Source organism: Xanthomonas indica (assembly GCF_040529045.1).
Taxonomy (GTDB): domain Bacteria; phylum Pseudomonadota; class Gammaproteobacteria; order Xanthomonadales; family Xanthomonadaceae; genus Xanthomonas_A; species Xanthomonas_A indica.
This window is the reverse complement of sequence record NZ_CP131914.1, coordinates 4,019,759-4,076,242: the sequence shown is the minus strand read 5'-3', so window position 1 is coordinate 4,076,242 and position 56,484 is coordinate 4,019,759. Positions and strand designations below refer to the sequence as shown.

General features: G+C 70.1%; 49 protein-coding genes, 1 tRNA gene and 1 other RNA gene (2 of these 51 only partly in view). 34 read left to right on the top strand and 17 right to left on the bottom strand.

Features of this window, described 5'->3' with window-relative positions:
* The 3 genes from Q7W82_RS17615 to Q7W82_RS17605 form a co-directional block, all read left to right on the top strand.
* A protein-coding gene (locus Q7W82_RS17615; protein ID WP_160946517.1) for a GNAT family N-acetyltransferase crosses the window boundary here: on the top strand, window positions 1-475 show its 3' portion. It extends 44 nt beyond the left edge of the window; 475 of the gene's 519 nt are visible here — the last part of the coding sequence; the start codon falls outside the window, past its left edge; it ends in the stop codon at window positions 473-475.
* A 98-nt stretch (window positions 476-573) separates the two neighbouring features.
* Window positions 574-885, top strand: a complete 312-nt coding sequence (locus Q7W82_RS17610) for an I78 family peptidase inhibitor (protein ID WP_242161137.1) — start codon at window positions 574-576, stop codon at window positions 883-885.
* Window positions 886-891: 6 nt separating this feature from the next.
* Window positions 892-1,518, top strand: a complete 627-nt coding sequence (locus Q7W82_RS17605) for an alpha/beta hydrolase (protein WP_242161136.1) — start codon at window positions 892-894, stop codon at window positions 1,516-1,518.
* Between the two features lie 92 nt (window positions 1,519-1,610).
* Here Q7W82_RS17605 and Q7W82_RS17600 read toward each other — a convergent pair whose 3' ends face one another.
* A complete protein-coding gene (locus Q7W82_RS17600; RefSeq protein ID WP_242161135.1) occupies window positions 1,611-2,513 on the bottom strand; it encodes a hypothetical protein in 903 nt (300 codons plus the stop codon).
* A 283-nt stretch (window positions 2,514-2,796) separates the two neighbouring features.
* On the opposite strand from Q7W82_RS17600, the gene Q7W82_RS17595 reads away from it, so the two are divergent.
* The 16 genes from Q7W82_RS17595 (at window position 2,797) to Q7W82_RS17520 (ending at window position 16,202) form a co-directional block, all read left to right on the top strand.
* Window positions 2,797-3,531 (top strand): YebC/PmpR family DNA-binding transcriptional regulator, encoded by a 735-nt coding sequence (locus Q7W82_RS17595; RefSeq protein WP_010344319.1) that lies wholly within the window; start codon window positions 2,797-2,799, stop codon window positions 3,529-3,531.
* An 82-nt stretch (window positions 3,532-3,613) separates the two neighbouring features.
* On the top strand, window positions 3,614-4,210 hold the full coding sequence (gene ruvC / locus Q7W82_RS17590) for a crossover junction endodeoxyribonuclease RuvC (RefSeq protein ID WP_242161134.1): 597 nt from the start codon (window positions 3,614-3,616) through the stop codon (window positions 4,208-4,210).
* A 124-nt stretch (window positions 4,211-4,334) separates the two neighbouring features.
* On the top strand, window positions 4,335-4,919 hold the full coding sequence (gene ruvA / locus Q7W82_RS17585) for a Holliday junction branch migration protein RuvA (protein WP_010344317.1): 585 nt from the start codon (window positions 4,335-4,337) through the stop codon (window positions 4,917-4,919).
* Window positions 4,920-5,050: 131 nt separating this feature from the next.
* Window positions 5,051-6,892 (top strand): potassium transporter Kup, encoded by a 1,842-nt coding sequence (locus Q7W82_RS17580; protein WP_242161157.1) that lies wholly within the window; start codon window positions 5,051-5,053, stop codon window positions 6,890-6,892.
* Between the two features lie 185 nt (window positions 6,893-7,077).
* A complete protein-coding gene (gene ruvB, locus Q7W82_RS17575) occupies window positions 7,078-8,115 on the top strand; it encodes a Holliday junction branch migration DNA helicase RuvB (RefSeq protein ID WP_242161133.1) in 1,038 nt (345 codons plus the stop codon).
* 39 nt (window positions 8,116-8,154) lie between these two features.
* Entirely contained in the window at window positions 8,155-8,628 is a 474-nt protein-coding gene (gene ybgC, locus Q7W82_RS17570; RefSeq protein WP_242161132.1) for a tol-pal system-associated acyl-CoA thioesterase, read from the top strand.
* Window positions 8,625-9,401, top strand: coding sequence for a protein TolQ (gene tolQ / locus Q7W82_RS17565; protein ID WP_017907448.1), 777 nt, complete (start codon window positions 8,625-8,627; stop codon window positions 9,399-9,401). The genes ybgC and tolQ overlap by 4 nt, the downstream gene beginning before the upstream one ends.
* Before the next feature lie 37 nt (window positions 9,402-9,438).
* Window positions 9,439-9,876 carry a protein TolR gene (gene tolR, locus Q7W82_RS17560; protein WP_010344312.1) on the top strand — a complete coding sequence of 146 codons (438 nt, stop codon included), beginning with the start codon at window positions 9,439-9,441 and terminating at the stop codon, window positions 9,874-9,876.
* Window positions 9,866-10,867, top strand: a complete 1,002-nt coding sequence (tolA, locus tag Q7W82_RS17555; protein ID WP_242161131.1) for a cell envelope integrity protein TolA — start codon at window positions 9,866-9,868, stop codon at window positions 10,865-10,867. Before tolR ends, tolA begins: the two co-directional genes overlap by 11 nt.
* Window positions 10,868-11,038: 171 nt before the next feature.
* A complete protein-coding gene (gene tolB / locus Q7W82_RS17550) occupies window positions 11,039-12,358 on the top strand; it encodes a Tol-Pal system beta propeller repeat protein TolB (RefSeq protein WP_010344310.1) in 1,320 nt (439 codons plus the stop codon).
* 68 nt (window positions 12,359-12,426) lie between these two features.
* Window positions 12,427-12,945 (top strand): peptidoglycan-associated lipoprotein Pal, encoded by a 519-nt coding sequence (gene pal / locus Q7W82_RS17545; RefSeq protein WP_010344309.1) that lies wholly within the window; start codon window positions 12,427-12,429, stop codon window positions 12,943-12,945.
* A 6-nt stretch (window positions 12,946-12,951) separates the two neighbouring features.
* Entirely contained in the window at window positions 12,952-13,779 is an 828-nt protein-coding gene (gene ybgF, locus Q7W82_RS17540; protein WP_242161130.1) for a tol-pal system protein YbgF, read from the top strand.
* A 46-nt stretch (window positions 13,780-13,825) separates the two neighbouring features.
* Window positions 13,826-14,503, top strand: a complete 678-nt coding sequence (gene queE, locus Q7W82_RS17535; protein WP_242161129.1) for a 7-carboxy-7-deazaguanine synthase QueE — start codon at window positions 13,826-13,828, stop codon at window positions 14,501-14,503.
* Window positions 14,504-14,693: 190 nt separating this feature from the next.
* Entirely contained in the window at window positions 14,694-15,359 is a 666-nt protein-coding gene (queC, locus tag Q7W82_RS17530) for a 7-cyano-7-deazaguanine synthase QueC (protein WP_026143259.1), read from the top strand.
* A gap of 64 nt (window positions 15,360-15,423) precedes the next feature.
* Window positions 15,424-15,499: transfer RNA gene (locus tag Q7W82_RS17525), tRNA-Lys, on the top strand.
* Window positions 15,500-15,866: 367 nt separating this feature from the next.
* Window positions 15,867-16,202: a hypothetical protein gene (locus tag Q7W82_RS17520; RefSeq protein ID WP_242161128.1), complete on the top strand. Its 336-nt coding sequence runs from the start codon at window positions 15,867-15,869 to the stop codon at window positions 16,200-16,202.
* Window positions 16,203-16,457: 255 nt separating this feature from the next.
* Here the strand turns inward: Q7W82_RS17520 and Q7W82_RS17515 are convergent, their stop codons facing one another.
* Entirely contained in the window at window positions 16,458-17,075 is a 618-nt protein-coding gene (locus tag Q7W82_RS17515) for a LysE/ArgO family amino acid transporter (RefSeq protein WP_242161127.1), read from the bottom strand.
* Window positions 17,076-17,180: 105 nt separating this feature from the next.
* On the opposite strand from Q7W82_RS17515, the gene Q7W82_RS17510 reads away from it, so the two are divergent.
* Complete coding sequence (locus Q7W82_RS17510; RefSeq protein ID WP_242161126.1) at window positions 17,181-18,074, top strand: LysR family transcriptional regulator ArgP; 894 nt, start codon at window positions 17,181-17,183, stop codon at window positions 18,072-18,074.
* A 299-nt stretch (window positions 18,075-18,373) separates the two neighbouring features.
* Here Q7W82_RS17510 and Q7W82_RS17505 read toward each other — a convergent pair whose 3' ends face one another.
* The 4 genes from Q7W82_RS17505 to Q7W82_RS17490 all read right to left on the bottom strand — a co-directional run bounded on the left by Q7W82_RS17505 (window position 18,374) and on the right by Q7W82_RS17490 (window position 23,033).
* Window positions 18,374-19,000 carry a TetR/AcrR family transcriptional regulator gene (locus Q7W82_RS17505; RefSeq protein WP_242161125.1) on the bottom strand — a complete coding sequence of 209 codons (627 nt, stop codon included), beginning with the start codon at window positions 18,998-19,000 and terminating at the stop codon, window positions 18,374-18,376.
* Between the two features lie 590 nt (window positions 19,001-19,590).
* Window positions 19,591-20,085, bottom strand: a complete 495-nt coding sequence (locus tag Q7W82_RS17500) for a hypothetical protein (RefSeq protein WP_242161124.1) — start codon at window positions 20,083-20,085, stop codon at window positions 19,591-19,593.
* A gap of 148 nt (window positions 20,086-20,233) precedes the next feature.
* Complete coding sequence (gene recQ / locus Q7W82_RS17495) at window positions 20,234-22,042, bottom strand: DNA helicase RecQ (RefSeq protein ID WP_242161123.1); 1,809 nt, start codon at window positions 22,040-22,042, stop codon at window positions 20,234-20,236.
* Between the two features lie 424 nt (window positions 22,043-22,466).
* On the bottom strand, window positions 22,467-23,033 hold the full coding sequence (locus Q7W82_RS17490; RefSeq protein WP_242161122.1) for a Dps family protein: 567 nt from the start codon (window positions 23,031-23,033) through the stop codon (window positions 22,467-22,469).
* 93 nt (window positions 23,034-23,126) lie between these two features.
* Between Q7W82_RS17490 and Q7W82_RS17485 the strand changes: the two genes are divergently transcribed.
* Window positions 23,127-27,347, top strand: coding sequence for a DUF3418 domain-containing protein (locus tag Q7W82_RS17485; protein WP_242161121.1), 4,221 nt, complete (start codon window positions 23,127-23,129; stop codon window positions 27,345-27,347).
* A gap of 629 nt (window positions 27,348-27,976) precedes the next feature.
* On the opposite strand, the gene Q7W82_RS17480 is transcribed toward Q7W82_RS17485, so the two are convergent.
* The 7 genes from Q7W82_RS17480 to pqqA form a co-directional block, all read right to left on the bottom strand.
* Window positions 27,977-29,752, bottom strand: a complete 1,776-nt coding sequence (locus tag Q7W82_RS17480; protein ID WP_242161120.1) for a chloride channel protein — start codon at window positions 29,750-29,752, stop codon at window positions 27,977-27,979.
* Between the two features lie 10 nt (window positions 29,753-29,762).
* Complete coding sequence (locus tag Q7W82_RS17475) at window positions 29,763-30,275, bottom strand: hypothetical protein (RefSeq protein WP_242161119.1); 513 nt, start codon at window positions 30,273-30,275, stop codon at window positions 29,763-29,765.
* A 97-nt stretch (window positions 30,276-30,372) separates the two neighbouring features.
* Complete coding sequence (gene pqqE / locus Q7W82_RS17470) at window positions 30,373-31,491, bottom strand: pyrroloquinoline quinone biosynthesis protein PqqE (RefSeq protein WP_242161118.1); 1,119 nt, start codon at window positions 31,489-31,491, stop codon at window positions 30,373-30,375.
* The gene (gene pqqD / locus Q7W82_RS17465; RefSeq protein ID WP_242161117.1) at window positions 31,488-31,766 is read right to left on the bottom strand and encodes a pyrroloquinoline quinone biosynthesis peptide chaperone PqqD; all 279 of its coding nucleotides are present in this window, start codon (window positions 31,764-31,766) and stop codon (window positions 31,488-31,490) included. The genes pqqE and pqqD overlap by 4 nt, the downstream gene beginning before the upstream one ends.
* The gene (gene pqqC / locus Q7W82_RS17460; protein WP_242161116.1) at window positions 31,763-32,509 is read right to left on the bottom strand and encodes a pyrroloquinoline-quinone synthase PqqC; all 747 of its coding nucleotides are present in this window, start codon (window positions 32,507-32,509) and stop codon (window positions 31,763-31,765) included. The genes pqqD and pqqC overlap by 4 nt, the downstream gene beginning before the upstream one ends.
* A 34-nt stretch (window positions 32,510-32,543) precedes the next feature.
* Window positions 32,544-33,443, bottom strand: coding sequence for a pyrroloquinoline quinone biosynthesis protein PqqB (pqqB, locus tag Q7W82_RS17455; RefSeq protein ID WP_242161115.1), 900 nt, complete (start codon window positions 33,441-33,443; stop codon window positions 32,544-32,546).
* A 246-nt stretch (window positions 33,444-33,689) separates the two neighbouring features.
* The gene (gene pqqA / locus Q7W82_RS17450) at window positions 33,690-33,770 is read right to left on the bottom strand and encodes a pyrroloquinoline quinone precursor peptide PqqA (protein WP_010344287.1); all 81 of its coding nucleotides are present in this window, start codon (window positions 33,768-33,770) and stop codon (window positions 33,690-33,692) included.
* Window positions 33,771-34,034: 264 nt separating this feature from the next.
* Here pqqA and Q7W82_RS17445 point away from each other — a divergent pair, with 264 nt between their 5' ends.
* A complete protein-coding gene (locus Q7W82_RS17445; protein ID WP_242161114.1) occupies window positions 34,035-36,188 on the top strand; it encodes a bifunctional (p)ppGpp synthetase/guanosine-3',5'-bis(diphosphate) 3'-pyrophosphohydrolase in 2,154 nt (717 codons plus the stop codon).
* A gap of 120 nt (window positions 36,189-36,308) precedes the next feature.
* Window positions 36,309-37,832, top strand: coding sequence for a hypothetical protein (locus tag Q7W82_RS17440; RefSeq protein WP_242161113.1), 1,524 nt, complete (start codon window positions 36,309-36,311; stop codon window positions 37,830-37,832).
* A 219-nt stretch (window positions 37,833-38,051) separates the two neighbouring features.
* Here Q7W82_RS17440 and Q7W82_RS17435 read toward each other — a convergent pair whose 3' ends face one another.
* Window positions 38,052-40,148, bottom strand: coding sequence for a glycosyltransferase (locus tag Q7W82_RS17435; RefSeq protein ID WP_242161112.1), 2,097 nt, complete (start codon window positions 40,146-40,148; stop codon window positions 38,052-38,054).
* 93 nt (window positions 40,149-40,241) lie between these two features.
* On the opposite strand from Q7W82_RS17435, the gene mrcB reads away from it, so the two are divergent.
* From mrcB to Q7W82_RS17405, 6 genes are all read left to right on the top strand, one after another.
* Complete coding sequence (mrcB, locus tag Q7W82_RS17430) at window positions 40,242-42,674, top strand: penicillin-binding protein 1B (protein WP_242161111.1); 2,433 nt, start codon at window positions 40,242-40,244, stop codon at window positions 42,672-42,674.
* A 23-nt stretch (window positions 42,675-42,697) separates the two neighbouring features.
* Window positions 42,698-43,219 carry a tetratricopeptide repeat protein gene (locus tag Q7W82_RS17425; protein WP_160946495.1) on the top strand — a complete coding sequence of 174 codons (522 nt, stop codon included), beginning with the start codon at window positions 42,698-42,700 and terminating at the stop codon, window positions 43,217-43,219.
* A 179-nt stretch (window positions 43,220-43,398) separates the two neighbouring features.
* A complete protein-coding gene (locus Q7W82_RS17420) occupies window positions 43,399-45,408 on the top strand; it encodes an ATP-dependent DNA helicase (RefSeq protein WP_242161110.1) in 2,010 nt (669 codons plus the stop codon).
* A gap of 61 nt (window positions 45,409-45,469) precedes the next feature.
* Complete coding sequence (tsaB, locus tag Q7W82_RS17415) at window positions 45,470-46,174, top strand: tRNA (adenosine(37)-N6)-threonylcarbamoyltransferase complex dimerization subunit type 1 TsaB (RefSeq protein WP_242161109.1); 705 nt, start codon at window positions 45,470-45,472, stop codon at window positions 46,172-46,174.
* Window positions 46,171-47,091: an ADP-ribosylglycohydrolase family protein gene (locus Q7W82_RS17410; RefSeq protein WP_242161108.1), complete on the top strand. Its 921-nt coding sequence runs from the start codon at window positions 46,171-46,173 to the stop codon at window positions 47,089-47,091. The genes tsaB and Q7W82_RS17410 overlap by 4 nt, the downstream gene beginning before the upstream one ends.
* 122 nt (window positions 47,092-47,213) lie before the next feature.
* Window positions 47,214-47,289: non-coding RNA, sX9 sRNA (locus Q7W82_RS17405), on the top strand.
* 4 nt (window positions 47,290-47,293) lie between these two features.
* Here the strand turns inward: Q7W82_RS17405 and Q7W82_RS17400 are convergent.
* The 3 genes from Q7W82_RS17400 to gshB all read right to left on the bottom strand — a co-directional run bounded on the left by Q7W82_RS17400 (window position 47,294) and on the right by gshB (window position 52,659).
* A complete protein-coding gene (locus tag Q7W82_RS17400; RefSeq protein ID WP_242161107.1) occupies window positions 47,294-50,293 on the bottom strand; it encodes a TonB-dependent receptor in 3,000 nt (999 codons plus the stop codon).
* A gap of 537 nt (window positions 50,294-50,830) precedes the next feature.
* The gene (locus Q7W82_RS17395; protein WP_242161106.1) at window positions 50,831-51,712 is read right to left on the bottom strand and encodes an energy transducer TonB; all 882 of its coding nucleotides are present in this window, start codon (window positions 51,710-51,712) and stop codon (window positions 50,831-50,833) included.
* Window positions 51,709-52,659, bottom strand: a complete 951-nt coding sequence (gshB, locus tag Q7W82_RS17390; RefSeq protein WP_242161105.1) for a glutathione synthase — start codon at window positions 52,657-52,659, stop codon at window positions 51,709-51,711. The genes Q7W82_RS17395 and gshB overlap by 4 nt, the downstream gene beginning before the upstream one ends.
* 242 nt (window positions 52,660-52,901) lie before the next feature.
* Here gshB and pilG point away from each other — a divergent pair, with 242 nt between their 5' ends.
* From pilG to Q7W82_RS17365, 5 genes are all read left to right on the top strand, one after another.
* Window positions 52,902-53,303, top strand: coding sequence for a twitching motility response regulator PilG (gene pilG, locus Q7W82_RS17385; RefSeq protein ID WP_003472648.1), 402 nt, complete (start codon window positions 52,902-52,904; stop codon window positions 53,301-53,303).
* Window positions 53,304-53,320: 17 nt separating this feature from the next.
* The gene (locus tag Q7W82_RS17380; protein WP_010343242.1) at window positions 53,321-53,683 is read left to right on the top strand and encodes a response regulator; all 363 of its coding nucleotides are present in this window, start codon (window positions 53,321-53,323) and stop codon (window positions 53,681-53,683) included.
* Window position 53,684: 1 nt separating this feature from the next.
* Window positions 53,685-54,215, top strand: a complete 531-nt coding sequence (locus tag Q7W82_RS17375; RefSeq protein ID WP_017910264.1) for a chemotaxis protein CheW — start codon at window positions 53,685-53,687, stop codon at window positions 54,213-54,215.
* 40 nt (window positions 54,216-54,255) lie between these two features.
* A complete protein-coding gene (locus Q7W82_RS17370) occupies window positions 54,256-56,292 on the top strand; it encodes a methyl-accepting chemotaxis protein (protein WP_160946489.1) in 2,037 nt (678 codons plus the stop codon).
* 111 nt (window positions 56,293-56,403) lie between these two features.
* Window positions 56,404-56,484: the 5' portion of an Hpt domain-containing protein gene (locus Q7W82_RS17365; RefSeq protein WP_242161104.1), read on the top strand. Its footprint extends 7,224 nt past the window's final position; 81 of the gene's 7,305 nt are visible here — the first part of the coding sequence; it begins with the start codon at window positions 56,404-56,406; its stop codon lies off the right edge, out of view.

The window sequence follows — 56,484 nt, the reverse complement described above, 5'->3', positions numbered from 1 at the left end:
CCGCATCGCCGCGGCCACCTTCTGCGAAACCTTCGGCCATCTGTATCCGGCGCAGGACCTGCAGGCCTTCCTCGACGAGGCCTATTCGCTGGAGCGCGCCCAGGTGGTGCTGGCGCATCCGGACTACGCGATCTGGCTGGTCGAGCACGACGGCGCCGTGGTCGGGCACGCCGCGGCCGGTCCCTGCGGCCTGCCGCATGCCGAGGTGCGTCCCGGCGATGGCGAACTGAAGCGGCTGTACCTGCTGCGCGCGCACCAGAACGGCGGCTGGGGCGCGCGGCTGTTCGAGACCGCGCTGGCCTGGCTGGAACGCGACGGCCCGCGCACGCTGTGGGTCGGCGTGTGGTCGGAGAACCTGGGCGCGCAGCGTTTCTACGCCCGCTACGGCTTCGAGAAGGTCGGCACCTACGAGTTCCCGGTGGGGCAGGTGCGCGACCTGGAATTCATCCTGCGTCGGCCGCCGCGCGCGGCCTGAGGCCTGCAGCCGGGCACGGCCCGGCGCCACCACGTCGACACCGCGGCAACGCAGGCGCGCTAGAGTGCTGGCCTGTCCAGCCTGCAGGAGAACGCGTCATGTTCCGACCGTGGATGGGAATCGCCGCCATGTTGCCGTTGCTGGCCGCGTGCGCGCCGCCGGCCAAACTGCAGCCGGCCAGTGGCGGGCCGACCGTGCAGGGCGATGGCCGCTGCAACGTCGAGGCCGTGGCCTGGGCGGTCGGCCAGGAGGCGACCCAGGCGACCATGAGCCGGGTCTGGAAGGAGAGCGGCGCCGGCGTGGTGCGGCCGATCGCACCGGGCCAGGCGGTGACCCGCGATCTGCGCCTGGACCGGCTCAACGTGTTCCTGGATGGCAGCAATCACATCGTCCGCACCAACTGCGGTTGACCGCACATGGCCGCCGGGCCGCAGGTGCTGTTGCTGCATGGCATCTGGAACGCGCGGCCTTGGCTGTTGCCGCTGGCGCTGCGCCTGCGTCGCGATGGCTGGTGCGTGGCCAGCTTCGGCTATTCGACCGCGTTCGGCGGCGCGGAGGCCGCGCTCCCGCGGCTGCAGGCCCGCATCGAACGTATGGCCGCCACCGGTCCGGTGGCGCTGGTCGGGCATAGCCTCGGCGGCCTGATCGCCTTGCAGGCCTTGCGGCAGGCGCCCTCACTCCCGGTGACCCGGGTGGTGTGCCTGGGTAGTCCGCTGGCCGGCAGCGCCGCCGCGCGCGCCCTGGCGCAACGGCGGCTCGGATTGGCGCTGGGCCGCAGCGCAGCGCTGTTGCAGCAGGGCGTGGCACCTTGGGATGGGCGGGCCGAGGTCGGCATGGTCGCCGGCACCGTGCCGCGTGGGCTGGGCGCGCGCTTCGTTGCGCTCGGCCCCGAGTCCGACGGCAGCGTGGCCTTGGCGGAAACCCGCGTGCCCGGCCTGGGCGATCACTGCCGGGTCCGCGCCAGCCACAGCGGCCTGCTGTTCTCGGTACAGGCCGCGCGGCAGACCGCCGCGTTCCTGCGCGACGGCCGCTTCGCCGCCTGAGCGGTGCCTGCCAGAACCCGGCGTCCTGTGGCGCCGGCCGCGCCGCGTTGTCTCCGCGACGCCTTGGTGCCGGTGCAGGGCGATGCCGCCCCTTATGGCGTCACGAAGGTCTTCAACCAGTCCAGCGTGGGGTTGAGCGCCCAGGCGGCGGTGCCGCTGCGGTAGTTGCCGTCGACCAGAATGCCCGCGCACTGGGTGCCGGGGTAGCCGCCGAAGCCCATGAAGCAGTGGTCGGCGTAGAGGTCCTGCACCTCCCGGTCCTTGACGATGTACCAGCCGCTGCCGTTGCTGCGGAAGCACGACTGCTGCCCGTCGCAGCGCAGGCCGGTGACCAGTTGCGCCTGCGTGCGGGCGATGTTCTCGGTGCCGCCGACGAACATGTCGCGCTCGCCGTTGATGATGCGCAGGCGATCGGACGGCAGCGAGTGGTTGCCATCGGCGATGCAGGACGCCAGGTTGTAGTAGGCGGTGTAGGTCGCGCCGGTGCCCTGGCCGAACGAGGCGGCGACCCGCGGCTCGTAGTCGTGCGCCAGCACCGAGATGATCGAACCCTGGCTGAGCCCGCCGGTCACCACGCCCTTGGAGCAGTCGGCCTTGTCGCGGGCGCAAATCTGGGCGATGGCGCTGTTGAGATTCTGCGCATCGAAGATGGCCTTGGCGCGGTTGCCGATGACGCCGCAGCTGCCGAAGCTGGCGTTGTCGTACTCCACCGAGGCGGCCACGAAGCCCTTGGCCGCCGCGGCGTTCACCGCGGCCATCGCCCAATTGCTCTGGTAGTTCTCGCCGGTCCCGCCGATATGCACGTAGACCGGGTACTTGCCTGTCGCGCGGGGTTCCTGGCCGCTGATCGCATAGGTGGTGAAGCCGGCGCTGTAGCGGCCCCTGAAGGCATCGGTCTGGGCGCTGGCCAGGCCCGGGGCAGCGAGGGCGAGCAGGCCCAGGCAGCGCAGGGCCAGCGACAGGAAGGGGACAGGTGCGGGGGTGTTGCGGGACATGGGGTATCTCCTTCTAGTGCGATGGGAGGCGGGCGCGACTGACGCGTTCAGCCTCCCGGTGGGGCGTGACAGTTCTGGCAGCGATGCGGCGCGCATGGGTAGACAGTCCGCCAAGGTTTGACAGGCAGCACGGGCCGGCACGCGCTGGCGCCGGCGTCGCCCGGGGAACGGGCCGCATGCGCCGGTCGCACGCGCGGCCGCTCGCCGGCGTGGCCGAACCCCGGGATGTGCGCGGCATCAGGTAAAATCCGCGCCTTGTCCTTACAACTGTCCGGAACGCCCCATGGGTAGAGGCCCCTCGATCGAAGCCCGCAAGAACGCATCCGATGCGAAGCGCGGCAAGATTTTCACCAAGATCATCCGCGAGATCGGCGTCGCCGCGCGCGCCGGTGGCGGCGATCCGTCCAACAACCCGCGGCTGCGCGTGGCGATGGACAAGGGGCTGGCCTCCAACATGTCCAAGGACGTGATCGAGCGGGCGATCAAGAAGGCCACCGGCGAACTGGAAGGCGTGGAGTACGAGGAAGTGCGCTACGAGGGCTACGCCCCGGGCGGCGTGGCGGTGATCGTCGACTGCCTGACCGACAATCGCGTGCGCACCGTGGCCGACGTGCGCCATGCCTTCAGCAAGTGCGGCGGCAACATGGGCACCGACGGCTCGGTGGCCTTCATGTTCAAGCGCCTGGGCGTGCTCAGCTTCGCCGCCGGCGCCGACGAGGAGAAGATCACCGAGGCGGCGATCGAGGCCGGCGCCGACGACATCGTGGTCTATCCGGAGGACGGCGCCATCGACGTGCTGACCGCACCGGAGGCGTTCCAGGCGGTCAAGGACGCCATGGACGCGGCCGGCCTGGCCGCCGACCATGCCGAGATCACCTTCCGCGCCGACAACGACATCGCCGTGGACGGCGACACCGCGGTGCAGGTGCGCAAGCTGCTGGACATGCTGGAAGACCTGGACGACGTGCAGAACGTCTATTCCAACGTGGACCAGGCCGCGCTGAGTGACGGGGGCTGACACCATGAACGCCGGGGCCCGGGGCCCGGGACCCGGCACCCGGAAGAGCGCCGTGCCTGTGCCGGAGGCATCGCAGACGTCGATGGCTGCCACGGGCATCTCTGCCCGCACGGGCGCTGCTTTCCCGATTCCCGATTCCCGAATCCCCAATCCCGGCTCCACCCGCATCCTCGGCATCGACCCCGGCTCGCAGCGCACCGGCGTGGGCATCATCGACGTGGACGCGGCCGGCCGTACCCGGCACGTGCACCATGCGCCGCTGGTGTTGCTGGGCGAGGGCGATTTCGCCTTGCGGCTCAAGCGCCTGCTGCTCGGGCTGGACGCGTTGATCGAGGAGTACCGCCCGCAGGAAGTGGCGATCGAACGGGTGTTCATGGGCAAGAGCGCCGACGCGGCGCTGAAGCTCGGCCACGCCCGCGGCGCGGCGATCTGCGCGGCGGTGCTGCGCGAATTGCCGGTGCACGAGTACGCCGCCAAGGAGATCAAGCTCGCCGTGGTCGGCAAGGGCGCGGCGGAGAAGCAACAAGTGCAACACATGGTCGGTCTCATGCTGAGCCTGACCGGCAAACTTCAGGCCGACGCCGCCGACGCGCTGGCCGTCGCCATCACCCATGCCCACGTGCGCGCCACCGCGCAGCGCCTGGGCGTCAGCACGCAGCAGGCGTGGAGTAGAAAATGAGAAAGGCCGGGAATCGGGAGTCGGGAATCGGGAATCGGAACAGCAGAAGCGGTGAAGCGGCCCCCCGCTTTGCCCATTCCCCATTCCCTGTTCCCCAGTCCCGGCGCCTCGCACGAGGCGCCAAGTGATCGGCCGTCTGCGCGGGATCCTGGCCTACAAGCAGCCGCCGTGGCTGGTGATCGACGTGGGTGGGGTGGGGTATGAGCTGGAGGCGCCGATGAGCACCTTCTACGACCTGCCCGACGTCGGTCGCGACGTGATCCTGTTCACCCACTATGCGCAGAAGGAGGACAGCGTGTCGCTGTACGGCTTCCTGCGCGAGGGCGAGCGGCGCCTGTTCCGCGACGTGCAGCGGGTCAGCGGGATCGGCGCGAAGATCGCGCTGGCGGTGCTGTCCGGGGTCAGCGTGGACGAGTTCGCGCGGCTGATCACCGCCGCCGACGTCACCGCGCTGACCCGCATCCCCGGTATCGGCAAGAAGACCGCCGAGCGCATGGTGGTGGAACTGCGCGACCGTGCGGCCGACTTCAGCGGCGGCGCACCGGTGACCGGGCAGCTGGGCACCGACGCGGTGTCCGAGGCCACGGTGGCGCTGCAGCAGCTCGGCTACAAGCCGGCCGAGGCGGCGAAGATGGCGCGCGACGCCGCCGCCGATGGCGACGAGGTCGCCACGGTGATCCGCAAGGCCCTGCAGGCGGCGCTGCGCTGACCGCCCGGTCGGCTCGGCTCCCCGCTCTTTCTTCACGTTCTGGCGCTACTCTTCCCACCATGTCCAGCTCCTCCAGTTCCGCCGCCCGCCCGGGCAGCCACGATCCGCACGCCAAGACGGGCTTTGGGGTGATGCTGACCGCCATCGGCGTGGTCTTCGGCGACATCGGCACCAGTCCGCTGTACACGCTCAAGGAAGCGTTCTCGCCGCACTACGGGCTGACCCCGGACCACGACACCGTGCTGGGCATCCTGTCGCTGGTGTTCTGGGCGCTGATGCTGGTGGTCACGGTCAAGTACGTCACCGTGATCATGCGCGCCGACAACGACGGCGAGGGCGGCATCATGGCGCTGACCGCGCTGGCGCAGCGGACCCTGCCGGGCGGCTCGCGCTCGATGTACGTGGTCGGCATCCTCGGCATCTTCGGCGCCTCGCTGTTCTTCGGCGACGGCGTCATCACCCCGGCCATCTCGGTGCTGTCGGCGGTGGAAGGCCTGGAGGTGGCCGCGCCCAAGCTGGAGCCGTTCGTGGTGCCGATCACCCTGGTGGTGCTGGGGATGCTGTTCATGGCCCAGCGCTACGGCACCGAGCGGGTGGGCAAGGCGTTCGGGCCGATCACCCTGGTCTGGTTCGTGGCGCTGGGCGCGATCGGCGTCTACAACATGACGCGCGCGCCGGAAGTGCTGCATGCGCTGAATCCCTGGTGGGGCGTGCGCTTCTTCGCCGAACACAACTGGCACGCGGTGTTCGTGCTCGGCGCGGTGGTGCTGGCGGTCACCGGCGGCGAGGCCCTATACGCGGACATGGGCCATTTCGGCGCCAAGGCGATCCGCCGCTCCTGGCAGTTCGTGGTGCTGCCGATGCTGACCCTGACCTACCTGGGGCAGGGCGCGCTGGTGCTGCGCGACCCGGCCGCGGTCAGCAACCCGTTCTACGAGGCGGTGCCCGAGTGGGCGCTGTACCCGATGATCGTGCTGGCCACCGCGGCCACGGTGATCGCCTCGCAGGCGCTGATCACCGGCGCCTACTCGGTGGCCAGCCAGGCCATGCAGTTGGGCTACATCCCGCGCATGCACATCCGCCACACCTCGCACTCCACCATCGGCCAGATCTACGTGCCGGCGGTGAACTGGTGCCTGCTGGCGCTGGTGGTGGTGGCGGTGATCGGGTTCGGCGACTCGACCTCGCTGGCCACCGCCTACGGTGTCTCGGTGACCGGCACCATGCTGATCACCACCGTGCTGATGGTCATCTACGCGCGCGCCAACCCGCGGGTGCCGGCGCCGCTGCTGTGGCTGTTCGCGCTGGTGTTCCTGGCGGTGGACTGCGCGTTCTTCTACGCCAACATCATCAAGTTCCTGGACGGCGCCTGGTTCCCGCTGCTGCTGGGCCTGATCCTGTTCACCCTGATGCGCACCTGGCGCCGCGGCCGCAAGCTGCTGCACGACGAGATCCGCAAGGACGGCATCAAGCTCGACACCTTCCTGCCCGGGCTGATGCTGGCGCCGCCGGTGCGCGTGCCCGGCACCGCGGTGTTCCTGACCGCCGACCCGATGGTGGTGCCGCATGCGCTGATGCACAACCTCAAGCACAACAAGGTGCTGCACGAGCGCAACGTGTTCCTGACCGTGGAGACCCTGCAGGTGCCGTACGCGGCGGCGGGGCAGCGGCTGAAGATCGACGCGATCGGCGACGAGTTCTACCGCGTCTACGTGCGCTTCGGCTTCATGGAGACCCCGGACGTGCCGCTGGCGCTGATGCGCTCCTGCGACCAGGGCGGGATCTACTTCGACCCCATGGACACCACCTATTTCGCCAGCCGCGAGACCATCGTGGCCAGCGCCAACCGCGGCATGCCGATCTGGCGCGACAAGCTGTTCGCGATCATGCACCGCAACGCCGCCCCCGCCACCGGCTTCTTCCGCATCCCCGGCAACCGCTTGGTGGAACTGGGCGCGCAGGTGGAGATCTGAGGCCGCGACGGGGTCGCGGCCTTGGGAATGGGAAAGCGCGAATGGGGAATAGGGAAAGGCAACGGCCGCGGCGTCCGGCCTGAAAAAACGCAGCGGCGACCACGGAAGTAGGCGCCAGCCGTGCCGCCAACCGCTACTATTGTCCGCTCGATTCCCCATTCCCGATTCCCCAATCCCGGCTTTCCATGGACCGCATCATCGCCAGCAGCGCCACCCGCGAGGATGAGGTCGCCGAGGCCAGCATCCGCCCCAAGCGGCTGGACGACTACCTCGGCCAGCAGCCGGTGCGCGAGCAGCTGTCGATCTACATCGAGGCGGCCAAGGCGCGCGGCGAGGCGATGGACCATGTGCTGATCTTCGGGCCGCCGGGCCTGGGCAAGACCACGCTGAGCCACGTCATCGCCAACGAGCTGGGGGTCAACCTGCGGGTCACCTCCGGCCCGGTGATCGAGAAGGCCGGCGACCTGGCCGCGCTGCTGACCAACCTGCAGCCGCACGACGTGCTGTTCATCGACGAGATCCACCGGCTGTCACCGGTGGTCGAGGAAGTGCTGTACCCGGCGATGGAAGACTTCCAGATCGACATCATGATCGGCGAGGGCCCGGCCGCGCGCTCGATCAAGATCGACCTGCCGCCGTTCACCCTGATCGGCGCCACCACCCGCGCCGGCCTGCTGACCGCGCCGCTGCGCGACCGCTTCGGCATCGTCCAGCGCCTGGCCTTCTACACCCCGGACGAGCTGGCGCAGATCGTGCGCCGCTCCGCCAGCATCCTCGGCATCGCCTGCGACGCCGACGGCTGCGCCGAGATCGCCCGGCGCGCGCGCGGCACCCCGCGCATCGCCAACCGCCTGCTGCGGCGGGTCCGCGACTTCGCCCAGGTCCGCGCCGGCGGGCAGATCGACCTGGCGGTGGCGCAGGCCGCCACGCAGATGCTCAAGGTCGACGCCGAGGGCTTCGACGAGCTGGACCGGCGCATGCTGCGCACCATCATCGAGTACTTCGACGGCGGCCCGGTCGGCGTCGAGTCGCTGGCCGCCTCGCTGTCGGAGGAACGCGGCACCCTGGAGGACGTGATCGAGCCCTACCTGATCCAGCAGGGCTACCTGATCCGCACCGCCCGCGGCCGCATGGCCACCAACAAGGCCTATCTGCACCTGGGCCTGCAGCCCAAGCACCGGGAATTGGGAATCGGGAATGGGGAATCGGGGGCGCTGTTCTAGGATGTTGTGGTTAACCAGCTACCGACAGGAGCGCTGCTCTTGACTCCCGATTCCCCATTCCCTGTCCCCGATTCCCGGCTATTCAGTTGGCCGACACGCGTCTACTGGGAAGATACCGACGCCGGTGGCGTGGTCTACCACGCGCGCTACGTGGCCTTCCTGGAGCGGGCGCGCACGGAGTGGTTGCGGGCGCTGGGGTATGGTCAGGAACGCCTGCGCCTGCAACACGACCTGGTGTTCGCGGTGCGCGCGATGCAACTCGACTTCCTGCGCCCGGCACGCCTGGACGACTCCCTGCAGGTCGGCGTCGCGCTGTCGCAGTGCAAGCGCGCCAGCCTGGTGTTCGCGCAGTCGATCCGCCGCGACGACGGGGAACTGCTGTTGCGCGCGCAGGTGCGGGTGGCGGCGCTCAGCGCCGGCAGCTTCCGCCCGCGCGGCATGGACGACGCGCTGCACGATGCATTGAAAGTTCTTGAAATCACTGAAGCCGAATTACTGAGGAACGACGGATGATCGCATTGCTCCTGGCCCTGCAGGACACGGTGGTGGAGGCGCTGCCGCAGGACGTGACCCAGACCGCCACCCAGGCCGTCGCCAGCACCGCCGCCCACGGCGGCATCAACTACCTGGACCTGATGGTCAAGGCCAGCCTGCCGGTCAAGGTGATCGTGCTGCTGCTGCTGCTCGGCTCGCTGATCAGCTGGGTCATCATCTTCCGCAAGGGCAAGGTGTTCAAGGACGCCAACCGCGAGGCCGACGACTTCGAGAACCGCTTCTGGTCCGGCACCGACCTGAGCAAGCTCTACGCCGGCGCCACCGACCGCAACCGTGTGGTCGGCGGGCTGGAGGCGATCTTCGAGGCCGGCTTCCGCGAATTCACCCGCCTGCGCGACAAGCGCCGGCTCGATGCACGCATCCAGCTGGAGGGTGCGCAACGGGCGATGCGCGCCACCTACGCGCGCGAAGTGGACCGCCTGGAGCGCAACCTGGAACTGCTCGCCAACATCGGCTCCACCGCGCCCTACGTGGGCCTGGTCGGCACCGTGTTCGGCATCATGGTGACCATGCACGACATGATCAACAGCGGTCAGCAGGCAGGCATCGCCGCGGTCGCGCCGGGCATCTCCGAAGCGCTGTTCGCCACTGCCATCGGCCTGTTCGTGGCGATCCCGGCGGTGTGGGCCTACAACCGCTTCACCACCCGGGTCGAGCGCCTGGCCGTGCGCTTCGAGACCTTCTCCGAAGAGTTCAGCTCCATCCTGCAGCGCCAGGCCAGCGGCGACTGAGCGTCGCCCGCCTGCCCACGACTTCCAGGATTCCCGCATGACTGCCGCCATTTCCCGCCGCAAGCGCCGCAAGCTCAAGTCCGAGATCAACGTCGTGCCGTACATCGACGTGATGCTGGTGCTGCTGATCATCTTCATGGTCACCGCGCCCTTGCTCAGCCTGAGCGTGGACGTGGACCTGCCCGATTCCACCGCGCGCTCGGTGGAGAGCAAGAAGGATCCGGTGATCGTCACCGTCGATGCCGAGGGCCGCTACACGCTGACCCTGCAGGACGGCAAGCCGGAGAAGATCGCCGCGCCGGAACTGAAGGCGAAGATCCAGGCCTTCGTCGGCCAGAACAAGGACGTGCCGGTGTTCGTCGCCGCGCCCGGCAGCTCCAACTATCAATTGGTCATGGACACCATGGTCATGCTGCAGCAGGCCGGCGTGCCCAAGGTCGGCCTGATGAGTCAGCCCGGAAACAATGCACGCTGAAGCCGACTCCCGCCCGCCGCTGCACCGCGGCGACGACAAGGGCCTGATCTACGGGGTCGCCCTGGCGCTGCTGGTGCATGTGCTGATCGCGCTGCTGTTTTTCCTGGCCTGGTGGTGGTCGCCGGTGCGCCAGGTCGAACCGGCCGCCGGTTCGCCGATGGTCGAGGCCTCGCTGGTGGTCTCGGCTGCCGACGTGCGCTCGGCGCAGAAGGCGGTCAAGGACGCGCCCAAGCCCTTGCCCGAGCCGCTGCCCGAGCCGGTCAAGGACGTCGCCGAGGAAGACACGGTGCCGCCGCCGCAGCCGATTCCCACGCCCAAGCCGCAGCAGGCGCCGACGCCGCAGCAGCAGAAGGCACAGGATTTCGTCCCGGTCCCCGACAAGGTCGACCAGGACCGTGCCACCCGCACCGCGATCTCCCAGGAAAAGGAGAAGCAGGAGCAGGAGGCCAAGCGCCGCCAGGAACAGATCGACCTGACCGAGCAGAAGCGCCAGCAGGAAGCCGAGCAGAAGCAGCGGCTGGCCGCGCAGCAGGAAGAGGAGCGGCAGAAGAAGATCGCCGACATCCGCAAGCAGCGCGAGAAGCTGGAGCGCGAGGCCCAGCTGGCCCAGCAGAAGCTGCAGCAGATCGCCGACTTGAACGCCAAGAAGGCCTCGGCGGCCGCGGCCACCACGCCGCAGCAGGCGCCGGGCCAGAACGGCACCAACACCGACCTGCAGGCCAAGTACGCCGCGGCGATCCAGCAGGCGGTGCTGAGTCAGTGGGTGCGTCCGGATTCGGTGCCGCTGGGGCAGAAGTGCAAGATCTCGATCACGCAGATTCCCGGCGGCCAGGTGATGGAGGCCAAGGTCAGTCCCGACTGCCCGTACGACGAGGCCGGCCGCCGCTCGATCGAGGCCGCCGTGCTGCGCGCGCAGCCGCTGCCCTACCGCGGCTTCGAGACCGTGTTCGCGCGCAACCTGACGTTCAACTTCACCGCCCAGGACCAGTGAGATCGGCCGCCGCCGCTGCGTTTGCGCGCGGCCGGCCATCCACCCCACGGGCGATGGGCGATAATGTGCCGCGTCCTGCCATCGGCTTCACATGGCGATGGTTCATGATTGCGAATACGTTCACCCGCGCATTGCTATCTCTTGCGCCTTTCCGATCCTGCTGAGCGACCCATGAAGAAACTGCCGCGCTGGCTTGCCGTTCTCACCGCCCTGTTGCTGCCTCTCGCCGCGTCCGCGCAGGACAAGGGCCTGGAAATCGACATCGTCGGCGGCAATGCCTCGGCGACCCCGATCACCGTCGTGCCGATGCCGTACCAGGGCTCGGCGACCCCGCCGAGCACCGACGTCGCCGCGGTGGTCCGCGCCGACCTGGATCGCTCCGGCCAGTTCCGCAATCTGCCCGAGTCGCAGATCGTCGAGCGTCCGACCCGCGGCAGCGAAGTGCAGTTCGCCACCTGGCGCGCGCTCAAGCAGAGCTACCTGGTCGTCGGCCGGGTGATGGATGCCGGCGAGGGCGCCTACCGCGTCGAGTACGAACTGTTCGACGTGGGCAAGGGCGAGCGCATGCTCGGCCTGGCGATGACCGCGCGCGCCAACGCCATGCGCGACGTCGCCCACCAGATGGCCGATGCCATCTACGAGAAGATCACCGGCGTGCGCGGCGCGTTCTGGACCCGTATCGCCTATGTCACTGCCAGCGGCAAGGGTGGGGCGATGCGCTATGCGCTGATGGTGGCTGACTCCGACGGCTACAACCCGCAGACCATCGTTCGCTCGGCCGAGCCGCTGCTGTCGCCGAACTGGAGCCCGGACGGCAAGAAGCTGGCCTACGTGAGCTTCGAGCGCGGCAACTCGTCGATCTACATCCAGGACATCGCCACCGGTGCGCGCCAACTGGTCTCCAGCTTCCGCGGCATCAACGGCGCGCCGTCGTTCTCGCCGGACGGCAAGAAGCTGGCGCTGGCGCTGTCGCGCAGCGGCAACCCGGAGATCTACGTGATGGATCTGGGCAGCAAGCAGCTGACCCAGCTGACCAACCACTTCGGCATCGATACCGAGCCGACCTGGGCGCCGGACGGCAACAGCATCTACTTCACCTCCGACCGCAGCGGCCGCCCGCAGATTTACCAGGTGCCGGCCACCGGCGGCAGCGCCACCCGCATCACTTTCCAGGGCAACTACAACGCGACCCCGAGCGTGTCCTTCGACGGCAACAAGCTGGTCGTGGCCCAGGGCAGCGGCAACACCTACAAGATCGCGATGATGGACCGCAGCCTGGGTTCGCCGCGCTGGAGCACGCTGTCGACCGGTTCGCTGGACGAATCGCCGAGCTTCGCTCCCAACGCCAGCATGGTGCTGTATGCGGCGCGTGAAGGCGGCCGTGGCGTGCTGTACGCGGTCTCGGCCGATGCCCGCGTGCGGCAGCGTTTGGTGCTCGCCGATGGCGACGTGCGCGAGCCGTCCTGGTCGCCGTATCGCACTGCACGTTGACATGTAAGTTTGGTGTTAATATTTCGCTGTTGAACCCCTCATCGGCCCAGGAGCCACAAGGTATCCCCATGAACAAGACCACCCGCGTTCTGCTTGTTTCGCTGTTGTCCGTTGCAGCTCTGGCCGGCTGCGCCAAGAAGGTCAAGGAACAGCCCCAGACCGACACCACCGGCACCACCGGTACCACCGCTCCGACCGGTCCGTCGACCTCCGGTCTGTATGGCCCGGGCGACCTGGACACCGATTCCTGCCTGCGTCAGCGCGTGGTCTACTTCGACCTGGACAAGGACACCGTGAAGCCGGAGTTCCAGGCGATCATGGCCTGCCACGCCAAGTACCTGCGTGACCGTCCGTCCTCGCGCATCACCCTGCAGGGCAACACCGACGAGCGCGGTTCGCGCGAGTACAACATGGGCCTGGGCGAGCGTCGTGCCAACGCCGTGTCCTCGGCGCTGCAGGCCAACGGTGGTTCGGCTGCGCAGCTGACCGTGGTCAGCTACGGTGAAGAGCGTCCGGTCTGCACCGAGTCGAACGAGTCCTGCTGGTCGCAGAACCGTCGCGTCGAGATCGTCTACACGGCGCAGTAAGAAAAGATGCGTATCGGTGTCCTTACATCGATGATCGTCGCGGCGGCCCTCGTGGCCGCCGCGCCGGCTCATGCGCAGCGCGCGAGCCTGGCTGACCGCGTTTCCGCGCTCGAGCAGCAGGCCATGAATACCCAGGCCAACACCGACATCTTGAACCAGCTCAACCAGCTGCGGACGCAGATGCAGTCGATGGAGGCCACGATCGAACAACTGCAGCACAGCAACGACCAGCTCAAGCAGCAGATCAAGGACCAGTACCTGGACCTGGATGGCCGCGTGGGCCGGCTCGAAAGTGGTGCAGGGGCAGGGGCGACGCCGCCGTTGCCGCCGGCCAATGGCGCCGCACCGGCTGCCGCGCCGGCCGCGCCCGCAGGCAAGCCGTCTGCCGTCGCCGAGCCGCCGCCGTCGGTGCACGGCGACGCCGGTACCCTGGCGGCCGCCGGCGATGAGCGGGCGGCCTACAACGTTGCCTTCGACGCCCTGAAGGCAGGCAAGTACGCCGATTCGGCGAACCTGTTCCAGAGCTTCCTGCAGGCCTACCCGAACGGCGTGTATGCGCCGAACGCGCTGTACTGGCTCGGCGAGAGCTATTACGCCACCAAGAATTTCCAGTTGGCCGAGGCCCAGTTCCAGGACCTGATCGGCCGCTATCCGACCCACGACAAGGCACCGGGCGCGCTGCTCAAGCTGGGCCTGTCCCAGTACGGCGAAGGCCGCGTCCAGGACGCCGAGCAGACCCTGCAACAGGTCGGCGCGAAGTATCCTGGGTCCGATGCCGCGCGCACCGCGCAGGACCGCCTGCAGTCGATCCGTATCGGCCAGCAGCTGCGCTGAGCCCCTTACGCTGCCGCCGCCGTCGCGGGAGCACTCTTCTCCCGCCATGGCCGCCGTTCCCAGCGATATCGTCCAAAGCCCGCTGCCCCGCCTGAAGCTGACGGAGATCTTCCTGTCGCTGCAGGGCGAGGCCGAGAGCGCCGGCTGGCCCACCGTGTTCGTGCGCCTGACCGGTTGCCCGCTGCGCTGCAGTTACTGCGACACCGCCTACGCCTTCCACGGCGGGCAATGGTGGGACATCGACGCGATCCTGGCGGAGGTGGCGCGCCACGGCGTTCGCCACGTCTGCGTCACCGGAGGCGAGCCGCTGGCGCAGAAGCGCTGCCTGCAGTTGCTGCAGCGCCTGTGCGATGCCGGTTACGACGTCTCGCTGGAGACCTCCGGCGCGCTGGATATCGCCGAGGTCGACCCGCGCGTGTCGCGGGTGCTCGACATCAAGACCCCGGCGTCGCAGGAGGCGCACCGCAACCGCTGGGAGAACCTGCCGCTGCTGACCGCGCGCGACCAGATCAAGTTCGTCCTGTGCGGCCGCGCCGACTACGAATGGGCGCGCGCCGTGGTCGCCGAACACCGGCTCCAGACGCGCTGCACGGTCTGGTTCTCGCCCAGCAAGAGCGAACTGAGCGCGCGCGACCTGGCCGACTGGATCGTCGCCGACCGCCTGCCGGTGCGGTTCCAGATGCAGTTGCACAAGCTGCTGTGGAACGACGAGCCGGGGCGGTAGCTGCGCGCTGGCGCGCAGCTGGGAATCGGGAATCGGGAATGGGGAAACGGGAATCGGAAGAGCGCCGCACGGTCGGCGTGGCTTTGCCTGATCCGCTTTCGCTTCTCGAAGATCTTCGATCTTCCCGGTCCGGCTCGGCTGCTACGCTCTTCCCATTCCCGTTTCCCCATTCCCCACTCCCGGCACCCAGATGAAAAACGCCGTCGTCCTTCTCTCCGGTGGCATGGACTCCGCCGTCGTCGTCGCCATCGCCCGTGCGCAGGGTTTCGCGGTGCATGCCCTGAGCGTGCGCTACGGCCAGCGCCACACCTCCGAACTGGATGCGGCCGCGCGGGTCGCCTCGGCGCTGGGCGCGGTGGCGCACAAGACCGTCAACGTCGACCTGCGCAGCATCGGCGGCTCCGCGCTGACCGACGACATCGAGGTGCCGGACGCCGGCGGCGACGGCATCCCGGTCACCTACGTGCCGGCGCGCAACACCATCATGTTGTCGGTGGCATTGGGCTGGGCCGAGGTGCTGGGCGCGGCCGACATCTTCTGCGGGGTCAACGCCGTGGACTACTCCGGCTATCCCGACTGCCGCCCCGAGTTCATCGATGCGTTCCAGACCCTGGCCAATCTGGCGACCAAGGCCGGGGTGGAGGGGGCCGGGCTGCGCGTGCATGCGCCGTTGCAGCACATGAGCAAGGCGGACATCGTGCGCGAGGGCGTGCGCCTGGGCGTGGATTTCGGCCTGACCGTGTCCTGCTACCGCGCCGACGACGCCGGCCGCGCCTGCGGCCATTGCGACGCCTGCCGCCTGCGCGCGGCCGGTTTCGCCGACGCCGGCGTCGCCGACCCGACCCGCTACGCCTGATTTCGCGAAACGCCCCGTGCTGGGGTAGACTACGCGCCCCGGTGCAACGCCGGGGTCTTGTTTTGGGCCGTTAGCTCAGTCGGTAGAGCAGAAGACTTTTAATCTTTTGGTCGATGGTTCGAATCCATCACGGCCCACCACTTCTCTCAGCGGGTTAGGCGTCGCCTTTGGCGATGTTTTCGCCAGCTCCCGAAGACACTCCTGAAAACGACGGCAGTTTTGCTGGATCCACGTTCGGCATTGCGTGTTCGTGACATGGCCGCATTGATTCGTTTTTGGGCCGCCTGGGTCCTCGTCATCCGAACCCGTGGTGGCCTCGATGCGTCGCGGCCGTGCGACGCAACGCGATGACCGGCGGCGATGACGCCTTCATTGGTCGCGTACGGCGAAGCGCTCTCAGAGGCTGCCGAAGCTGTGCGCATGTGCCTCCCTGTGTCTGAACGCTCCGCTGCAGCTGCTATCATGGATTTTGTCTACAGGGGACTTACGATGCGATCAAAGGTTTTGATGTTCACCGCCGCGCTGGCGCTTTTTTCCGTGTCCGTACACGCCGCCCAATCCAGTCGCTATACGGTCGTGCGCAAGCAACTCACGATTGCCAGCCTGCCGGACGACGACATGCGCCCACAGATCGTCGGGACCGTCGTCGATGTTGGCGCGGGAAGCACCACCCTGAAAGGTGGCGCTCGCGTCCCAGCGACGGGTGCCAAGCTCGGCGACTTGGCGCGTTTCGTCTGTGCTTCGATCGACACGGGCAATCCGCCGGTCTCGACCGACTGCCAACTGGTCAGCTCCCAGGCACCAGACAAGAAGCCGCGCGACTACAACAACTTCTGGGATTGACCTGACGCCGTAGGCGCCACGATCAGTATCCTCAAGCCCCGGCCATGCGCCGGGGTTTTTGTTGCTGGCTTCTCGTCGCGCTCGGCGGGCCGCTGAAGCGCATGCCCCGCGCGATTATGAAAGTCTGTCCTCGTCGTCTGGAAGCGGAGGGCAGTTCGGAATGCGGCAGTGCTGGCACGTGCTTGGCGGCCTGGGGTGTCGGCGTGTCTGCAGCGGTGCAGTCGCGCCGTGTGGGCCGTCAATGCCCTTGAGCGTTTACCCCAGGGGCTGCAGGAGCAACGACAGGCACAGTCCCAGCATGAACAGCGCGACTGACGCATCCAGCAGGCGCCACGCAGCGGGCTTGCGGAACACCGGCTGCAGCAGCCGCGCGCCGTAGCCGAGGCTGCAGAACCAGGTCACGCTGGCCAGGCAGGCGCCGAGTGCGAACGCCCAGCGCAGTTGTCCCGGGTAACGGGTCGAGAGGCTGCCCAACAGCACCATGGTGTCCAGGTACACGTGCGGGTTGAGGAAGGTGAAGGCCAGGCAGGTCAGCAGGGCGCGTCGCCAGCTTTGCTGGTCCTGGCCTTGCGCCAGCAGGCCGCCGCTGCCGCGCCAGGCGCGGCGCGCCGCCAGCAGCGCGTATGCGCCGAGGAAGGCCGCGCCGCCGAAACGCAATCCCTGCAGCACGCCTGGCCAGGCATCCACCACGGCGCCGATGCCCGACACGCCGAGGACGATCAGCGCAATGTCGCTGGCGGCGCACACGGCCACGACCAGGCCGACGTGCCGACGCTGCAGTCCCTGGCGCAGCACGAAGGCGTTCTGCGCGCCGATGGCGACGATCAGGCCGGCGCCGGCGACGAGGCCGGCCAACAGTGCGTGCAGCCACATGCGCAAGGTCCTGGTGGGTGGGGCGAGCATGCTGCACGCGCCGCCCGCATTAGCCAAACTCGTTTTTCTGTACGCTGTGAAGCGTTTCTAATCTGCGTCGTTGCCATGGATCTGCTTCATCCCCAACTGTCCGCCTTCGCCGCCGTGCTGGAAGAAGGAAGTTTCGAGGCCGCCGCGCGCCGCCTGGCGTTGACGCCGTCGGCGGTATCGCAGCGGATCAAGGCGCTGGAAGACCGGCTCGGCCAGGTGCTGATCGTGCGCCAGGCTCCCTGCCGGCCGACACCGGCCGGCGAGCGCCTGCTGCGCAGCGTGCGGCCGATGCAGGCGCTGGAAGCCGAGGCGGTGGCCGACTTGCTGCCCGCGCCCACCGGCAGCGCCGTGGCGCGCAGCATCGCCATCGCGGTGAACGACGACTCGCTGCAGACCTGGTTCCTGGACGCGCTGGCGGCCCTGCACGACGCGCACGGTTTCCTGTTCGACATCCGCGTGGACGACCAGGACCACACACTGGAGTTGCTGCGCAGTGGGGCGGTGCTCGGAGCCGTCACCTCCGTCGGCAAGGCCTTGCAGGGCTGCAATGTGCTGCCGCTGGGCGCGATGCGCTACCGTGCGATCGCCTCGCCGGTCTTTTTCGCCCAGTACTTCGCCGATGGTCTGGATGCGGCGGCGCTGGCGCGCGCCCCGATGATCGTCTACAACCGCAAGGACGCACTGCAGGCGCGCTTCGTGCGCCGTATCACCCGCTCGCGGCTGAGCCCGCCGATCCACTATCTGCCGACCTCCATCGGCTTCGTCGAGGCGGCCGCGCGTGGACTGGGCTGGTGCCTGGCGCCGGAGCAGATGCTTGCAGCCGCCCTGCGCCAGCAGCAGATCGTCGTCGTCGATCCGCAGCGCTGGCTCGACGTGCCGCTGTACTGGCAGCACGTTGCGGTCCGTTCCAGGACCTTGCAGCACATCGGCCAGGCTATGCGCAGCGCGGCGCAGCGCATGCAGGGGTAGCTGCCGCCGATCTGATCGGTGCTTGCGCACTGCCGTGTTGCGAAGGTGCGGGCCGCGCGCGGACCCGGTTGCGGTCTGGCGCCGCGGAGATCGTGTTCGCGTGTCACGCTGGATCGGATGGCATGTACGTGTCCTGCGATCTCGCCCACCTGGTTCGCCGCACTTGCAACGGTAGCGGTCGACCATGCACGGTGCATGCGATCCAGCTGAGCGTGGCATCCGCTTGGCATGCCGGGTGTTTGTCGGCATCCCGCGACGTGTACGCGTGAGGCGCGCACGTCGGGCGCCCCCGGGCCGCGTTACGCGCGCGCCGTACTGAAGATCCCGGCCAGACTCTCGCTCAGGATCAGCTGCAGGTGCATGCGGTTGAGCTCCACGCCGGTGGTCATCATCATGTGCAGGCCGCCGCACATCGCCGCGACCGCATAGACGCGGGCCTGAAACTCCGCCTCGCCGCCGCTCCAGCCATGGTCGCGCAGCATGCGCCGCAGCAGGTCGCCCAGGTTCTGCACCAGGGACACGTTGAGCCGGCGCGCGTACTGCGCCAGTTCGGGATCGCGCGCCGCGGCCAGGTCCATCTCCAGGTCCAGGCGCCGCCGCCGCTGGTTGGCGTCGGCGACCAGCCACTCTTCCAACGCCCCGGCGATGAAGGCGGTGGCGTCCTGGTGCGGCGGTGGCTGCAGCAGCCACATCGTGCGGATCGCGCGCTCGTAGCCGCGTTCCATCAGCGCCTGGACCAGGCTGCGCTTGTCGTCGAATTGCCGGCGCACCGCGCTGCTGGGCACGTCGGCGGTCCCGGCGATCAGTTCAAAGGTGGTGGCGCCGAGGCCGTTCTCGACTATGCAGCGTTCGGCCGCATCGAGGACGTCATCGTGCAGGCGCTGCTCGCGTTCGCGGGCGCTGTGCAGCCGGACTATGTTGGACATGGCGTGAGCTCGGGGGGAAGCGGTGCCACATGAAGGAGGATGACGGCCTGGTGCCGACCGGCGAGGCGCATGCTGCTGGGCGTGTCGCCGTCGCACGCGCAGACGTCGGTGCAGCGCGATTGTAGACGCGATGCGTCGTTGTCGCGCGTGCGGTGGCGCGTTGGTCGATCCCGTTGCCACGAGCGTGACGGCGGCACTCTTGAAGGGGTGCGCTGGTGCGCGCTTCGCGCTGGCAACGAGCGCCGCCCACATGGCGGCATGATCGGGGGCGTCTGCCTGCACAGGAGCATGAGCAGGCGCGGGGGCGGACTCAGCGTTGCTAGCACGACACGACGTACTGCGCAGTGCGGCGAGTGTGGGCGTGAATGGGGGGGGGGGGGGCGCGTGGCTGCCGGAGAACCTCAGGCTGCGTCCATACGCACCTGGGCGATTGGCGGCACTGCCAGCAACTTCGGGAAATGTGCGATAGGAGCGGCTTCAGCCGCGACCGGATTACCGGGAACGCCCCGTCGCGGCTGAAGCCGCTCCTACGAGGTTCGATCGCGGCGGCAGCGGGTTGTTGTGTTGGCGCTGCCCGTGCGTCGCCGCGCTTACCAGCCGAACGGCGGCGGGCCGTAGGCGCCGGGGTAGTAGCCGCGGCCGAATACCGGACCATCGCCGCGGCCGACGCTGATGCTGATGCCCATCTGCCGTGGCTTGCCGTCGTCGGTGTAGGAGGTCTTGCACATGTTCAGATTGGCGGCCTGGTAGTTGCTGTTGCCGCCATGCGTGGAATAGCCGATGCCGGTGGCGACGCTGCCGTGCACGTCGCCGTTGCAGCGGTCGGCCTGCGCCTGCAGGGCCTCGGCGCGCGCCTGCGCCGCCGCGGCCTTCTGTGCCGAGGCCGAGGTGCCGCTGGTGTCGCCGTAATAGGCACCCGGCGGATCGGCCTTGGTGCCGGGATCGGCATAGGTGATCGGCTGCTGCGGCACGCTCAGGTCGAGTTTGCGCTTGGCCGCCTCGCTGTCGCCGGTGGCATCGGCGGTCTGGGCCAGGGCCGGGCCGGCAAGCAGGGTGCAGACGAGGAGAAGGAGGCTGCGGTTCATCGGGCATCCGCCAGGAGAAAGGGGCCGGGCGGGGCCGATGGAACGCTCCGCCATGACGCTGACGCTATCAATACCACGTTGAACCCGGCCTGTCGGTGCCGCGGGGCGCGCGGCAGCGTGCCGACGCTGCGGGCACCGGTGCTGCGGCTCAACCCTGCGCGTGCACCACGTCCAGCAATTGCTGGCCATAGCGGGCCAGCTTGCTGCCGCCGATGCCGCCGACCCGCGCCAGCTCGTCCAGGCTGCTCGGGCGCTGCTCGGCGATATTGCGCAGGGTGCTGTCGTGGAAGATCACGAAGGCCGGCACGTTCTGCTCCTTGGCCAGGCCGGCGCGCAGGTCGCGCAGGGCGTTGAACAGGGGCAGGTCCTGCGCCTGCACCGGTACGCCGGTGCGCGGGCTGCCGCTGCGGTCGCCGCGTTCGCGGCCGCGGCTGGGCAGTTCGCGGCGCATCATGATCTTGCGTTCGCCCTTGAGCACCTGGCGGCTGGCGTCGGTGAGGCGCAGGCCGCCGTAGGCGTCGCTGTCCACTTCCAGCAGGCCGGTGGCGACCAGTTGCCGGAACACGCCGCGCCAGGCGCGCGCGTCCAGGTCCTTGCCGATGCCGTAGGTGCTGAGCTGGTCGTGGCCGAACTGCTTGATCTTCTCGCCTTCGGTGCCGCGCAGGATGTCGATCAGGTGGCCGACGCCGAAGCGCTGGCCGCTGCGGTACACGCAGCTCAGCGCCTTCTGCACGGCCACCGTGGCGTCCCAGGCGTCGGCCGGCTGCAGGCAGTTGTCGCAGTTGCCGCAGGGTTGCGGATAGGTCTCACCGAAGCCGGCCAGCAGCACCTGGCGGCGGCACTGCATCGATTCGCAGTAGCCCAGCAACTGGTCGAGCTTGCGCCGTTCCACGCGCTTGCGCTCTTCGCCGGCCTCGCCCTGCTCGATCATCTGCTTGAGCAGCACCACGTCGCCCAGGCCGTAGCACAGCCAGGCCTCGGCGGCCTCGCCGTCGCGGCCGGCGCGGCCGGTCTCCTGGTAGTAGCCCTCCAGCGACTTGGGCAGGTCGGTATGGGCGACGAAACGCACGTCGGGCTTGTCGATGCCCATGCCGAAGGCGATGGTGGCGCACATCACGATGCCGTCCTCGCGCAGGAAGCGGCGCTGGTTGTCGGCGCGCACCTCGGCCGGCAGGCCGGCGTGGTAGGGCAGGGCGTTGAGGCCTTCGCGGGCCAGGAAGTCGGCGGTCTCCTCGACCTTGCGCCGCGACATGCAGTAGACGATGCCGGCGCTGCCGCGGTGCGCGCGCAGGAAGTCCAGCAGCTGGCGCCGCGCATTGTCCTTCTGTACCACGGTGTAGCGGATGTTGGGGCGGTCGAAGGAGCTGACGAAGTGGCGGGCCTGCGCCAGGTCCAGGCGCTCGGCGATCTCGCGCTGGGTCGGCGGATCGGCAGTCGCGGTGAGGGCGATGCGCGGGGTCTGCGGCCAGCGCTCGTGCAGCACGGTGAGCTGGCGGTACTCGGGGCGGAAGTCGTGGCCCCACTGCGACACGCAGTGCGCCTCGTCGATGGCGAACAGGGCGATGCGGCTGCGCTCGATCAGCGACAGGAAGCGCGGGGTCAGCAGCCGTTCCGGGGCGACGTAGAGCAGGTCCAGCTCGCCGGCCAGCAGGGCACGCTCGACCCGCTGTGCCGTCTCGCCGTCCAGGGTGGAGTTGAGGTATTCGGCCCGTACGCCGAGCTGGCGCAGCGCCTCGACCTGGTCCTGCATCAGTGCGATCAGCGGCGAAATCACGATGCCGGTGCCGTCGCGCAGCAGCGAGGGGATCTGGTAGCACAGCGACTTGCCGCCGCCGGTGGGCATCAGCACCAGCGCATCGTGACCGGCGGCGACGTGTTCGACGATGTCCTGTTGCAGGCCGCGGAACTGGTCGTAGCCGAAGACGCGGCTGAGCAAGGCGTGGGCGGGGGAAGACATCTGTGTAGGATACCGCGCCGCGCAAGGGCGGTTGCCTTCCGGATGTCCGCAGGCGCGTATCAGGCGAAGGTGCGGCGTGCTGTAGGACTCACGGCTAGTGCGGCGATGACGAACCAAGCTTGCCTGGCCCGGCCTTGCAAGGCGTCGGGGCTGAAGTCCCGCCCACAATGCACCCGGCTGGCGCCTCGCAGGTCCCGGTAGCAGCGGCGCCTGTCTTCTTTCGGAATCAGCCGCGACCGGGCCTTGTCCTGAGCGTTGGTCGCGGCTGAAGCCGCTCCTACGAGAAGCCGCTCCTACAACGGGAGCCAGGCGTGACGAGGCAGCGATCGGCATGCATTGCCGCCCAATTCGCGCGGCGGAGCGCACGCAGCGTCGCCCGACCTAGCGGCGCGCCCTGCCTGCCAGGCAGGCAGGGCGGCATCCCTTACTGCAGCAGCGAGCGCAGCATCCAGGCGTACTTCTCGTGGGTCTGCAGGCGCTGGGTCAGCAGGTCCACCGACGGGTCGTCGCCGGCGTCGTCGGCGGTCTTGAGCACCTTGCGCGCGGTGCGGCACACCGCTTCGTTGCCGACTACCAGCTGGCGCACCATCTCGCGCCAGTCGGCGCTGTCGCTGAGGCCTTCCTCTTCCGGAATCGAGGTCAGCGCCGCGTATTCCTTGTACGAACCGGGGGCGTTGAAGCCCAGGGCGCGAATGCGCTCGGCGACGTCGTCCAGCGCCGCCCACTGCTCGGTGTACTGGGTCTCGAACATCAGGTGCAGCGAGTTGAACATCGACCCGGTCACGTTCCAGTGGAAGTTGTGGGTCTTCAGGTACAGGGTGAAGGCGTCGGCCATGTAGTGCGACAGGCCGTCGGCGATCTTCTTGCGATCCCCGCCGCCGATCCCGATATCGATGTTGGGCGCAGACGGCGCCAGCCCGGCCAGCGGCTGGCCGGCGATGGCCTTGCTGGTGGAGTTCTTGGTCTTGCCGGGGGTCTTGCTCTTGGCCATGGGAAGTTCCTCCTGGGGGTTACGGATGAGATGGCGTCACAATAGACAGACTAAAGCATGTGCTGTGATTCAACGTTCAATGGCATCCGATTGATGAACGCTATCGAAAAACCCTCCGTACCGGCACGCCTGCGCGAACGTCGCGCCGCGATCGACGGCGCGCTGACCCGCGACCGCGGCCGCCTGCTGGGCCTATGGTCGCGCTGGCAGGCCGCGCCCGGCAATGCCGCGCTGGAGGCCACGTTCGAGCAGGCGCTGCAGGCGTCGCAGGCGCGTTGCGCCGCGCGCGCGGCGCAGCAGCCGGCGATCACCCTGGATCCGCAGCTGCCGATCGCGCGCGAGGCAGAGCGCATCGTGGCGCTGATCCGCGACCACCAGGTGGTGGTGATCGCCGGCGAGACCGGCTCGGGCAAGACCACGCAGTTGCCGAAGCTGTGCCTGGCCGCCGGTCGCGGCGCCGCCGGCATGATCGGCTGCACCCAGCCGCGGCGCATCGCCGCGCGCGCGGTGGCCAGCCGCGTGGCTGAGGAGTTGCGCACGCCAGTGGGCGAGACGGTGGGCTTCCAGGTGCGCTTCAACGACCGCGTCGGCGAGCAGACGCGGATCAAGTTCATGACCGACGGCATCCTGCTGGCCGAGATCGCCAGCGACCGCTGGCTGTCCAGCTACGACACGATCATCGTCGACGAGGCGCACGAGCGCAGCCTCAACATCGATTTCCTGCTCGGCTATCTGAAGCAGCTGCTGCGCAAGCGCCCGGATCTGAAGGTCATCGTGACCTCGGCGACGATCGACACCGCGCGCTTCGCCGCGCATTTCGACGATGCGCCGGTGATCAGCGTGGAAGGCCGCACCTATCCGGTAGAGGTGCGCTATCGGCCGCTGGAGGAGCCGGGATTGGAGAGTGGGGATGGCCAGCCTGCGGCTGTCGAGGAGCGCGCGGGATTGGCAGAAGCCAGTGACGCCGAACGCGCGCGGCCAACCGCCGTTTCGAATCCCGACTCCCGAATCCCGACTCCCGGCCTCTCAGTCAACGACGCGATCGTGGCGGCCGTGGACGAAATCACCCGGCTGGATCCGCGCGGCGACGTGCTGGTGTTCCTGCCCGGCGAGCGCGAGATCCGCGATGCGCACCATGCGCTGGAACGGCGCAAGTACCGCGAGACCGAGGTGCTGCCGCTGTACGCCCGGCTCTCCAACGCCGATCAGGACCGGGTGTTCAACCCCGGCCCGCGGCGGCGCCTGGTGCTGGCCACCAACGTCGCCGAAACCTCGCTGACGGTGCCGCGGATCCGCTACGTGGTCGATCCCGGCTACGCGCGGGTCAAGCGCTACAGCCCGCGGCAGAAGCTCGACCGCCTGCACATCGAGCCGATCTCGCAGGCCAGCGCCAACCAGCGCAAGGGCCGCTGCGGCCGCATCGCCGAAGGCATCTGCTACCGGCTCTACGCCGAGGCGGATTTCCAGGCGCGGCCGGCGTTCACCGATCCAGAGATCCGCCGCTCCAGCCTGGCCGGGGTGATCCTGCGCATGCTGCAGCTGGGGCTGGGACGGATCGAGGATTTCCCGTTCCTGGAGCCGCCGGACGAGCGTGCGGTGGCCGATGGTTGGCAGCAACTGGTGGAACTGGGCGCGGTCGGCGAGCCGGACCGCCACGGCCTGCGCAAGCTCACCGAGATCGGCCGCAAGATGGCGCGGCTGCCGGTGGACGTGAAGCTGGCGCGGATGCTGGTGGCGGCGCAGCAGCACGGCTGCCTGCGGCCGATGCTGGTGATCGCCGCGTTCCTGGGCATCCAGGACCCGCGCGAGCGCCCGCCGGAGGCGCGCGAGGCGGCCGACAACGCACATGCCAGGTTCGCCGACGCGCGCTCGGAATTCGTCGGCATCCTGCGCCTGTGGGACGGCTACCGGCAGGCGCACGAGGAACTGACCCAGTCCAAACTGCGCGACTGGTGCGGGCGGCATTTCCTCGGCTTCCTGCGGATGCGCGAGTGGCGCGAACTGCACCGCCAGCTGCATCTGCTGTGCGCGGAACTGGGCTGGGCCGAGGAGCCGGAGGAGGCCTCCCTGCGGCCGCTGTTGGCCGGCGCTTCCGCGCCCGCGCCGGCGCGCGATGCCGAGACCGCGGCGCGCGCGACCCGCGGGCAGCTGCACCGCGCCGCGCGCCTGGCCCGCGAAGGCCGTGGCACCGGCACGCCGGCCACGCCCGCACCGGCGGCCCAGGCCCCGCCACCGGCGCCCGCCGAGTCGGGCGAGGCGCCGCGCGCCAGCGAGCGCGAGCGCGCCGCGGCCTACCAGGCGCTGCACCGCGCCTTGCTGGCCGGGCTGCCGACCCAGGTCGGCCACCGCACCGAGAAAGGCGATTTCCAGGCGCCGCGGCAGCGCCGTTTCCTGCTGTTCCCCGGCTCGGCGCTGGCGCGCAAGCCGCCGCCGTGGGCGCTGCCGGCGACGCTGCTGGACACGCAGAAGGTGTGGGGCCTGACCAACGCCGCGATCGAGCCGGATTGGGTGATCGCCGAGTTGCCGCACCTGCTGGCGCGCAAGCATTTCGATCCGCACTGGTCGCGCGCGCAGGGGCAGGTGCTGGCTTCCGAGCAGATCAGCCTGTTCGGGCTGGTGCTGGCGCCGAAGAAGCCGGTGCACTACGGCCGCATCGATCCGCCGGGTGCGCACGAGTTGTTCGTGCGCCAGGGCCTGGTGCCGGGCGAGATCAACACCCGTGCCAGCTTCGTCGCCGACAACCAGAAGGTGCTGGCGCAGGCGCACGAGGAAGAGGCCAAGCTGCGCCGCGCCGGCATCGTCGCCGACGAGGACTGGCAGGCGCGCTGGTACCTGGACCGGATTCCCGGCGAGATCCATTCCGCCTCCGGCCTGGATGCCTGGTGGAAGGCGCTGGCGCCGGAGCAGCGGCGCGCGCTGCACTGGTCGCTGGCCGACCTGCTGCCGGGCGAGGGCAGCGAGGCCGAGCGCTATCCCAAGTACTTCCCGCTGGGCGATGCGCGGCTGCCGCTGCAGTACCGGTTCGAACCGGGCGCGGCCGACGATGGCGTGACCCTGGAGGTGCCGGTGCACCTGCTCAACGCGCTCGACCCGGCACGGCTGTCGTGGCTGGCGCCCGGCTTCGTGACCGACAAGGCCGCGGCGCTGATCCGCAGCCTGCCCAAGGCGCTGCGCCGCAACTACGTGCCGGCGCCGGACTTCGCCCGTGCGTTCTACGAGGCATTCCCGCAGCCCAGCGCCGACGACATGCGTGGTGAGCTGGCGCGCTTCCTGCAGCGTGCCACCGGCGCGCCGCTCAGTGCGCTGGAGTTCGACGAGAGCACGCTGGAGCCGCATCTGCGCATGAACCTGCGCCTGCGCGACGATGCCGGCAAGGTGCTGGCCGAATCGCGCGACCTGGACGTGCTGCGTGCGCGCTTCGGCGAACGTGCCGGGCAGGCCTTCGCCGCGCGCGCCGGCCGTGCCATGGCCGCGACCGGGCTGCGCGAATTCCCGGCCACGCCGATTCCACTGCAGGTGCCGGGCGAAGCCGGCGTGCCGGCGTATCCGGCGCTGGTGGACGAGGGCGACAGCGCCGCGCTGCGCATCTTCGCCGACCGTGCGCAGGCCGAGTCCGCGCATCCGCGCGGCGTGCGCCGGCTGCTGGAGATCGGCCTGGCCGACAAGGTCAAGCAGGCGCGCAAGCAGTTGCCGGTGTCGCCCAAGACCGGGCTGCTGTATGCGGCGATCGAGTCGCAGGAGCGCCTGCGCGGCGACCTGGTGGAGGCGGCGTTGAACGCGCTGCTGGAGCAGGGGCTGGAGGCGATCCGCGACGCGGACAGCTTCGCCCAGCGCCGCGACGCCGCCGCCAGGCAGCTGTTCGGCGAGGCGATGGAACGGCTGAAGCTGGCCGAGGCGATCATGGGCGCGGCCGCCGATCTGAAGCCGCAACTGGAATCGCCGCTGATGGGTTGGGCCAGCGGCAACCTCGACGACCTGCGCGCGCAACTGGCGGCCTTGCTGCATCCGGGCTTCCTGCGCGAGACCCCGGCTACCGCGCTGGCGCAGTTCCCGCGCTATCTGCGCGCGATGATCCTGCGCGCCGAACGCGCCAAGCGCGACCCGGCCCGCGACCAGGCGCGCATGCTGGAGCTGAAGCCCTTCGTCGACGCACTGGCCGACGCGGCCGCGGCTGGACGTGCAGACACGCCGGAGTGGCAGGCGCTGCGCTGGGACCTGGAAGAACTGCGGGTGTCGCTGTTCGCCCAGGAGCTGGGTGCCCGCGCCGGTATCTCGGCCAAGAAGCTGGCGCAGCGGGTGGCGCAATTGCGGTGATTCGGGATTGGGGATTGGGGATTGGTGGCAGGATTCCCGTGCTGTTCCTGCTGCCCGTGGCCGCGGCGTTCGCTTTTGCAGCGTTCTGTGGGAGGGATTTCAGGGCAGGTTTCATCACCCGCGTTCGTCATACATGTCATTGCATCTGTAGGAGCGACTTCAGCCGCCACGGTGTTGCCGGCAAGGCCTCGTCGCGGCTGACGCCGCTCCTACGCGTACGCCCCCGGGATGGTTGAAGGTGCCCTGCATTCCCGATGCTCTGGCGATACTGCGTCGGGGCTGAAGCCCCTCCCACAAAGGGAGATGCCCCGCGTGGAGTGGTCACGGCGACCGTTGTGGGAGGGACTTTAGTCCCGACGCATTGACGCAAAAAGCGTCGGGACTGAAGCCCTTGCACAAGAAAGTTGCGCCGTGTGGAGGGCAAGCGAGTTGCGCGGTAATGGCACGTCTTTCGGGGAGCCAAGCGCCGGCGCAGCAGCATCTTGCCGGTGCGGGGTAGGAGCGGCTTCAGCCGCGACCTTTTTGCGCCAACGCGTTGCGGCTGAAGCGGCTCCTACGACATGCGATCACGGCCCTAAACCTCTCAGGGGCCAGCAGTCCTGCGAATCCCCACTCCCCACTCCCCGCCCTCAATCATCCACCCGCTCGCCCATCAGCTCGCGCTGGCGCTTGTCCAGTTCCTCGGCATAGCGCTTGCGCACGAAACTTTCGCTGAGCACGCCCAGCACCTTGCCCTGTTCGTCGACCACGGCCAGTTCGTCGCTCTGGGTCAGGTCGAACTGGCGCATGGCGGTCACCACGTCGGTGTCGGCGGGCAGGGCGACGTCGCGGTTGCCGGCGTAGTCGACGATGGCCGCGTCGGCGTTGACGCCATCGGCATAGGCGGTGGACACGGTGACCAGGCCGGCGTAGTGGCCGTTCTCGTCCTCCAGCACCACGCGGGTGCCCGACCCGAGCGGGAAACGGCGGCGGAACTCGGCGACGCTGGTGGTGGCGGCCAGCGGATGCACGTCCTTGCGCATCATCCGTCCGGCGCTGAGATGCTTGACCCAACCCACGTCGCGCGCGCTCTTGATGGTTTCGCCGCGCAGGTGCAGGCGCCAGGTGGAGAACGAGTAGCCGAAGATCTGCCGGACGATGGTGTTGGCCACCAGCACCGCCACCATCACCGCGCTGGCCAGCACGAAGTCGTGGGTGCCCTCGAGCACCAGCATCGCCATCGTCATCGGCGCGCCGACCACGGCGGCGGCCATCGCCGCCATGCCGGCCAGCGAGGCGGCGGTGCCGTCGACCAGGGCCATGCCGCTGCCGAGATTCAGCACGCCGGCGAACAGCCCACCGACCAGCGAGCCCATGAACAGCGAGGCGAAGAACAGGCCGCCGCGGAAGCCGAAGCCCAGCGAGATCGCCGAGCCCAGGCACTTGAGCAGCAACAGGATGCCGAGCCAGCGCAGCGAGGTCGGGCTGGTCAGGTCCAGGTGCAGCGCGCCGTGCCCGGAGGACAGCACCTGCGGGGTGATCAGTGCCAGCGGGATCAGCAGCAGGCCACCGGCCACCGGGCGCGCCCAGCGCGGCAGCGGACTGCGGTTGATCGCCTGTTCGATCGCGCCGATCAGGCGCATCACCGCGACCGCCAGCAGCGCGCAGAGCACGCCGAGCAGCGCATACAGCAGGTAGTCGCGCGCCTCCAGCGCCGAGGCCGCCGACGCCGGCAGCAGGTACGGCTGCACCCCGGCCAGCTGCGACACGAACACCGCGCCCAGCGAGGCCACCGCCACCGGCGCCAGCGCCGAGGGCGAGTACGCGCCGATGACGATCTCGAACGCGTAGAACGCGCCGGCCAGCGGCGCGCCGAAGGCGGCGGCGATGGCCGCGCCGGCGCCGGCGCCGACCAGGGTGCGGATGTCGGCGCGGCGCAGGCGCAGCACCCGGCCCAGGTGCGAGCCGGTGCCCGCGCCCATCTGCGTATACGCCGCTTCCAGGCCCACCGAGGCGCCGACGCCGTTGGAGAACAGGGTCTGCACGGAGACGATCAGGTTGTCGCGCATCGACATGCGCCCGCCGTACAGCGCGTTGGCTTCAACGGCGTCGACCAACTGGCGCTTGCGCGCGCGCGCGGCCATGCCCAGCAGGCCGACCAGCAGCCCGCCCAGCGGCAGCACCAGCAACTGCTGCACGCTCAGTTCGGACATGGCGCTGAGCCGCTCGTCGGCGTCCAGGCCGTACAGCAAGGCCTGCGCGCCGTGCGCCAGGCTGCTCTGCAACAGGGTCAGCAGGCCGGCGATCACGCCGACCAGCAGGGCCAGGGCGATGAACCACACATCGCTGGCGCGCAGGCGCCGGCGCAGCGCATCGGCGACGCTGTGCGAGGCGTCGGCCAGGCCCGGCCGCGGACGCAGGTGCATGGCTGCGACCCTATTTGACGCGGCGGACCTTGGCGCGAGTGTTGTAGGTGCCGACCTGCATGTACCAGACGCCGGCGATGCCGGGGGTGATCTTCACCTTGGGCGCGGTGAGGCGCACGCTGGACAGGCTTGCCGCCTCGGTCTGTTCCCACTCCTGGCCGTTGGCCAGCACGTACTTGCGGCCCTTGCCGAAGCCGGTGAACTCGCCGACCAGGGTGCTCTCGATCGGCTCGGCGCTGCCGAAGTCGAAGAAGCCGCGGTTCTTGGTGATCACCTCGCGGCGGCCTTCCTCCTTGGCCTTTTCCAGCGCCACCGCGGTCTCCTTGGCGACCTTGCCCTGCAGCCAGTCGTTCAGCGCGGCCAGTTCCTGCGGCGACAGCTTGTCCAGCCCGGCGGCCTTGAACTCCTGCGGCGACATCTGCGTCTGCAGATCGCCGGAGACGGTGCGCTGGGCGAGTGCCGGGGCGGAGGATACGGCGAGCGCCGCGCACAGGACCAGGGAGGCGAGACGCGCAAGGGACATGGCGGGGATCCGGGCAGTGGGATGCGCGGTAGTGTAGTCGCAAGCGGTGACGGCGCACCGCCCGCCGGCGCACCCGGGGCCGCGTCGGCGCCCGGCCTCAGTCGTCGGCGGCGGGCGCGACGGCCGCGCGTGGCGGCCGCCGGTACACGAAGTCCGGCGCCGGCGCGGCGGCTTCGCGCTGCGCCAGCGCCTGCAGTGCCGCGTGCGCCGGGGCGCGTTCGCAGACCGGGTCCAGGGTCGCGGCATCGCCGCTCAGCGCCAGCGCCTGGCAGCGGCAGCCGCCCCAGTCGATCTCGCGCTTCGGGCAGCCCTGGCACACCTCGGGCATCCAGGCGCTGCCGCGGAAGCGCACGAAGGCCTCGCCGTCTGCCCAGATCGCCGCCAGCGGCCGCGTGCGCAGGTTCTCGAAGCGCATGTCCGGCAGGGTCTCGGCGGCGTGGCAGGGCAGCACGTCGCCGCGCGGGGAAATGTTGACGAAGCGCTGGCCCCAGCCGCCCATGCAGGCCTTGGGCCGGTGCGCGTAGTAGTCGGGGGTGACGAAATCGATGTGCAGGCGGTCCTGCAGGCGCAGGCGCGCGGCGTCCACCGCGGCCACGGTGGCGTCGATCTGCGCGCGGCTGGGCATCAGCGCGGCGCGATTGCGCAGGCCCCAGCCGTAGTACTGGGTATGGGCCACTTCCAGGCGCTCGGCGCCGAGCTCCAGCGCCAGCTCGATCATTGCCGGAACACGTTCGGCGTTGTGCCGGTGGATCACCGCATTGATCGTCAGCGGCAGGTCGAGCGCGCGCACCGCCGCGGCGAACGCGCGTTTCTTCGCCAGGCTGTCGCGGTAGCCGGCGATGCGGTCGGCGCCGGCGGCGTCGGCGTCCTGGACGCTCAACTGCACGTGTTCCAGCCCGGCGGCGGCCAGGGCCGCCAGCATCGGCGCGCCGCCGGCCACGCCGGAGGTGATCAGGTTGCTGTACAGGCCCAGTGCGCGCGCATGCGCGACCAGCTCGGGCAGGTCCTTGCGCAGCATCGGCTCGCCGCCGGAGAAGTGCGCCTGCAGCACGCCCATCGCCGCGGCCTGGTCCAGCGCCGAGCGCCAGCCGGCGGTGTCCAGTTCCTCGCGCAGGCCGGCCAGTTCGATCGGGTTGGAGCAATACGGGCAGGCCAGCGGGCAGCGGTGGGTCAGCTCCAGCAGGATCGACAGCGGCGGTGGCACCGGCGCGCTCATGCGCGCAGCAGCCGCTTGGCGTGCAACTGCTGCGCCAGTTCGCGCACGTCGCGTTCGACCTCGGTCGGGTCGGCCTCGAATTCGGTGGCCAGGTCCGCGGCGATCGCCGCCAGGCTGCGGGTGCCGTCGCAGCGCGAGACGATGGCGTGGGCGATCTCGTCCAGCTCGATCACCCGCTCCGGCGCCAGCAGCACCCATTGGTCGCGGGCGCGGTCGTGCTGCAGGCGCACGCCAACGGCGAGCCGCGGCTGGCTGCTAGCGTCCAGCGTGCTCATGCCGCTGCCTGCGCGGCGTCGGGAGCGAACGCGTCCGGCCAGGCCACACCCGGCTGCACGTAGGCGAAGTGCAACGCGTCCAGTTGCGACCACAGCACGCCGCACTTGAAACGCAGCGCGTCCTGCACCAGGCGCTGCTTCTCCACGGTGTCGGCGTGGCGCTTGACGTAGTCCAGCGCGAAGTCCGAATCGCGCGGGGCTTCGTGCAGGCGATGCTCGAAATACGCCAGCGCCTCGCGCGAAACGAAGTCGTAGTGCTGCAGCATGCCGGCCACGCGGTGGCTGATGATGCCCGGCGCGAACAGCTCGGTCAGCGACGAGGCGATGGCCTCCAGCAGGCTCTTCTCGCGCACGAAGTGCAGGTAGCCCTGCACCGCGAAGCGGGTGCCGGGCAGCAGGCCGCGGCCGGACTGCACCAGGTCGCGGTCCAGCCCGAGCGCGTCGGTCAGGTGCAGCCAGCGGGCGATGCCGCCTTCGCCGTCGCTGCTGCCATCGTGGTCGACGATGCGTTGGCGCCAGATCCGGCGCAACGCCGGATCGTCCATCCGCGCCAGGATCGCCGCGTCCTTGAGCGGGATGCAGCGCTGGTACTCGTAGCGGTTCAGCGCCCAGGCCTGGACCTGGCCGCGGTTCAGGCGCCCGCTGTGCAGCAGCGCGTGGAAGGGATGCTGGTCGTGGTACAGCCGCGCGCCGATCGCGCGCAGCGCGGTTTCCAGTTGCTCAGGGCTCAGCAAGGCGCTCACGGGCTCGGCCTCGCAGGCGATACGGGGGTTCGGGTCATAGCGCGATCTCCATGCCGTCGTGGGCCACGTCCCAACCGTGCGCGGCGACGGTGGCGCGCTCCGGGGAACCGGCGTCGAGGATCGGGTTGGTGGTGTTGATGTGGATGAAGACCTTGCGCGCCACCTGCAGATCGGCGAAGGCGCGCAGGGTGCCGGCCGCGCCGTCGATGCTCATGTGGCCCATGCGCTGGCCGGTCTTGGCGCTGACGCCGAGTTGCACCAGTTCGTCGTCGCACCACAGCGTGCCGTCGAAGAACACCAACTCGGCGCCGTCCAGCCGCGCGCGCAGGGCATCGGTCAGCGCGGCGCAGCCGGGGATGTAGTGCACGCGGTGCTGGCCGTCGTCGATGGTCAGGCCCAGCGTTTCCTCGACGGAGCCGGCCAGGTCGCCGCTGTGGCGGCTTTCCATGAACAGCGGCACCTTGCCCGGCACCGCGAACGGCGTGACCTGCAACCCCAGCAGCGACAGCGGCGTGTCCAGGGCGAACGGGTGGCGGTGCACGTAGGCCGGATGCAACGCGTCGAACACCGGGTTCTGCGCCAGCAACTCGAGCACGCGGCCGCTGGCATACAGGTCGAAGCGCTGGCTCTCGCGCATCGACAGCAGGCCGGCGATATGGTCGATCTCGCCGCTGGTCAGCAGCACGGCCTCGATCGGGGAATGGCGCTGCTCGCGCTGCGGCCACAGTGCCGGCGTGGCCAGCACCTGCTGGCGAAAATCCGGTGAGGCATTGATCAACAGCCAGCGCTGGCGGTCGACGCTGACCGCGATGCTGGCCTGGGTACGGCGTTGGGCACCCGGGTGTTGCTGCCACGCGCGTTGGCTCGCGGGCGTGTGGCAGTTCCACTGCGGGTGCCCTCCGCCTGCCGCCGATCCCAATACGATGAGGTGCATCCGGTCTCCGTTGGCATAAGGGGATGCCCCCCATCCCCGAACACGCCGCGTCGAGCCTGGCGGTTCAACCCGATGGGCCGCGTTTGCCCACGCACGTGGCTGCGTCATCGCTCGGGCGTGGACAGATGTCCACGTCCTCGCTCTTTCTTGCCACAGGCGCGCGCAAGCACGGCGCGGCATGCTCGGGGATGGAAGACATACCCCGGCCGGTCGCGCTTCGGTCGCGGGAAAGGAGGGTTGCGCGGGTCAGAGCTCGCCGGAGGCGTAGCAGTTGATTTCCGCACCGACGCAGATCTCGCGGATCACAGGCTTGTTCCACTTCTTCATGTGCGTTCCTCTTCGAGTCGGTCCAGGGGCGACGGCAGCGGCGCATGCAGGACAGCATGCGGTTGCCATCGCGTTCGAGCATAGGCGCGGGGGTCGGGGCGGTTGTGAAATTCAGGTAAAAGCGTGGCAAGTCGCAACCGGGTCACAGTGAGCTGGCGGTGCGTATGCGCGTGGTGCTGCGCAGGCGTGCGCTCGGCGCAATTGTGAGAACGCGCACAAGCGCGTTAGTGTAGGCGGCCCCGTTTTCGTCGACTGCGTCCGTCCTTGAACCACACCGTCCACTCCGGCCTGGAGGCGTTGCTGCAGCGCCCGGCGGCCGCGACCCTGGCGCCCGCCCTGCGCGCGGCGCTGCTGCAGGCCTGGCAGGCGCAGCCCGAGCCGCCGCGGCTGCCGTGGCCGGTGCTGGCCGACACGCTGGATGCGCTGGCGTTGCTGTCGGCCGACGAGGCTGCGCTGCTGGCCGCGGTGCTGTTCGACCTGCCGGGCTTGCGCGCGCAGTTGCCGCAACTGCCGGTGGCGCCGCCGGCGCGGGCGCAGGCGGTGACCGGGTTGCTGGAGGCGCAGGACGCCGCCGACCAGGTGTGGGCGCTGCATGCCGGGCGCGAGGCCGGGCGCAACAGCGAGGGCCTGCGCCGGCTGCTGCTGTCGATCGTGCAGGACCTGCGGGTGGTGCCGATCCTGCTGGCGCGGCAACTGGCGCAGATGCGCGTGGCCGACAAGGCGCCGGAGGCGCAGCGCCGCGCGCTGGCGCAGCTGACCCGCGACATCCACGCGCCGCTGGCCAATCGCCTGGGCATCTGGCAGCTGAAATGGGAGCTGGAGGACCTGGCGTTCCGGCACCTGGAGCCGGACACCTACCGGCGCATCGCCCGCGAGGTCGACGAGAGCCGGGTGGCGCGCGAGCGCTACATCGAGGCGGTCAAGAAAATCCTATCCAAGGCGCTGGCCGAGCAGGGCCTGCGCGCGGAGATCAGCGGGCGGCCTAAGCACATCTACAGCATCTGGCGGAAGATGCAGAAGAAGCGCCTGGCCTTCGACCAGTTGTACGACCTGCGCGCGGTACGGGTGATGGTCGACGACGTCGCCGCCTGCTACGCCGCGCTGGGCGTGGTGCACGCGCTGTGGGCGCCGGTGCCCAGCGAGTTCGACGACTACATCGCCCGGCCCAAGGCCAACGACTACCGCTCGCTGCACACCGCGGTGGTCGGCCCGGAAGGGCGCACGATCGAGGTGCAGATCCGCACCCACGACATGCACGCGCAGGCCGAGCTGGGCGTGGCGGCGCACTGGAAGTACAAGGAAGGCGGCAAGGGGGCGGAGAAGGCCTTCGACCGCAAGATCACCTGGATGCGGCAGCTGCTGGAGCAGTCGCAGGACGGTGAGCAGGGCGGGCTGGCCGGCGCGCTGGACGCCGAGCTGGTCGAGGACCGGGTCTATGCGCTGACCCCGATGGGCGAGGTGATCGACCTGCCGCAGGGCGCCACGCCGCTGGACTTCGCCTACCACGTGCACACCATGGTCGGGCACCGCTGCCGCGGCGCCAAGGTCAACAACCGCATCGTGCCGCTGACCCACAAGCTGCGCAGCGGCGACCGCGTGGAGATCCTCACCGGCAAGGAGGCCGAGCCGCGCCGCGATTGGCTGCTGCCGGCCAACGGTTACCTGGCCAGCGGGCGCTCGCGCGACAAGGTGCGCGCCTGGTTCCACAAGCTGGACCGCGCGCGCAACGTGCAGGCCGGCAAGGAATTGCTGGAGCGCGAACTCAAGCGCCTGGGCCTGCAGCAGGCCGACCTGCTGCCGGCGGCGAAGAAGTTCCATGCCGAGGGCGTGGAGGAGCTGTACATCCAGGTCGCGCTGGGCGATGTCGGCCCCAGCCAGGTCGGGCGCGCGCTGCACGAGGCCGAGCGCGCCGCAGCGCAGCCGGCGGCGCCGGCCATGCCGCGGCCGACCGCGCGGCGCACCGGCCTGGGCAAATCCAAGTTCACCGTGCAGGGCGTGGGCAATCTGCTGGTGCAACTGGCGCGCTGCTGCCAGCCGGTGGCCGGCGAGCCGATCGCCGGGTATCTCACCCGCACCCGCGGCGTCACCGTGCACCGCAGCGACTGCGCGGCGTTCGCGCGGCTGGCCGCCAGCCATCCGCAGCGGGTGCTGCCGGTGGAATGGGGCCAGGCCGGCGGCGGCTACGAGGTCGACGTGCTGGTGCGCGCAGTGGACCGGCGCTGGTTGCTCAAGGACATCACCAACCTGATCGCCCAGGAAGAGGCGCACGTGCTGGAGATCAACAGCGACAACGTGCGCGACAGTGGCCTGGCGCAACTGCGGCTGCGGCTGAAGGTCGGCGACTACGGGCAACTGTCCACCTTGCTCGGCAAGCTCGACGCGCTGCCGGGCGTGCACGAGGCGCGGCGGCTGGGCTGAGCGCCGGCGCCGCGCGGGGCCGCAGGCGTCTGCGGCCGCTCTGGCCGTCCCCGGCGGGGCGGGGGAGAGGCGACGCACAGCTGTTCGTCATCGGGCCGACGCTAAGCTTGCGCGGTGAGCATGCCGCCAGATCAGGTCAGGGACGAACCCCAGCGCAGGCCGCGGCCGGTGCCGCTGTGGCGCGACCGGCGTGTCTGGCGCTGGGTGCTGGCGGTGCTGCTGGTGCTGGGCACGACGCTGGTGCTGTTCCGCCGCCCGCTGGCCGACCTGATCTGGCCGGAGACGCGCATCCAGCAATTGCTCGACCAGGGCCACGCGGCGCTGCGCGCGGGCCGGCTCAGCGCCGCCGACGGCAGCGGCGCGCGCGAGCGTTTCGAGGCCGCGCTGGCGCTGGACGGCGACCGCATGCAGGCGCGCGTCGGGCTGGCCGCGACCGGGCGCGCGGCGCTGGGCCAGGCGCGCGCGGCGCTGGCCGCCGGCCGTTATCCGCAGGCGCGCGAGGCGTTGGCCCTGGCGCGTGCGCTGCAGGTACCGCGCGCCGATGCCGATCGCATCGAGGCGGCGTTGCGTGCGCGCGAGGCCGCGCATGCCGGTATCGATCAACTGCTGCAGCGGGCGGCGCAGGCGCGCCGCGACGGGCATCTGGACGATGGCCCGGACGCGGCCCTGCCGCTGTACCAGCGAGTGCTGGAGTTCGCGCCTGAGCGCACCGCGGCGCTGGAAGGCCGCGAGGATGCGCTGTCGGAACTGCTGCAGCACGCGCGCAGCGCGCTGGCGCGCGGCGACCTGGCCGCCGCCGCGGCGCTGGTGGAGCGCGCGCGCGGTTACGACGCCGGCCATGTCGACCTGCCCGAGACCCAGGCGGAACTGAACCGGGCGCTGGAGCGCCTGCAGCACGACGCCGAGCAGGCCCTGCGTCGGCAGCGCCTGGACGCGGCAGCGCGCGCCTTCGCGCAGTGGCGCGCGGCGGTACCGGATGCGGCGGGCGCCAGCGACGGCCTGGAGCGGGTCGCCGCGGGCTATGCCCTGCAGGCGAGCCGGGCCGCCGCCGATTTCCGTTTCGGCGAGGCCGAGCGCGCGCTGCGCAAGGGCCAGGCGCTGGCACCCGACAGCCGTGCCCTGGCCGACGCCAAGCAGGCGCTGCAGCGCGCCCGGCAGAGCCAGGCCACGCCGCAAGCGCGGGTGTCGCCGGCCGAGCGCGAGCGGCGCCTGCAGCGCCTGCTGGCCGACCTGCAGGCCGCCGAGGCGCGTGGCGACTGGGTCACCCCGCCCGGCGCCAGCGCCTACGACACCTTGCTCGCGGCACAGACCCTGGCACCGCGCGACGCGCGGGTGCGCGCGGCCGAGCAGCGGGTGCTGGCGGCGCTGCGACGCTGTTTCGACGATGCCATGCGCGGCAACCGGGTGCTGGCGGCAAGCGCCTGCTACGACGCCTGGCGCGCCTTGGCCCCGGGCGGCAACGGCCTGGTCACCGCCCGCCGGCGCCTGGCGCAGCGCTGGCTGGCGGTCGGCGACGAGCGCCTGGGCGGCGGCGATGCCACCTTTGCGCGGCAGGCGCTGCAGCGCGCCCGCGCGATCGATCCGTCCACCCCGGAACTGGCCGCGTTCGAGCGCCGCCTGCGCAGCCTCAGCCCTGGGCGTTAGCGCATGCAGTACGGGTTAGGCTTTTCTGCTGGCTGAGGCTGCAATGCGTCGGGGCTGAAGCCCCTCCCACAGGTGCACTCGGACAGCGCATGTGTCGTGAACTTTTTACGGCGCGGGCGTTATCTGCTCGGCACGGCCTAAGGCAGCGGCGATGCGCGCGGCAACGTTGTGGGAAGGACGTCAGTCCCGACGCGATAGAAAACGGCGCGCCACCGCCGCTCACGCCAGGAACGCCTCCCGCACCGTGGCGCGCGCAGCGTCCAGCGAGAAGTGGGTCTCGATGTTGCGCAGGCCGTTGTCGGCCAGCCGCTGCCACAACGCCGGATCGGCGTACAGCTGCGCGATGGCGTCGGCAAATGCTGCGGCCTCGTCGGCGATCAGCACGTCCTCGCCATCGCGCAGGTGCATGCCTTCCACCGCGCAGGCGGTGGCCACCACCGGCTGGCCGTGGGCCATGCTCAGGTTGACCTTGCCCTTGACCCCCGCGCCGAAGCGCAGCGGCGCCACGGCGATGCGCATGCCGTCCATGTAGGCGGCGATGTCGGGGACGTGGCCGAGCAGTTCGACACCGGCGGTGGCCTCGCCGAGGCGGCGGATGTCCTCCGGCATGTCCGCACCGATGCAGTGGAAGCGCACCTCCGGCAAGCGCAGGCGCACCGCCGGGAACACCTCCTGCAGGAACCAGCGCACCGCATCCACGTTGGGCGCATGGCGGAAGCCGCCGACGAACACCAGGTCGCGGCGCTGCGCCCACGGCAGGCCGGGACCGGCGACCTCGTGCAGGTTCGAGATCAGCGCCGTGCGCACTTGCGGCGCTTCGCGCTGCAACTGTTCGCGTTCGACCGCGCTGACCAGCACGGTCACGTCGACCTGCGCCATCACCTCCAGTTCGCGCGCGCGCGTCCGCTCGGCCTCGCGCAGCAGGCGCGCGTCGCCGGCGAGTTCGGCGCCGCGGCGTTCGCGCAGGTAGTGCAGGTCCACGGTATCGAACAGCCGCCGTGCCTGCGGCGCGAACCGGCGCAGCAGCGGCAGGCAGGCGTGGGCGACGTGGTGGCGCACCAGCAGCACGCTGTGGAAGCGCGCGCCGTGCTGCTGCAGGAACCCAGTGAGGTTCTTCAGGTACGGCGCGTGCCATACCTCCACACCCAGCCGCTGCAAGGCCTCGCTGTGGCGGCTGGCGTAGCTGCGCTCGCTGGGCACGAACACCACGTGGGCGCCTTCCTGCAGCAACAGGCGGATCAGGTTGAGCTGGCGCAGCGAGGCGGAGTCGCGGTCCGGCTGCGGCAGCGCTTCGTCAAGGATCAGCACCTGGCGCTGCTGGCGGTGCAGCAGCGCTGGCGTCGGCACCGTGCCCGGCGCCAGGTGCCGCGGCAACACCTCGGCCCACTTGGCGGCGAAGACTGCGCGGTTGCGCACCTGGTAGGCCTTGACCCCGCTGCCGGTGTCGGTGCCGTTGCTGGTGCCTTCGTCGTGGACCACGCGGCTGGCCGGTTGCACCAGCGTGCGCAAGCCGGCGGCGCGCACCGCGAAGGCGAGATCGGTGTCCTCGTAGTACGCCGGCATGTAGCGCGTATCGAAGCCGCCCAGTGCCAGGAAGCGCGCACGTTCGATCGCCAGCGCCGCGCCGCTGCCGTAGTCGACGTCGCGCAGGTAGGCGTAGCGCGGATCCTCGGGCGACTCGAAGCGGCCGTAGCTCCACGCGCTGCCGTCGGCGAAGACCACGCCGCCGGCGTCCTGCAGGCGACCGTCGGGATACAGCAGTTGCGCGCTGACCAGGCCGGCCTCCGGCAGTTGCGCGAAGGTGTCCAGCAGCGCGTCCAGCCAGCCCGGTTGCGGCACCGTGTCGTTGTTGAGGAACACCAGGTAGCGGCCCTGCGCACGTGCAGCGCCGTCGTTGCAGGTGGCGATGAAGCCGCCGTTGTGCTCGCGCACGTGGTAGTGCAGGCCGACGATCTGCGGCAGCCACTGCGCGGTGGCATCGCTGCTGCCGTCGTCGATGACCAGGATCTCGCAAGGGGCGGCTGGCGGATGCGCGGCCAACGCGCGCAGGCAGGCGAGGGTATGGTCGACGTGGTTGTAGACCGGGATCACGATGCTGACCAAGGGCGCCGGACTGTTCGGCACCGCGAACGGCGCGAACGGCGCCGGCGCCACCGCAAACAGCGCGCGCTGCGGCGGCGGCAGCGGTTGCGCATGCACGCGCAACCGCTCCCAGGTGCTGCGCCAGCCGCGCGTGCGCAGGCTGGTCAGGCCGCGCCGGACCAGGCCAGCCAGGCGGTTCAGGGCGTAGCGCGCATTCGCCCACGACATCGACATCCGGTACCACTCCAACTTAAACGAAGAGGCCGTCGCGCCGCGCTGCCCGCTGGGCTGCGCTAGACTCGGCGGAATTTACATTCTCGCATTCCCGTGCCCCGACGCTACGACGATCACGACACCGACGATCAGGACGACGCCCTGGACAGCCCCGCCGCCGTATGGCGCCGGCGCCTGCTCACCTGGGGCCTGGCCGCCGCCGCACTCGGCCTGGGCTTCCTGATTCCGTACACGGTCTATCTGAACAAACAGGTCACCCAGCGTTTCGGCGAACTGCGCTGGCAGATCCCCACCCGTGTCTACGCGCGCCCGCTGGTGCTGGCGCCGGACACGGCGATGGACCCGCAGACGCTGAAGACCGAACTGGATGCGGCCAGCTATCGCGCCGACGCCGGTGCCCAGCGCCCCGGCAGCTACCAGCAGGACGGCAGCCGCTTCACCATCGCCAGCCGCGGCTACGTCGACGTCGACGGGCGGGTCGCGCCGCGGCGCATCGAGGTCGGCCTGGCCGGCGGCCGCGTGGTGGCGCTGCGCGATGCGCAGACGCGCAAGGCGCTCAAGGCCGCGCGGCTGGATCCGGCGCGCATCGCCACGCTGTACGGGCAGAAGCAGGAAGAGCGGCGCCTGGTGCGTGTGGACGAGGTGCCGGAACTGCTGGTCACCGGCTTGCAGGCGGTCGAGGACCGCGACTTCAATTCGCACCACGGCATCGACCTGAGCGGCATGGTCCGCGCGGCCTGGGTGATGGTGCGCTCCGGCGGCAAGAGCCGGCAGGGCGCCAGCACCCTGACCCAGCAGTTGGCGCGCAGCGGCCTGCTCGGCATCGGCAAGGAACAGACGGTCACCCGCAAGTTCAACGAGATCCTGTACGCGCTGATCATGGAGGCGCGCTACGACAAGCGCACCATCCTGGAGGCGTATCTCAACCAGGTGTACCTGGGCCAGCGCGGTAGCCAGGCGGTGCATGGTGTCGCGTCCGGTGCGGAGTTCTGGTTCGGCCGCGAACTCGATGCGCTGGCGCCGGAGCAGGTGGCGCTGCTGATCGGCCTGGTCAAGGGGCCGTCCTACTACGACCCGCGGCGCTATCCCGAGCGCGCGCTGGACCGGCGCAACTTCGTGCTGGGCAAGCTGCGCGAGAGCGAGCTGATCGACGAACCCACCTACCGCAAGGCGCTGGCCGCACCGCTGGGCGTGCCGGCCGAACCCGGCCTGGTCGCCGCCAACCGCTTCCCGGCCTATGTCGACCTGGTGCGGCGCCAGCTGGCGCGCGATTACCCCGAAAGCGCGCTGCAGGGCGCCGGCCTGAGCGTGCTCACCGGCATGTCGCCGTCGGCGCAGGCCTATGCCGAAGGCGCGGTCACGCGCACCATCACCGCGCTGGAGACCAACAAGAAGCGCCCGCCGCTGCAGGCCGGCCTGGTGCTCACCGACACCCACAACGGCGAGGTGCTGGCGGTGGTCGGCAGCCGCGACGTGGCCCAGCCCGGCTTCAACCGCGCGATCGAGGCGCAGCGCCAGGTCGGTTCGCTGCTCAAGCCGTTCGTGTACCTGCTGGCGCTGGCGCAGCCGGACCGTTTTTCGCTGGCCAGCTGGGTCGACGACACGCCGGTCACCGTGCAACTGGGCCGCGGCCGCACCTGGAGCCCGGGCAATTCCGATGGCCGCAGTCACGGCACCGTGCGCGTGGTCGATGCGCTGGCGCATTCCTACAACCAGGCCACGGTGCGCGTCGGCATGCAGGTCGGGCCGGAGCGCGTGGCGCAACTGGTGAAGGTGCTGGCCGGCATCGAGGCCGAGGTCAATCCTTCGCTGATCCTCGGTGCCACCGACCAGAGCCCGTACGCGATGGCGCAGCTGTACCAGTTCCTGGCCTCCGGCGGCGAGATCCAGCCGTTGCATGCGGTGCGCGGCGTGCTCGATCCGCAGGGCAAGCTGCTCAAGCGCTACGACAAGACCCCGGCGCCGGCGCAGGAGGGCGACTCCATCGCCGCCAACCTGGTCGGCATGGCGCTGCAGCAGGTGGTCAGCAACGGCACCGCGCGGCAACTGCTCAGCGACGGCCTGGGCAAGCTGTCGCCGGCCGGCAAGACCGGCACCAGCAACGACGGCGTGGACAGCTGGTACGCCGGCTACACGGGCGATCACCTGGCGGTGATCTGGATCGGCAACGACCAGAACAAGCAGACCGGCCTGTACGGCGCCACCGGCGCGATGCGGGTGTGGTCGGGCATTTTCTCGCGGCTGCCGAGCGCGCCGTTGCAGGTGCAGGGCAAGGGCATCGACTGGCAGTGGATGGACCCGGTGGGGTACAACAGCACCGACGCGACATGCCCCGGCGCGCGCCAGTTCCCGTTCGTGGTCGGCTTCGTGCCGGCGTACGCCGCGTGCACGCCGCCGCAGGCGCTGCCGGAAGAGGCCGCGCCCGCCGAGGGCGAACACCAGGGCGGCGGCTGGCGTAGCTGGTTCGGCCTGGACAAGAAGAAAGACCCGCCTGCCGACGCGGCCACGCCGCCGCCGGCGCATTGATTCCCGGATTCCGGATACCGCTCATGACCCCACGTCTTCCCGCCATCGCCGCCCTCAGCCTGCTGCTCGCCTCCTGCGTCAGCGCGCCGCCGCCGCCGCCCCCGGCCGCGCCGGTGGACACCACCACGCCGGCGCAGCGCCTCGCCGCGATCGACGCCAGCGGCGGTGCCGACGACACCGAACTGAGCGTGCAGCCGCTGCGCGATCCGGAAGTGGAGGACCTGCGCGAGAGCGCCAAGCGCAAGCGCACCGCCGGCGACCTGGCCGGCGCCGCCGCGGCCCTGGACCAGGCGCTGAAGCTGGTGCCAGACGACCCGGCGCTGTTGCAGGACCGCGCCGAAGTGGCGCTGCTGCAGAAGGACGATGCGCAGGCCGAAGCATTCGCCAAGCGCGCCATCGACCTGGGCTCGCAGACCGGCCCGCTGTGCCGCCGCCATTGGGCGACCATCGAACAGGCACGCCTGGCCCGCGGGCAGAAGGAAAACGCCGCCTCGGCGCACGCGCAGATCGCGGGGTGCACGGTGCCGGGGATCAAGCGGTACTAAGGGCGGGGATTGGGGAGTCGGGATTGGGGATTGGCAAGAGCGCATTCCGCGCGTTGCCGGCTGAAGTCGCTGGTTGGCGTTTCCTGCGTCTGGTTGGCCGAACGCACTGACCCGCGACGCGCACGCCCCGTGCTGTTACCAATCCCCAATCCCGACTCCCCAATCCCGGCACCACCCCCATGTCTCTAGCCCACGCAAGCACCGAAGCGCTCAGCGAAGGCGGTGCGCTTGCACGCCAGCTCGATGCGTTCGTGCCGCGGCCGGCGCAGTTGCGGTTGACCGCGGCGATCGCCGAGGCGTTCGAGCAGCGCGACGTGCTGCTCGCCGAGGCCGGGACCGGCACCGGCAAGACCTATGCGTATCTGGTGCCGGCGTTGCTGTCGGGGCTGAAGACCATCGTCTCCACCGGTACCCGCGCGCTGCAGGATCAGCTCTACCACCGCGATCTGCCGCGCGTGCGGGCCGCGCTGGGCGTGGGCCTGAGCAGTGCGCTGCTGAAGGGCCGTGCCAACTACCTGTGCAAGTACCGCCTGCAGCAGGCCCGCGGCGAGCCGCGGTTCACCGCGCGCGAGCAGGTCGCGCAGTTCCAGCGCATCGTCGCCTGGAGCGGGCGCACCCGCTTCGGCGACATCGCCGAGCTGGACGCGCTGGCCGACGATTCGCCGCTGCTGCCGCTGGTCACCTCCACCGTGGACAACTGCCTGGGCACCGAGTGTCCGTTCTGGGGCGAGTGCTTCGTGGTGCAGGCGCGGCAGCGCGCGCAGGCGGCCGACCTGGTGGTGGTCAACCATCACCTGCTGCTGGCCGACCTGGCGCTGAAGCAGGAGGGCTTCGGCGAGATCCTGCCCGGCGCGCAGGCCTTCGTGATCGACGAGGCGCACCAGCTGCCGGAACTGGCGGCGAACTTTTTCGGCGAAGGCTTCGGCATGCGCCCGCTGCAGGAGCTGGCGCGCGACTGCCTGGCCGAGAGCCGGCATGTCGCCGGCGCGCTGGCCAGCCTGCAGGCGCCGGCGCAGGCGCTGGAACAGACCCTGCGCGAACTGCGCGCGGCGATGGAAGGACTGCCGGCACGCGGCACGCAGTGGCGGCTGCTGGCCAAGCCGCAGGTGCGCGACGGCTTCGACGCGCTGCTGGCCGATCTGGCGCGGCTGCAGGAACCGCTGGCGGTGTTGCGCGAGGCCTCGCCCGGCTTCGACGCCTGCGCGGCGCGCGCGCGCGAACTGCGCACGCGGCTGGGCCGCTGGCTCGGCGAGGATGCGCCGATTCCGGATTTCGAGGCCGAGCCGGAACCGGACGCGCCGTCCAACGACGTGCTGTGGTACGAGTTGACGCCGCGCGGCTTCCGCTGCCAGCGCACGCCGCTGGACGTGTCCGGGCCGCTGCGCGCGCATCGCGAGGCGTCGCACGCGGCCTGGGTGTTCACCTCGGCGACGCTGGCGGTGAAGGGCGAGTTCGAACACATCGCCACGCGCCTGGGCCTGAGCGACCCGATGACCTTGCTGCAGCCCAGCCCGTTCGATTGGGCGCGGCAGGCGCTGTGCTACCTGCCGGCGCTGCCCGATCCGGCGGCGCGCGGCTTCGGCACCGCGCTGATCGCCGCGCTGCAGCCGGTGCTGGAGGCCTCGCAAGGTCGCGCCTTCCTGCTGTTCGCCTCGCACCGGGCGCTGCGCGAGGCGGCCGAAGCACTGCGCGACGGACCCTGGCCGCTGTTCGTGCAGGGCGAGGCGCCGCGCGCGACCCTGTTGCAGCGCTTCCGCGCCTCCGGCAACGGCGTGCTGCTTGGCTCGGCCAGCTTCCGCGAAGGCGTGGACGTGGTGGGCGATGCGCTGAGCGTGGTGGTGATCGACAAGCTGCCGTTCGCCGCACCCGACGATCCGGTGTTCGAGGCGCGCCTTGAGGCGATCCGACGCGACGGCGGCAACCCGTTCCGCGACGAGCAGTTGCCGCAGGCGGTGATCGCGCTCAAGCAGGGCGTGGGCCGGCTGATCCGCAGCGAGCGCGACCGCGGCGTGCTGGTGCTGTGCGACCCTCGCCTGCTGTCCAAGTCCTATGGCCGCACCTTCCTGGAATCGCTGCCGCCGTTCGCCCGCACCCGCGACGTGGAGGACGTGCGCCAGTTCTTCGCCGCCGAGGCCCCGCCGCTGGGCGATAATCCCGAGGCCGCGACGCCACCGGCCGCGTCAAACTAGCCGACGCGCCGCTCCTGCTTTTGCGAATCCCCACTCCCGAATCCCCAATCCCGGCTCCTCGATGAACCTTCTCGCCTTCGAAACCTCCACCGAAGCCTGCTCCGTCGCCGTGCTGGTCGGCGACCGCGTGCTGGAGCGCTTCGAACTGGCGCCGCGGCGGCACGCCGAACTGGCGCTGCCCTGGGCCGAGCAGTTGTTGAGCGAGGCCGGCATCGGCCGCCGCCAGCTCGATGCGGTGGCCTTCAGCCGCGGCCCCGGTGCGTTCACCGGGGTGCGCCTGGCGATCGCGGTCGCGCAGGGCATCGCCCTGGCCCTGGACCTGCCGGTGCTGCCGGTGTCCACGCTGCAGGTGCTGGCGCTGCGCGCGCCGGCCGCTGCGCCGCGGGTGCTGGCGGCGATCGACGCGCGCATGGGCGAGGTCTACACCGCGGCCTACGCGCGGCAGGCCGATGGCGGCCTGCAGGCGCTGACCGCGGAGCAGGTGCTGAGTCCGGAGGCCTTCGTGTTGCCGGAGCCGGAGGCGGCCTGGGCCGCGGTCGGCACCGGCTTGGCGGCGGTTGATGGCACCTTGCAGCGGCGCTTCGGCGCGCACTGGCGCAGCGCCGACGCGCAGGCGCTGCCGCATGCCGCCGACGTGCTGACCCTGGCTGCGGCCGCGTACGCACGCGGCGAGGCGATCGCACCGGAACGCGCCGAACCGGCGTACCTGCGCGACAACGTCGCCCTGACCCTGGCCGAGCAACAGGCGCAGCGGGCCGCACGATGAGCGTCGCGGTGACGCCCGGCGACCGCTTCCGCGGGTGCCTGCTGGGACTGGCGGTCGGCGACGCGCTGGGGACCACCCTGGAATTCAAGGCGCCCGGCAGCTTTACGCCGATCGACGACATGGTCGGCGGCGGCCCGTTCGAGCTGCAGCCGGGCCAGTGGACCGACGACACCTCGATGGCGCTGTGCCTGGCGCACAGCCTGCTATACCGGCAGGGCTTCGACGCCGCCGACCAGATGAACCGCTACTGCAACTGGTACCGGCACGGCTACATGAGCAGCACCGGCGTGTGCTTCGACATCGGCAATACGGTGCGCGCCGCGCTGGAGCGTTATCTGCAGGGCGGGCCGGCATTCAGCGGCAGTGACGACCCGCGCGCGGCCGGGAACGGCGCACTGATGCGGCTGGCGCCGGTGGCGATGTTCTACGCGCAGCGGCCCGACGAACTGGCCGCGCGTGCCGCCGACAGTTCGCGCACCACGCACGCCGCGGCCGAGGTGCTGGACGCCAGCCGGCTGTTCGCCTTCCAGTTGCGCGCCGCGTTGCTGGGCGAGGACCGTGCGCAGGTGCTGCAGCCGACGGGCGCACCGCCGATGCAGACACCGGCGCTGCGTGCGCTGGCCATCCGCGACCACGCGGCGGTGCCGGCGGCGCAGATCCGCGGCACCGGCTACGTGGTCGATGCGCTGTCGGCGGCGCTGTGGTGTTTCGCCACGACCGAGTGCTTCGCCGATGCGGTGCTGCGCGCGGCCAACCTGGGCGACGACGCCGACACCACCGCGGCGATCTGCGGCCAGCTCGCTGGCGCGTTCTACGGCCTTCACGGCATTCCTGCGGCATGGCGCGCGCGGGTCCAGGATGCGACGGAGATCGTGGCGCTCGCCGATCGCCTGCATGCGGCCAGCCTCGTGCCGTGAGGCCGGGCAGGGAGCCTGCCACACGCGACCGGCGCCCCGTGCGCATCGCCAGCGCGCCTCAACGCGGCGAACAAAACGACTGCGCAGCCGCCAGGCGGGCGCGGACGGTGCTCGGGATCCGCATGTACCACTTGCACGCTGCGGTTCCTGCGCGCCGCCGGCACCCACCTGGCGACTGCTCACGACGGTTTTTCGGCCACTCTCAGTAGTCGTAGCTGACGCTCAGGCGCAGCGAACGCGGCGACTGGCGCAGCAGGGCCGCGCCGTATACCGGGTCCGGGTTGCCCGGGTCCGACTCCGAGTACGGGTACTTCCACAGCGTGGCCTGGCCGTTGAAGACGTTGAACACGTCCAGGCTGAAAGCCAGTTTGCGGTCGGCATAGGCCGGTCGCCACGACACGCCGAGATCCAGTTGCTGCAGCCACGGCAGGCGGCCCTGGCTGCCCGGAGGCGCCGGCTGGCCCTGGTAGTAGTGATAGGCGATGCCGTAGCCGGAGGGGTCGCTGTGGTCGGGGCCGTAGGAGCCCAACGCACTGAACGGCGAGCCGGAGATCAGTTTGAAGTTGGCCGACACCAGCCACGCGGGGGTGATCTGGTAGTAGCCGTAGAACTTGAACTGATGGGTGTGGTCGTTGCTCTGCGGGCCATTGGTGTGCTCCATCAACTGCGCGAAGTCCCACGCCTGGGTGGTGGACACCGCGGTCTGGCCGATGCCCGACAGCAACTGGCCCTCGGTGGTGCCGTAGCTGCGCGACCAGGTGTAGTCGAGGCGGCCGTACCAGCGCTGGTCGAAGGGGTGCTCCAGCGACAGGTTGAGCCCGTAGTAGTTGCGCTTGAATGCCGGGAAGCCGAACTGCGCGTTGCTCAGCGGCACCTTGACGTAGTTGCCCGAGGTGTCGACCAGGGTGAAGGTGTTGGCCCGGCCCGGGTTGATCAGCCAGCAGCTGACCGGATTGCTGGCCAGGGTCACCGTGTGCCCTTGCGCCGCGGCGGCGGCGAATACGGTATCGCTGTCGCAGTAGTCGTCCACGCCGCTGCGCAGGACGCGGTAGGTGCCCTTGGCACCGTAGACCCAGCTGTCGCCCCAGGCCTTGGTGAAGCCGAGGATGAATTCGTCCTGGAACGAGGGCTTGATGCCTTGCGTGGCCACGGTCTTGGGATCGGGGAGGATGCCGTAGTTGTTGTTGGCCGAGACTGCGCCGGAGATCTGGGTCAGGCCGGTGGGGTAGCCGTTGGCGTCGATGCCGCCGTAGGTGTAGTAGGTCGACGTCGCCAGGGTGGCGCCGGCGGCGTTGAACGCCGGGTTCAGCGGCAGCGCCAGGTAGTAGCGGCCGGCGTTGCCGTAGACCTTGAAGCGCGCATCGCCGTCGACGTCCCAGCTGAAGCCCAGCCGCGGCGCCCACTGCCCGCTGGTCTGCTTGATGTACGGCGCGCCGTCGCGGTTGTAGTTGGTGAACTGGTCCAGGCGCAGGCCGAGGTTGAGCAGCAACCGGTCCGTCACCTGCCAGTTGTCCTCCACGTATTGCGCGCGCTGCGCCGAGCGCACCGAGGCCAGCGCGCTGTAGATGTACTTGCGCACGTAGTAGCCGTCCTGGCCGTTGGGGAAACCGCCGGTGGCCGGCACGCCGAGCCCGGTGTTGATCGGCACGTTGGGGCTGGCCTGGCCGTAGATCCAGTAGTAGCCATCGCCCGAGGCCACCGAGCCGCGGTTGAGTGCGCGCGCGTTCTGGTTGTCGATGCCGATGGTGATGCTGTGCGCGCCGATGGCGTAGTTCAGATCCAGGCGCAGGTTGTCGGTGCGGTTGCCGCGCGCGGGGTCGACCAGCAGCGAGGTGGTCTGCGCATTGGTGATCGGGGTACCGCCGGTGTAGGCCGGGTTCTGGAACGAGGTGCCGCTGAGGTAGGTCAGCGCGCCGTTGTAGCTGGGATTGCCGGTGTAGTCGTCGGTGCGCTGCTTGCCGTACTGGGCGCTGAAGGTCAGGCGGTCGGTGAGATAGCCGGTGTACTTGGCGGTCCACAGGTCGCCGCCGGTTTTGGTGGTGTTGGCGTCGCCGCGCAGGCTGCCGATGTCGTAACCGCTGTAGTCGTAGTACTTGCCGCGGGTGATGTAGCGGCTGGAGGCGCCGGTGATCTCCAGCAGTTGGCTGTCGCTGATGTTCCAGTCGAGCTTGGCGTACCAGCTCGGCCGGCGGTACTGGTAATCGTAGTAGTAGGTTCCCGGCGTGGTCTCGCGCGCGCCGTAGAACCTGTCGCCGTCCTGGCGTTGCAGTTCGTAGGCGCCGAAGAAGAACAGCTTGTCCTGGATCAGCGGGCCGCCCGCGTAGATGCTCTGGGTGCTGAGCGTTGAACCGCTCTTGCTGTCCGGCCGGTAAAGGCTGCCGTCGCCAGGCGAGTAGACGTCCTTCTGCGAGGAGCGCAGCCCGTCCGGCTCCCAGGTCGCCTGCCCACCGAAATGCCATTCGTTGCTGCCGCGCTTGCCCACGGCATTGATCACGCCGCCGTCGGACCGGCCGTACTTGGCGCTGTAGCCGCCGGTGTAGACCTCCAACTGGTCGATGCTGCCGTAGGGCAGGGTCAGCCCGCCCAGGCCGCGCAGCGGGTCGGTGGTGTTGAAGCCATTGATGTAGTAAGCGTTCTCCGCCGACGAGGCGCCGCCGAAGCTGAGCAACTGCGCGCCGGTCGGGCCGATGTAGGTGCCGCTGCCGCTGTTGCCGGCCACGCCGGGCGCCAGTTGCGCGATGGCCTCCGCCGAGCGGCCCAGCGGCAGGCGCTGCAGCTGCTCGGCATTGATCACCGTGCGCGAGTCCACGCTGCTCACGTCGATCGCGGCGGCGGCGCGGTCGGCGCTGACCTGGACGCCGGCCAGGCTGGTGGTGGCCGGAGCGAAGGAGACCTCGGTGACGCCGCCGACGGTGAGGCCGACGCCGTCGCGGCTGCCCAGCACGCTGCCGTCGGCGCCCTTGGCGATGATGGTGTAGGTGCCCAGCGGCAACTGGCCGATGCTGTAGCGGCCGCGCGCGTCGACGGTGACCTCGCGGCTGAGGCCGCTGTCGCTGCGGACCAGGATGCGCTGGGTCTCGGCCGGCGCCTGGCCGGCGACGGCGCCGGTGGTGGACTGGGCCTGGGCCGGCGGGAGGGCGAGGGCGGCACTCAGTGCCAGGGCGAGCAGGGCGGGCCTGCGGAGGGAGCGGTGGTTGTGCATGCGTGGGGCGACTCGGGTGGTGGTGGGGCGGGGACACGCCGCGCCGACTCGAATCCGCCCGTCCTGGATGATGCGATGTGCGCGGTAACGTTCCCCCGCTCCATTAACCTTAATGGGCCGCCATCACAGAAATGCCGCGTGGTTATGTCGGCGGCACCAATGGTTATGTCCCTTGCCGCCGAGTGCTCCATGGCGGCCGTACCCTCACCCCACCCCCTCTCCCGAGGGGAGAGGGGCTGGCGCCTTTCCTTCTCCCCTCGGGAGAAGGTGCCCCGCAGGGGCGGATGAGGGTACGGGCGAAGCCTCGTGCACCCAAGCACCACGAGGCGCTACGCGCCGGACCCTCACCCCAACCCCTCTCCCGAGGGGAGAGGGGCTAGCGCCTTTCCTTCTCCCCTCGGGAGAAGGTGCCCCGCAGGGGCGGATGAGGGTACGGGCGCAGCCTCGTGTGCCCAAACACCCCGAGACGCTGTGCGCCGGACCCTCACCCCAACCCCTCTCCCGGTGGGAGAGGAGAGGGGCTGATCTGCTCTACGCTCAGCGGTCGTCGACCAGGCTGCCGCCGGGCAGGAACACCCAGGTGCGGGTCACCTGCAGGATGTCGACGTTGTCGTCGGTGCGCGGCAGCGGCGGGAATGGCTGGGCCAGTTGCACGATCCGCAACGCGGCGGCATCGAGCATCGGCACGCCGCTGGAGCGCAGGATGCGGCTGCTCTCCAGGCTGCCGTCGCGGCGCACGCCCACGCTGATCACCACCTGGCCGCCGAGCCGGCGCCGCCGCGCTTCGTCGGGGTAGTTGAGGTTGCCGACGCGCTCGGCGCGGTCGACCCAGGCGCGCAGGTAATTGGCGTAGGCGTATTCGCGCGTGCTGGCGGAGACGAACTTGCGATTGGGACGCTTGGCGTACTGCTCCGAACGCAGATGTACTTCGGCGGCCAGCCGCGCCATCTCGGCATCGCGCTGTTCGCGCTGGGCGTCCACCGGTCGCTGTGGGTCGTCGGTGCGCGGCTGGGTCTGTGCCACCGGCAGCGGCTGCTCGCCGCGCGCGCTGCTGACCACGCGCGGGGTCTGCTCCGGCGCGGCGGCCGCGGTCTGCGCGCGCAGCGCCTGCGGGGCCAGGCCGTCCCGGCGCTGCGGCACCACGCCCGGCTGGCTGTCGCGTGGGCGCTGGGGGGTGTCGTGGTCGCCGCCACCCTGCTGGTTGGCCTGGGCCAGGAAGTCGGCCTGCTTCGGCGTCAGCGGGGTGCTGGTCTGGCTGAAGATCACGTCCAGGGTCGGCACCAGCGGCGCATCGTCGTCGATCGCAAAACCCACGCCCAGGATCACCAGGCCATGCACGATCAGCGACAGCACCAGGGTGGCGCTGAGCCGTTCGCGCTCGCCGATGCGCGGCGCGGGCGTCGCGGCCGCCGCGCTCATCGCGCCGGGTAGGCCTCGATGGCGTCGAACAGCAGCCCGGCGATGTTCAGCCCGAACTGCGCGTCCAGCTCGCGCACGCAGGTGGGGCTGGTGACGTTGACCTCGGTGAGGTAGTCGCCGATCACGTCCAGGCCGACGAAGCGCATGCCGCGCCGCTTCATCTCCGGGCCGACCTGGGCGGCGATCCAGCGGTCGCGCTCGCTCAGCGGGCGGCCTTCGCCGCGGCCGCCGGCGGCCAGGTTGCCGCGGAACTCGTCGCCCTGCGGAATCCGCGCCAGGCAGTAGTCGACCGCCACGCCGTCGACCAGCAGGATGCGCTTGTCGCCGGCGCTGATGTCCGGGATGAAGCGCTGCGCCAGGGCCAGCTTGCGGCCGCCGTCGGTCAGCGTCTCCAGGATCACGTTGAGGTTGGGGTCGCCCGTGCCGCTGCGGAAGATCGAGCGCCCGCCCATGCCGTCCAGCGGCTTCAGCACCGCCTGGCCATGCTCGAGCACGAACGCCTTCAGCGTGGCGGCGTCGCGGCTCACCAGGGTCGGCGGGCAGCATTGCGGGAACAGCAGGGCGGCCAGCTTCTCGTTGAAATCGCGCAGGCCCTGCGGGTCGTTGACCACCTGCGCGCCGGCGCGCTGGGCCACGCTCAGCACATGGGTGTCGTACAGGAACTCGGCATCGAACGGCGGGTCCTTGCGCATCAGCACCACCTGCCCGGGGCCGAACGCCAGCTCGGCGAAGCCGTCCAGCTCGAACCAGCCGGCCTTGTCGTCGCGCACCCGCAGCGGCGCGGCCTGGGCCAGTGCGCGGCCGTCGCGCAGGGTCAACCCGCCGGGGCGCACGTAGTGCAGGCGGTGCCCGCGGCGCTGCGCTTCCAGCAGCATCGCGAAGGTCGTGTCTTTGGCGATCTTGATGCTGGCGATGGGGTCCATCACCACGATGACATCGAACGGCATGGGGGCACCTGAGAGACTGAGCGGAAGATGGTAGCGGGTCGGCGGGGGCGCCGCGCACCGGGTGCTGGCCGCGGCCGCGCGGTGTCGCACGTCATCCGCCAAACTGTGACATAGTTTGTGCTGTTACGTGGTTCAACGCAGACCGGCAGCGGCGGCCTTGACAGTCGCAGCGGGTCTTGGGATACATGGCGTTTCGCAGCGAAGCCGGATCCGATGAAGCGTCGCGCGCTTGGGGGCAAGTGATGAGTGAAAACACGACTGCGGGTGGGGAACTCGCAGGCTTGCGGGTCATGGTGATCGACGATTCGAAAACAATCCGTCGTACCGCCGAAACGTTGCTGAAGCGCGAAGGGTGCGAAGTGGTGACGGCGACCGACGGCTTCGAGGCCCTGGCCAAGATCGCCGACCAGCAGCCGCAGATCATCTTCGTGGACATCATGATGCCGCGGCTGGACGGCTATCAGACCTGCGCGCTGATCAAGGGCAACCAGCTGTTCAAGGCCACGCCGGTGATCATGCTGTCCTCCAAGGACGGTCTGTTCGACAAGGCGCGCGGGCGCATCGTCGGTTCCGAGCAGTACCTCACCAAACCCTTTACACGCGAAGAGCTGCTGGGCGCGATCCGTACATACGTCAACGCCTGACCAGGGGGAAAGGCAGCATGGCCCGTATCTTGTTGATCGAGGACTCACCGACCGACCGGGCGGTGTTCACGCAATGGCTGGAAAAAGCCGGGCACCAAGTCCTGTCCACCGACAATGCGGAGGACGGGATCAAGCTGGTGCGCGAGCAGGCGCCGAGCCTGGTGCTGATGGACGTGGTGCTGCCGGGCATGAGCGGCTTCCAGGCCACCCGCGCGCTGTCGCGCGACGAGGCCACCCGGCACATCCCGGTGCTGATCATCAGCACCAAGAGCATGGAGACCGACAAGGTCTGGGGCATGCGCCAGGGCGCCACCGACTACATCGTCAAGCCGCCGCGGGAAGACGAACTGATCGCCCGCATCAACCAGCTGGTGGGCTGACATGCGCTCGCCCTTCGACATCCTCGAGGCCTACGAGCGGCGCAGCCTGGCGCACGCCGTGCAGATGCCCGAGCGCGCCTTCGACGACGACGTCTGGCGCGGGGTCGGCTACCGCGTCGGCAAGCGCCACCTGGTCTCGGACTTCCGCGAAGTGGTGGAAATCGTGCGCATGCCGCCGGTCACCCCGGTGCCGGGCGCGCAGCCGTGGCTGCTGGGCGTGGGCAACCTGCGCGGCAACCTGTTCCCGGTGGTCGACCTGAAGCAATTCCTGGAAGGCGAGCGCACCGCGCTGCAGGAAGGCCAGCGCGTGCTGATCATGCGCCAGAGCGGCGGCGACGTGGCCCTGACCATCGACGAACTGTTTGGCCAGCGCAGTTTCACCGAGGCGCAGGCGGTGGAGCCGGGCGATCTGGCCCAGGGCCGCTACGCGCACTTCATCGACCGCGCCTTCCGCGGCGACGCCCAGGACTGGGGCGTGTTCTCGCTGTCGCTGCTGTCGCGCACTCCCGAATTCCGGCAAGCCGCCGCCTGAGCGCGCGCGCTGCCTCCGCATCGAAGACCGAGGTCGCATCATGAGTACTGCTCCGGACGCCCGCAAGGCCAGCAAGCTCGGCAGCGTGGGCACGAGTTTCTGGCTGGGCCTGCTGGCGCTGTCGCTGGTCGTGTTCGGCGCCAACACCGGCGTGGCCACCTGGCAGGGCAACCGCCTGGCCGGCGCCAGCACCGGCGCGGCCGACCTGCAGGTGCTGTCGCAACAGCTGGCCAACCAGGCCCGCGACGCGGTGTCCGGCAACGCCGAGACCTTCAAGCAGTTCAAGCAGACCAAGGCGAAGGTGGAGAGCACCGTCGCCGAGCTCAATGCGCGCTATGCCAACGAAACCGGCGTGTCCGGGCCGTTGCAGACCCTCAACGGCACCTGGGCGCCGCTGGCCAAGAACGCACAGCAGGTGGTGGACAGCGAACCGGCGGTGCTGGCGCTGGCCGGCAATGCCGACCGCTTCGTCGGCGGCGTGCCGCAGCTGCAGGCGCAGTTGAACGAGGTGGTGCGCGCGATGACCGTCGGCGGCGCCCCCGCCGCGCAGATCTACAACACCCTGCAGCAGGTGGTGGTGGCCGGCACCATGGCCCGCCGCGTCACCGAAATGCGCGCCGGCGGCCGCGGCGCCGCCAGCGCCGGCGACGCGCTGGCGCGCGACTCGGTGGTGTTCGGGCAGATGCTCGAGGGCCTGCGCAACGGCAACGAGGAACTGGGCATCGCCCCGGTGCGCAACGCCGCCGCCTTGGCCGCGCTGGAGCAGTCGCAGGCGCAATGGGCGGAAATGAAGAAGGACCTGGACGCGCTGCAGGCCAGCTCGCGCAGCCTGTTCGCCGCGCAATCCGCCGCTGCGGCGCTGACCGCCGGCTCGGGCAAGATGCTGGAGGACAGCAAGAAGCTGTTCGACGCGTTCTCCGCGTTCGGCTCCACCCGCGATACCCGGTGGTTCCCGAACTTCTGGCTGGGCGTGATCTCCGGCCTGCTGGCGCTGCTGTCGATCATCGGTTTCGTCTGGACCACGGTGCGCAGCCGCAGCCGCGAGCAGGAAATCCGCCTGCAGACCCAGGTCGAGTACAACAGCCGCAACCAGCAGGCGATCATGCGCCTGCTCGACGAAATCAGCTCGCTCGGCGAAGGCGACCTGACGGTCAAGGCCTCGGTCACCGAGGACATGACCGGCGCCATCGCCGACGCGATCAACTACGCCGTCGACGAGCTGCGCCACCTGGTGACCACCATCAACGACACCTCGGCCAAGGTCGCCGTGTCCACCGAGGAAACCCAGGCCACCGCGCGGCAACTGGCCGAGGCGGCCGGCCACCAGGCCGAGCAGATCGGTTCGGCCTCGGTCCGCATCAACGAAATCGCCGCCAGCATCGAGCAGGTCTCGCGCAACTCCACCGAATCGGCGGAAGTGGCGCAGCGTTCGGTGGTGATCGCCGCCGAGGGCGCTGGCGTGGTCCGCGAGACCATCCAGGGCATGGACCAGATCCGCGACCAGATCCAGGAGACCTCCAAGCGCATCAAGCGCCTGGGCGAGTCGACCCAGGAGATCGGCTCGATCGTGGAACTGATCAACGACATTTCCGAGCAGACCAACATCCTGGCGCTCAACGCCGCGGTGCAGGCCGCCTCGGCCGGCGAGGCCGGCCGCGGTTTCGCCCTGGTCGCCGACGAAGTGCAGCGCCTGGCCGAACGCACCTCCGGCGCCACCCGCCGCATCGAAGGCCTGGTGCAGACCATTCAGGCCGATACCAACGAAGCGGTCAGCTCGATGGAGCAGACCACCTCCGAAGTGGTGTCCGGCGCGCGCCTGGCCGAAGACGCCGGCACCGCGCTGACCGAGATCGAGCGCGTGTCCAACGCGCTCAACACCCTCATCAAGAACATCTCCATCGCCGCGCACCAGCAGTCGGCGGCGGCGATCGACATCACCCAGACGATGGACGTGATCCGGCAGATCACCGGACAGACCTCGCAAGGCGCGGGACAGACCGCCGAATCGATCGGCCGCCTGGCGCAACTGGCGGCGGACCTGCGGCGCTCGGTCGCCGACTTCAAGCTGCCGGCGTAAGCGGGCCGGAACCGGGTGGAAGGAAGCGCACATGACGTACCGTGAACAACTCCCGCATGCCGTCGTCGCGCTCGCGCGGCGCGGCGCGTGCCCGGCCGTGGAGACGCGGCGATGAGCGCGCTGCGCGATGCGATGAGCCATGCCGCGCTGGGCTGGGTCAAGCCGGAACTGGACGAGACCCTGCGCCAGGTG

Coding starts and splice junctions, on each gene's coding strand:
- tolA (WP_242161131.1), top strand. CDS start 9,866: ATGCACGCTGAAGCCGACTCCCGCCCGCCGCTGCACCGCGGCGACGAC.
- Q7W82_RS17605 (WP_242161136.1), top strand. CDS start 892: ATGGCCGCCGGGCCGCAGGTGCTGTTGCTGCATGGCATCTGGAACGCG.
- Q7W82_RS17375 (WP_017910264.1), top strand. CDS start 53,685: ATGCGCTCGCCCTTCGACATCCTCGAGGCCTACGAGCGGCGCAGCCTG.
- tsaB (WP_242161109.1), top strand. CDS start 45,470: ATGAACCTTCTCGCCTTCGAAACCTCCACCGAAGCCTGCTCCGTCGCC.
- tolR (WP_010344312.1), top strand. CDS start 9,439: ATGACTGCCGCCATTTCCCGCCGCAAGCGCCGCAAGCTCAAGTCCGAG.
- pal (WP_010344309.1), top strand. CDS start 12,427: ATGAACAAGACCACCCGCGTTCTGCTTGTTTCGCTGTTGTCCGTTGCA.
- Q7W82_RS17395 (WP_242161106.1), bottom strand. CDS start 51,712: ATGAGCGCGGCGGCCGCGACGCCCGCGCCGCGCATCGGCGAGCGCGAA.
- Q7W82_RS17520 (WP_242161128.1), top strand. CDS start 15,867: ATGTTCACCGCCGCGCTGGCGCTTTTTTCCGTGTCCGTACACGCCGCC.
- Q7W82_RS17475 (WP_242161119.1), bottom strand. CDS start 30,275: ATGTCCCTTGCGCGTCTCGCCTCCCTGGTCCTGTGCGCGGCGCTCGCC.
- pqqE (WP_242161118.1), bottom strand. CDS start 31,491: ATGAGCGCGCCGGTGCCACCGCCGCTGTCGATCCTGCTGGAGCTGACC.
- Q7W82_RS17380 (WP_010343242.1), top strand. CDS start 53,321: ATGGCCCGTATCTTGTTGATCGAGGACTCACCGACCGACCGGGCGGTG.
- tolB (WP_010344310.1), top strand. CDS start 11,039: ATGAAGAAACTGCCGCGCTGGCTTGCCGTTCTCACCGCCCTGTTGCTG.
- Q7W82_RS17515 (WP_242161127.1), bottom strand. CDS start 17,075: ATGTGGCTGCACGCACTGTTGGCCGGCCTCGTCGCCGGCGCCGGCCTG.
- Q7W82_RS17370 (WP_160946489.1), top strand. CDS start 54,256: ATGAGTACTGCTCCGGACGCCCGCAAGGCCAGCAAGCTCGGCAGCGTG.
- Q7W82_RS17400 (WP_242161107.1), bottom strand. CDS start 50,293: ATGCACAACCACCGCTCCCTCCGCAGGCCCGCCCTGCTCGCCCTGGCA.
- pqqB (WP_242161115.1), bottom strand. CDS start 33,443: ATGCACCTCATCGTATTGGGATCGGCGGCAGGCGGAGGGCACCCGCAG.
- tolQ (WP_017907448.1), top strand. CDS start 8,625: ATGATCGCATTGCTCCTGGCCCTGCAGGACACGGTGGTGGAGGCGCTG.
- Q7W82_RS17580 (WP_242161157.1), top strand. CDS start 5,051: ATGCTGACCGCCATCGGCGTGGTCTTCGGCGACATCGGCACCAGTCCG.
- Q7W82_RS17440 (WP_242161113.1), top strand. CDS start 36,309: ATGCCGCCAGATCAGGTCAGGGACGAACCCCAGCGCAGGCCGCGGCCG.
- Q7W82_RS17410 (WP_242161108.1), top strand. CDS start 46,171: ATGAGCGTCGCGGTGACGCCCGGCGACCGCTTCCGCGGGTGCCTGCTG.
- Q7W82_RS17500 (WP_242161124.1), bottom strand. CDS start 20,085: ATGAACCGCAGCCTCCTTCTCCTCGTCTGCACCCTGCTTGCCGGCCCG.
- ruvB (WP_242161133.1), top strand. CDS start 7,078: ATGGACCGCATCATCGCCAGCAGCGCCACCCGCGAGGATGAGGTCGCC.
- Q7W82_RS17435 (WP_242161112.1), bottom strand. CDS start 40,148: ATGTCGATGTCGTGGGCGAATGCGCGCTACGCCCTGAACCGCCTGGCT.
- queC (WP_026143259.1), top strand. CDS start 14,694: ATGAAAAACGCCGTCGTCCTTCTCTCCGGTGGCATGGACTCCGCCGTC.
- ruvC (WP_242161134.1), top strand. CDS start 3,614: ATGGCTGCCACGGGCATCTCTGCCCGCACGGGCGCTGCTTTCCCGATT.
- pilG (WP_003472648.1), top strand. CDS start 52,902: ATGAGTGAAAACACGACTGCGGGTGGGGAACTCGCAGGCTTGCGGGTC.
- ybgF (WP_242161130.1), top strand. CDS start 12,952: ATGCGTATCGGTGTCCTTACATCGATGATCGTCGCGGCGGCCCTCGTG.
- Q7W82_RS17425 (WP_160946495.1), top strand. CDS start 42,698: ATGACCCCACGTCTTCCCGCCATCGCCGCCCTCAGCCTGCTGCTCGCC.
- recQ (WP_242161123.1), bottom strand. CDS start 22,042: ATGTCTTCCCCCGCCCACGCCTTGCTCAGCCGCGTCTTCGGCTACGAC.
- pqqD (WP_242161117.1), bottom strand. CDS start 31,766: ATGAGCACGCTGGACGCTAGCAGCCAGCCGCGGCTCGCCGTTGGCGTG.
- Q7W82_RS17485 (WP_242161121.1), top strand. CDS start 23,127: ATGAACGCTATCGAAAAACCCTCCGTACCGGCACGCCTGCGCGAACGT.
- pqqA (WP_010344287.1), bottom strand. CDS start 33,770: ATGAAGAAGTGGAACAAGCCTGTGATCCGCGAGATCTGCGTCGGTGCG.
- Q7W82_RS17480 (WP_242161120.1), bottom strand. CDS start 29,752: ATGCACCTGCGTCCGCGGCCGGGCCTGGCCGACGCCTCGCACAGCGTC.
- queE (WP_242161129.1), top strand. CDS start 13,826: ATGGCCGCCGTTCCCAGCGATATCGTCCAAAGCCCGCTGCCCCGCCTG.
- Q7W82_RS17490 (WP_242161122.1), bottom strand. CDS start 23,033: ATGGCCAAGAGCAAGACCCCCGGCAAGACCAAGAACTCCACCAGCAAG.
- gshB (WP_242161105.1), bottom strand. CDS start 52,659: ATGCCGTTCGATGTCATCGTGGTGATGGACCCCATCGCCAGCATCAAG.
- Q7W82_RS17600 (WP_242161135.1), bottom strand. CDS start 2,513: ATGTCCCGCAACACCCCCGCACCTGTCCCCTTCCTGTCGCTGGCCCTG.
- Q7W82_RS17510 (WP_242161126.1), top strand. CDS start 17,181: ATGGATCTGCTTCATCCCCAACTGTCCGCCTTCGCCGCCGTGCTGGAA.
- Q7W82_RS17420 (WP_242161110.1), top strand. CDS start 43,399: ATGTCTCTAGCCCACGCAAGCACCGAAGCGCTCAGCGAAGGCGGTGCG.
- Q7W82_RS17610 (WP_242161137.1), top strand. CDS start 574: ATGTTCCGACCGTGGATGGGAATCGCCGCCATGTTGCCGTTGCTGGCC.
- Q7W82_RS17595 (WP_010344319.1), top strand. CDS start 2,797: ATGGGTAGAGGCCCCTCGATCGAAGCCCGCAAGAACGCATCCGATGCG.
- Q7W82_RS17505 (WP_242161125.1), bottom strand. CDS start 19,000: ATGTCCAACATAGTCCGGCTGCACAGCGCCCGCGAACGCGAGCAGCGC.